A 57671-nucleotide genomic window follows, 5' to 3' on the forward strand; every position below is an offset into this window, starting at 1 on the left:
CATGTCCTTGTTCCTTCGGGTTGCCGGCCTGTCAGGATTATATTCCTACAGGGTGCCGGGTTTGTCAAATATATAATCGCCTGAAGAAAGCGGGTTCAAACCGTGAACAAAATCTGGCATGGTGCCGCCATGCCAATCATCTCGCCTGTCCCTCTCAACCCGCTCATCGATGGCCGTCAGTCGGAGCGCGCGATGCTCGTGCGGCGCGGCGTGCAGCGGCTGCTTAAGGAAATGGGCGCGCATGTGCTGCCCGAACTGTCGCTGGCGACCGGGCGCCGCGCCGACCTCGTCGCGCTGACCCGCCAGGGCGACATCTGGATCATCGAGATCAAATCCTCGATCGAGGATTTCAGGGTCGACCGCAAATGGCCGGACTACCGGCTGCACTCCGACCGCTTCTTCTTCGCCACCCATCCCGGCGTGCCCTCGGAAATCTTTCCGCAGGAATGCGGTTTTATCCTTTCCGACGGCTACGGCGCCGAAATCCTGCGCGATGCGCCCGAGCACCGCATGGCGGCGGCGACGCGCAAGGCGCTGATGCTGAGGATCGCACGGGCCGGTGCTTCACGGCTGCTCGCGGCGGAACTCGCTGGTGTCTCGGTGCCGGCGCTGGAGGGGGAGAGCGAGTAGAGAACGTTCGAACTATCTGGATACAGTGCTTTGCGCTGCCTACCCGACTGCCAGCGTTCGTAGTTGGCGAAAGCCTAAGCGGCATCCGATCTCCCCCCTTGCGGGGGAGATGTCCGGCAGGACAGAGGGGGGTGGGAAGGATTGCCAACTTTCAGCTCAACACACCCCAATCGGGAAACAGTCTTAGGGGTTTTGTTGCGATAGGTTTGGCAGGTCGGAGGGACAGCACCCCCCTCTGCCCTGCCGGGCATCTCCCCCGCAAGGGGGGAGATCAGCAGCTTCGCCCGATGGCGAAATGATGATCAATCTCGACCTAGAGCACTTCATCGTTTCACGGAAACGCCGAACCGCTCTAGATATTTGTTTTTACGCAATTCCGGACGGAAAACCGCTCCGCACTTTTCCTGGAATTGCTCTAGCCAGTTTCTATTCTTCTTCCTCGTCCGCCCCGTTCGCAGCCGGCGCGACCAGCAGCACGGCGGCGCCGAGGATCGCGGCGATGAAGGATCCGGCCAGGATGCCGACCTTGACCGCGTCCTGCAGCTCGACATTGTTGGCGAAAGCGAGCAGGCCGATGAACAGGCTCATGGTGAAGCCGATGCCGCAGAGCAGCGAAATACCGACCATGTGCAGCCAGCCGGCATTGACCGGCAGATCGGCAAAGCCGAACCGGATGGCAAGCGCTGAAGAGCCGAACACGCCGACCAGCTTGCCGGCGACGAGGCCAGCGGCGACGCCCAGCGTCAGCGGCTCAACCAGAGCGGCTGCGCTCAGGCCGGCCAACGAGACGCCGGCATTGGCAAAGCCGAAGATCGGGATGACGAAGAACGGCACGATGTTATGCAGGCCGTGTTCGAGCCGATGCAGCGGCGAATGGTCGAGATCATGGCTGATGCCCGGAGTGGCCTTCAGGGGTATGGTCAGGGCCAGCGCCACGCCGGCGAGCGTGGCATGCACGCCTGACTTCAGCACCAGCACCCACAGAACGGCACCAAGCACGAGATAGGGCAGCAGCGTCAGCACGCCCATGCGGTTGAGCGCGATGAGCAGAGCGATGACCGCGAAAGCGGCGCCGAGAAAGGCGAGCGACAGGCCGCTCGTGTAGAACACGGCGATGATGACGACCGCGCCAAGGTCGTCGATGATGGCAAGCGCGGTGAGGAATACCTTCAGCGACCCCGGCACGCGGTTGCCGAGCAGCGACAGCACGCCGAGCGCAAACGCGATGTCGGTAGCGGTCGGGATCGCCCAGCCGGACAGAGCGGCTGGGTTGTCGCGGTTGATGGCGACATAGACAAGTGCCGGCACCAGCATGCCGCCGGCGGCGGCGACGCCGGGCAGGACGCGCCGCGGCCAAGTCGAGAGCTGTCCGTCCAGCATCTCGCGCTTGATCTCCAGGCCGACCAGCAGGAAAAAGACGGCCATCAGGCCGTCATTGATCCAATGCGATACGCTGAGCGGTCCCAGATAGGCGTGAAGGGCGGCGAAATAGGTTTCGGCCAGCGGCGAATTGGCGACGATCAGCGCCAGTGCCGCGGCTGCCATCAGGATGATGCCGCCGGCCGCCTCGCTGTCGAGGAATTCGCGGAAAATGGAGACCGGCCGCTGTTTCTGGTCCTGCATGTCGCCTCTCATGGTCCCGGTCGGACGGAATCACGTCGCAGGATGATGCGCAAGCCCCGGCAATGAGGCAAGCAGCCTGTCAGTCAGCCGTTAGTCAGCGTGGGGCGCGCTTGGCGAGTATCCGCTGCAGCGTGCGGCGATGCATGTTGAGCCGGCGCGCGGTCTCGGAGACGTTGCGGTCGCACATTTCGTAGACGCGCTGGATGTGCTCCCAGCGCACACGGTCGGCCGACATCGGGTTTTCAGGCGGTGCGGCGCGTTCGCCAGCGGTGCGGGTTAGGGCGGCGAAAATGTCGTCGGCATCGGCCGGCTTCGACAGATAGTCGATGGCTCCCAGTTTCACCGCCGTCACCGCAGTGGCGATGTTGCCGTAGCCGGTGAGGATGATGGCGCGGGCGTCGTCGCGCTTCTCGCGGATGGCGGCGACGACATCGAGGCCGTTGCCGTCGGCGAGCCGCATGTCGACCACGGCATAAGCGGGCGGGTTGGCGCGCGCCTTGGCCACCGCCTCCTCGACGCTCTCGGCCGTCTCGACCACGAAACCCCTGGTTTCCATGGCGCGGGCAAGTCGCGTGAGGAATGGCTTGTCGTCGTCGACGATCAACAGCGAGGTGTCCTCGCCTTCAACCATTGCGCCAATCGTTTCGTCGCCATTCATCGTCTTCTAAATTCCTGCTGCCTGATTTTTACGCAAATATCGTTTTGGAGCGCTGTTGTCCAATTCAAGCCGTGTCAAACATGGTGGCCGAAGCCGATTCAGGATTGAGGAAGACGCTGCGTGGCCACGATATCTGCACGATGGCGCCCTCGCCCGGCTCGTTTGAATTGCGGAAATCAAGCGTGGCCCCCGAGCGTTCCAGCAAGGTCTTGGCTATGAAAAGCCCCAGGCCCAGGCCGCCGCCGGCCTCGGTGCCCTGGCGTGTCGACATATAGGGCTCGCCGATGCGGTCGATGATTTCGGGAGGGAAACCCGGCCCGTCGTCGGTGATCGAGAAGGTAACGGCGGCCTCGTTCCAGCTCCAGCGCACGGTGACGGCCTTGCGGGCAAAATCGACGGCGTTCTCGACCAGATTGCCGAGGCCGTAGATGACGCCGGGATTGCGCCGCCCTACCGGTTCGGGGCCGATGCGCTCGCCGGGACGAAGCTTGATCGAGATGCCGAAATCACGGTGCGGCGCCGTCATCTCCTCGACCAGCGAGGTCAGCGGCAGGCGGGAGAGATGCGCCTCGCCCTCAGACGAGAGGCTGGTGAGACGTTTGAGAATTTCGCGGCAACGCTCGCTCTGCGAGCGCAGCAGGGTCACGTCGTCCCGGTATTTCGGGTCATTGCCAAGTGCCTTCTCCATCTCCTTGACGACAAGGGTGATGGTGGCAAGTGGCGTGCCCAGCTCATGCGCGGCGGCGGCGGCAAGGCCGTCCAGTGCCGACAGGTGCTGCTCGCGCTGCAGCACCAGCTCGGTGGCGGCAAGCGCGTTGGCGAGCAAGCGTGCTTCCTCGGCCACGCGGAAGGCGTAGATCGCGGTGAAGGCGATCGAGGAAAACACCGCCATCCACATGCCTGCGACATAGATGAACGGCATCTCCAGCGGCGCGCCCTCATACCAGGGCAGCGGCAGATGGAAGAAGACCAGCAGGGTCGCCGCCACCATCACCAGCGCGCCGAGGATGGCCGTCAGGCGCAGCGGCAGCGACGTCGCCGAGATGACCACCGGCACGGTCACCAGCACCGAAAACGGATTGGTGAGGCCGCCGGTCATGTAGAGCAGGCCGGCAAGCTGCAGGCTGTCGATGGTCAGGATGGCAAAGGCCGGCAGCGGCGTCAGCCGATGCGCTGCCGGATAGCGGAAGGTCAGCAACAGGTTCATCCAGGCAGAGCAGGCGATCAGCGCGAAGCAGAGGCTGACAGGCAGCGGAAATTTCAGCCCATAGGCAACGACGAGCACCGTCAGGCTCTGGCCGACGATGGCGAGCCAGCGCAGCCTGATCAGCGTGTTGAGACGCAGCCGCTGGCTTTGCTGGAAGTCGGGCGCCTGCAGGATGTTTATCATGACCAAGGATTATAGCCGGGAAAGGAGAAGCGGTAGATGTTTCTGTCTTCTTGTTGACCATGATCGGATCATGGTCGGTCTGCGTCAGCTGCCACGCGGTTTGGCGCGGCTGGTGGCGGCGGCGAGAAGCGGGTTCTCCGGCCAGACGTGCCGGGGGTAGCGGCCACGCATGTCGGCCCGCACATCGGCCCAGGAACCGCGCCAGAAACCGGGCAGGTCGCGCGTCGTCTGGATCGGCCGGTGCGCGGGCGACAAAAGCTCGAGCGTCAGCGGCACGGTGCCATTGGCAATCGAAGGGTGCCGGTCGAGACCGAACAGCTCCTGGACGCGGATCGCCAGCACCGGCCATTCGCCGTCATAGCGGATCGGCACGCGACTGCCTGACGGCGCGTCGAAATGGGTCGGCGCCAGCGCCTCGATCCTGCGCTGGAGATCGTGCGGCACCAATGCCATGAGGCCGATCGAAAGCACGCCCGGGTCGATCGCGGCGAACGACGCCGCACCAGAGAGGTACGGCAGCAGCCAATCGTCGAGACTGTCGATGAGCGCGGCGTCGGAAACGTCGGGCCAGGGCGCGCCGAGGCCGCGATGCAGCCAGCCGAGCCGTTGGCGCAGCGTTTCCGCCTCCTTGCCCCACGGCAAAAGCGACAGCCCGTGTTGGCGCAAGGCGTCAAGGATCGCGTGATCCGCCTCAGTGCCGGCCGGCGCCGGCAGCATGCGTTCGGATAGCGTGATGGCGCCGAGGCGAACGGTTTCGCGCACGCGCACCGCGCGCCTGTCGCGGTCGAAGCTCGTTTCCCCGCGGGTCTCGATCTTGTCGGCAAGCGAAGCGCGAATGTCGGTCTCATCTATCGCCGCTGCTGCCGTGATGCGGGCATTCTGCGCCTTGCCCTGCAGGTCGGCGACGACGAGCCAGGTTTCGCCCGCCAGGGGATCAGCGGTGTCGAGCATGGCGCCCGAACCGTTGGCCAGCACGAAACGGCCGCGCTCGCCGCGCGCCCTGGCGACACGGTCCGGCCAGGCACGGATGAGGAGGGCGCCGGCGGAAGCCTGCTCATTGTTTCTCCCGCCACCGGCCTGCCTCGCCAGCCGCTCTGCAAGCTGCCGCGCCGATGTGGCGCGCGGCGATCTTTCGGATCGGAACCGCATCAGCCGGCGTTCGAGGTCGGCGCCGTCGCCGCCAAGGCCGCGCTCGGTGAGCAGCACGGCGAGCATGGCCGCCTCGAACGCCTGGCCGGTCTTCGCCGCCTCGGCGACCATGTGAGCGAGCCGCACCGGTAGCGCCAGCCTGCGCATCGCAGCACCCGCTTCCGTCAGGCGCCCTGCCTCGTCAATGGCATCGAGCGCACGAAGCAGCGACCTTGCCTCGTTGAGCGCCGGGGCCGGCGGCGGATCGAGGAACGAAAGGCTCGTTGGATCGGCAACACCGAAGGCGGCGCAATCGAGCAGAAGTCCGGAAAGATCGGCCTCGATGATCTCCGGCGGGGTGAACGCGGGAAGTGCCGCCGTCTGCTCGGCTCGCCACAGCCGGATGGCGACGCCCGGTTGTGTGCGTCCGGCGCGGCCGGCGCGCTGGTCGGCGGAGGCTCTGCTGACACGCACCGTCTCCAGCCGCGTCAGGCCGCTGGCCGGCTCGTAGCGCGGCAGCCGCGACAGACCGGAATCGATGACGACGCGCACACCGTCGATGGTGATCGAGGTTTCGGCGATCGACGTTGCCAGCACCACCTTGCGGCGGCCGGATGGCGCCGGCTTGATGGCCGCGTCCTGCGCCTTGCCGTCGAGCATGCCGTAGAGTGGCACGATGTCGGTGTCGGCACTGACGCGGCCCTGCAGCCGCTCGGCGGTGCGCTCGATCTCGCGCTGGCCGGGCAGGAAGGCGAGCACGCTGCCGCTCTCCTCGGCAAGGGCCGCGCGGATCGCCTTGGCCATGGCGTCCTCGATGGCGATGCCGGCCGGCCGTTCGTCGTAACGGATATCGACGGGAAAGGCGCGGCCTTCGCTCTCGATCACCGGGGCGCCGGAAAGCAAGCGAGCGACACGCGCGCCGTCGAGCGTTGCCGACGTCACCAGCAATCGCAGATCGGGCCTCAGCGCACCTTGCACATCGAGCGCCAGCGCCAGACCGAAATCGCCGTCGAGCGAGCGCTCGTGGAATTCGTCGAAGAACACCGCCGAGACACCGGGCAGTTCCGGATCGTCGAGGATCATGCGGGACAGCACGCCCTCGGTAACGACAAGAATTTTCGTCCTTGCCGAGGTCCGGTTTTCCATGCGCATGGCATAGCCGACCGTCTCGCCGGGCTCCTCGCCGAGCAGTTCGGCCATGCGGCGGGCAGCGGCGCGGGCAGCGAGCCGGCGCGGCTCGAGCAGAATGATCTTGCCCGTGCCGAGCCATGCTGCATCGAGCAGCGCCAGTGGCACCAGCGTCGTCTTGCCGGCGCCGGGCGGCGCCACCAGCACGGCGCTGTTGCCATGGCCAAGCGCCTCGCTGAGCGCCGGCAGCACGGCGGAGACCGGGAGTTCCGGCAAGGGTTTTCTGGTCATCGTCCCACGGACGTACTCATCCAATCGCGGCAGGTCCGCAGCGTCGGCATATCAGCGGTGGCGGTCGCCGCGCAACCGACGGCAGCGGGCCAGTTCAAAGCCGGGTTCGCGAAAATGGGTTCCAGCGCACCGTGCCCAACCTCGCCTCCTCGCGCACCATCGTCAAAAGGCCGGAGCCACCGACGATGGCGAGACCGACAAGCGACAGAAAATCGGGATATTCCTGGAAGAACAGCGCGCCCAGGATGACCGCCCAGACGATCTGCGAATAATGCGTCGGCGCGATCCGGTTGGCTGGCGCGTATTTCACGGCCATAAGCTGAAGCAATTGTCCGCAAGACGTGAACGCACCCGACAGCACCAACCAGGTCAGCTGCCTTGCGTCCGGAAGCGTGAATGACGTGGCCGCGGCACCGATGCCGTTGAAGAACAGGCCGTAGCCAATCAGCACGCCGAGCATCGTCGTGCGCTTTTCCCCAGCCGCGAGCGAGCGCATCAGGATGATGCTGGCGGCGGCAAGGAAAGCAACGCCGAACGCAGCGAGGTGACCGAGATGCATCTCGCGAAAGTCCGGCCGCACGACCAGCATGACGCCGGCAAAGCCGGCGACCACCGCCAGCCATCGCCAAGGGCCGACCTTCTCCTTGAGGATGAGGGTGGAAAGGATGGTGACGCAGAGCGGCGCCAGGAAAATCAGCGCATAGGCTTCCGCCAGCGGGATGGTGGTGAAGGCATAGACGCTGAGCACGCCGGACGCGATGCCGGCCCAGGCGCGGGCCTGAACCGCCCAAGGCCGCTTCGTGCGCCAGAAATCGCGCCAGCGTTCGCCGTTCAGCCGGGTGAAGAGAAGAAAGAAGCCGGCAAACAATGTCGAGAAGAACCCGATCTCGAACACCGTGAACTGCCCACCCAGGCTTTTGACAACGGCATCGTTGAATGAATAGCTTGCATAGGCGATCAGGGCGAGCAGAATTCCGTTCGTCACGTGTTTCCAGTTCCAGGGAGAGCAGGGTGAAGATACTGGCGCTCGGTGCGCATCCGGACGACATCGAGATTTTCATGTTCGGTACGATGGCAGCCTATGCCGCGCAAGGCGCAGAACTGGTTTTTGCGATAGCCACGGACGGCGCCAAGGGTGGGAAGGGCGATCCGGAACCGCTCGCCCGCGCCCGCCGCGAGGAAGCGGCTGTGGCGGCGGACCTGCTTGGCGCAACACCGCACTTCCTCGATTTTCCGGACGGCGCGCTGGTTGCCGACGCCGCGCTGATCGCGGCACTGAAGACGCTGATCGGCGACGTGAAGCCGGACCTGGCGATCACCCATGCGCCGAACGACTATCATGGCGACCACCGCGCGCTGTCGGACGGCGTGCGCATCGCGGCGTCTTTCGCAGTCCCGGTGCTGCATGCCGATACGCTCGGCGGTACCGGTTTTTCGCCGACGCATTATGTCGACATATCAGGGCATTTCGATCGCAAGGCGATGGCGATCCGGGCGCATCAGTCGCAGGATCCCGAACGTTTCGTCGATGCGGCGCGCACGCAGAACGCGTTTCGCGCCGGCCAGTGCAATGGCGCAGCCGGTTCCTTCGCCGAAGCCTTTCGCTTCGAGCCGGTCTTCCCGTTCGCCGACATACGCGCTCTGCTGCCGCCGGCCCCAGCAATCCGGCCGGTGACAGTGAGCACCAAAACGGTCAAATAAGCCGGCACCCGGCGCGCCAGACAACCCGACAGAAGCCGCCTTTCCTGAACCAGCGCCCGGAGCCGACGCGCCATGCTGCGGTGCAGCGACGAATTCGCTTGCCTTGTTTAGTAAAAATTGCATCACTAAACAAATTACTAAACATCCGGCGCTCAACCCGTCATAGTGTTTAGGCCCCTGAGGAGGGGGGTTGAGGTTTTTGAAACCGTCATCCGGGCGCGTTTCGCAAATGGGAGGAAGGCATGAAATCGACCTTGAAACTGACGTTGGGACTGACCTCGGCGATGTTTGCGTCGACAGCCGTTTCGAACGTCGCGCATGCGGAAGATCTGACGCTTTGCTGGGCAGCCTGGGACCCGGCGAACGCTCTTGTGGAACTGTCCAAGGATTTCACCAAGGAATCCGGCATCGGCATGAAATTCGAGTTCGTGCCGTGGACCAACTATGCCGATCGGTTTCTCAACGAACTGAATTCCAAGGGCAAGCTGTGCGACCTGATCATCGGCGATAGCCAGTGGATCGGCGGCTCCGCCGAGAACGGCCATTACGTCAAGCTGAACGACTTCTTCGACAAGGAGAAGATCAGCATGGACGACTTCGTGCCGGCCACGGTCGTCGGCTATTCGGAATGGCCGAAGAACACGCCGAACTACTGGGCACTGCCGGCCATGGGCGATGTCGTCGGCTGGACCTATCGCAAGGACTGGTTCTCCAAGCCGGAACTGCAGAAGGAATTCAAGGAGAAATACGGCTGGGATCTCGCCGCGCCGACGACCTTCGACCAGCTGAAGCAGATCGCCGAGTTCTTCCAGAAGCGCGAGATCGACGGCAAGACCGTGTACGGCGCGTCGATCTATACCGAGCGCGGCTCCGAAGGCATCACCATGGGCGCCATGGACGTGCTCTACAGCTTCGGCTTCAAATACGAGAACCCCGACAAGCCCTACGAGATGGACGGCTTCGTCAACTCCGAGAAATCGGTGAAGGGTCTGGAGTTCTACAAGGCGCTCTACGACTGCTGCACGCCTCCCGGGGCTTCGAACAGCTACATGGGCGAAGGCGTCGATGCCTTCAAATCCGGCCAAGTGGCGATGCACATGAACTTCGCCTTTACCTGGCCAGGCCTGCAGAAGGACGAGAATGTCGGCGGCGACAAGATTGGCTATTTCGCCAATCCCAAAGGTCCCGACGGCGACCAGTTCGCCCAGCTCGGCGGCCAGGGCATCTCGGTGGTTTCCTATTCCGACAAGCAGGAAGCCGCGCTCAAATACATCAAGTGGTTCGCCAACAAGGACGTGCAGGCCAAATGGTGGTCGCTCGGCGGCTATTCCTGCCTCAACGCGGTCGTGAAAGACCCGAGCTTTCCGGCCAGCCAGCCTTATGCGCAGACCTTCCTCGACTCGATGGCCATCGTGAAGGACTTCTGGGCTGAGCCGAGCTATGCGCCGCTGCTGCAGGCGTCGCAGAAGCGCTTCCACGACTATGTCGTGGCCGGCCAGGGTTCGGCGAAGGACGCGCTCGACGGCCTGGTCAAGGACTGGACCGAGGTCTTCCAGGACGACGGCAAGATGTAATCGGCGAGAGACCGGCTCCTCCCGAGCCACGACCCCAGGGCCGGATGATTTCGGGTCTCCGACCCGAAATCATCCGGCCCCGGACCAAGAGCGAGTGAGCATGATGTCGTCCGAAAACCGCTTAACACTTTTCGGCATCATGCTCTGGTCCCGTGCCGCCCTTGGCACGGGACACAGTTCAGATAAATTCCAATGTCGAGACGACTTGAAGTGACCGAAGCGGGACTGACCATGCTCAATCGGACTGCGGACAGCGTTGCCCGGGCCACGCCTGAGCCGTTGGCCCGCAAGGTCCGGGGCATCAGCGACAAGGGCCTCGCCTGGCTGTTCATCTCGCCGACGATCCTGTTGCTGCTCGCCATCAACATCTTTCCGCTGTTCTGGGCGATCTATCTGTCCTTCACCAACTACCGCGCCAACCGCCCCAACGAGGTGGTGAAGAATGTCGGCCTTGCCAACTACAAGCGCATACTCGGCGACCAGGACATCTGGATCGCCATGCAGACGACGGCGCATTTCGTGTTCTGGACCATCCTGCTGCAGACGCTGATCGGTTTCACGCTGGCCTGGCTGATCGACCGGAAGTTTCGCGGCCATGCCTTCTGGACGACGATCATTCTGGTGCCGATGATGCTGTCGCCGGCAGTGGTCGGCAATTTCTGGCGCTTCCTCTACGAGCCGCAGATCGGCCTGTTCGCCTATGCCATCTCGTTCGTGTCAGGCATTCCGGCAACGGAGATCGGCATGCTCTCCAATGTCTCGCTGGCGCCGTGGTCGATCATCATCGTCGACACCTGGATGTGGACGCCGTACGTGATGCTGATCTGCCTCGCGGGCTTACGCTCGATCCCCGAATACATCTATGAGGCGGCCGAGGTCGACCGTGCCTCCAACTGGCGGCAGTTCTGGTCGATCACGCTGCCGATGGCGCTGCCCTTCATCATGCTGGCGGTGCTGTTCCGCGGCATCGAGAACTTCAAGATGTTCGACATGGTCAACCTGCTCACCGGCGGCGGACCCGGCTCGACCACCGAAGTCGCCTCAATCACGCTGAAGCGGCAGGCCTTCGAAAGCTGGCGGACGGGCTATTCCTCGGCCTTCGCCATCATCCTCTTCGTCGCGGTGTTCGGGCTGGCCAATATCTACGTCAAGGCGCTCAACAAGGTGAAGCAGAGATGAGCCTGACGTCAGCCCATTCGGTCGTCGCACCCTCGGCCACGTCGAAGCGCGTCGCCGGCACGATCATCGTGCTTTACGCGCTTATCTCGATCGTGCCGCTGCTGTGGATCTTCGCCACCAGCTTCAAGACGCCGCCGGATTCGATTGCGTATCCGCCGAAGATCCTGTTCCAGCCTAGCCTCGAAGGCTACTGCAATCTGTTCACGACGCGCACAAGGCAGACGCCGGAATACATCAACTCGCTTGGACCGGCGACCGGCTTCTGCGACGAGACCACGCGCAAGCGCAACATGGTGATCGCCGGCCCGTCCAACTTCATGCCGCGCTTCGTCAATTCGCTGATCATCGCCTTCGGCTCGACTTTTTGCGCGGTGTTCCTCGGCACGTTGTCGGCCTATGGCTTCTCGCGCTTCAAGGTGCCGCTGGCCGACGACCTTCTCTTCTTCATCCTGTCGACGCGGATGATGCCGCCGATCGCGGTCGCCATTCCCATATATCTGATGTATCGCGAGCTTGGCCTGTCGGACACCGCGCTCGGCATGATCCTGCTCTATACGGCGGTCAATGTGTCGCTTGCGGTGTGGCTGCTGAAGGGCTTCATCGACGAGATCCCGCGCGAGTACGAAGAAGCGGCGATGATCGACGGTTATACGCGGCTGCAGGCCTTCTGGCGCACCGTGCTGCCGCAGGCGACCACCGGTATTGCCGCGACCGCCATCTTCTGCCTGATCTTTGCCTGGAACGAATATGCGTTCGCCGCTCTGCTGACTTCGGGCACGGCGCAGACCGCGCCGCCCTTCATCCCGACCATCATTGGCGAAGGCGGCCAGGACTGGCCGGCGGTCGCTGCAGGCACGACGATCTTCCTGGTGCCGATCCTGGTGTTCACCATCCTGCTTCGCAAGCAATTGCTGCGTGGCATCACCTTCGGCGCGGTGCGCAAATGATTGATGTGGGAATAAGAAACCGACGGTGCCACCGTTTCCCTTCTCCTCGTCCACGGCTACGGGATCGACACATTTGCGAACGCTTACCGTTTAGCGATAGCGTGTATGACAAGCAGGCACATACATCTTCTCCCGCCGCGCCAGGTCGACCCCCACTCCGTCGAGCTTCGCTCGACACCTCTCCCCCGATCGACGGCGTAGAGGAAGGGTGCGAACTTAATTCAGCCAGACTCCCTTCCTCTCCCTCCGGAGGGGGGAGAGGTGGCGGTGCGAAGCAGCGGCGGAGTGGGGGAACCACCTGGCAACCGCCTCGCCCCGTGAACGGGAAGAAGGAAGGGAGTGGAGCATGACGCGTCCTGTTGCTCCCATAAGACCATCATGGCCGCGCGCGCTCCGCCGCGGGCTGATGGAAAACATCGCCACCGCGATCATCGCCATCGGCTTCCTGATGCTGTTTCAGCCCTTCGCGCTGTCGCTCTACACGTACTCCTTCGTCACCATGCTGGCCGGCACGGCGATGTTCATCATCGTCTCGAAGTTTCCGGAGTAGACGATGGCTGAAATCCGCGTTGAGCATCTGAGGAAGGCATTCGGCGATTTCGTCGCCGTGCAGGATTCCAACTTCGTCGTCGGGAATGGCGAGTTCTTCGTCATGCTGGGGCCGTCGGGTTGCGGCAAGACGACGACGTTGCGCATGATTGCCGGGCTCGAACTGCCGACCGGCGGCAAGATCCTGCTCGGCGGCGAGGACGTCACCATGCGACGTGCCCGCGAGCGCGACATCGCCTTCGTCTTTCAGCTGTTCGCGCTCTATCCGCACATGAATGTGCGTAAGAACATCGGCTTCCCGTTGCTGGCGCAAGGCATGCCCGGCATCGAAATGCGCCAGCGCGTCGAAGAGACGGCGAAGCTGTTGCGCATCGACCATCTGCTCAACAAATCGGTCTCCGGCCTTGCCGGCGGTGATCGCCAGCGCGTCGCGCTCGGCCGCGCCATCGTGCGGCGGCCAAAATGCTTCCTGATGGACGAGCCGCTCGGCACGCTCGACACCGAATTCCGCGATCTCATGGTCCATGAGCTGCGCGAACTGCACAACCGCATCCGCGCTACCACGGTCTACGTCACGCATGACCAGATGGAAGCGATGTCGATGGCCGACAAGATCGCGGTTATGAACCACGGCGTCATCGAACAGTTCGGCACCCCGCGCGAAATCTACGACCGGCCGGCTACCATGTTCGTCGCCGATTTCATCGGCTCGCCGCCGATGAATTTTCTCGGCTTCGGCGGCGGGCTTTCAAAGGGTGCCAGGGAGATAGTGGTGCAAGGTGCCAAGGTGGCGGTGCCGGAGGTGCGCGAGGACATCGCGCCGGCCGACATGGCGCTCGGCATCCGACCGGAACACATCCGCTTCGACGACGCGTCGAAGCTGCGCGGCGCCATCTATGGCACCGAATATCTCGGCACCACGCAGATCGTTGCGGTGGAGACATCCGGCGGCATCATCAAGGCGCGGGTGCCGGCCGAAATCCGGCTCAATGCGGGCGACCATGTCGGCCTGGCGCTGAGCAGCGCACGGCTGTCGCTGTTCGAAAAGGGCTCCGGCCGCGCGGTGAGAACCGCAATCCATGACGCAACCGCGGAGGTCCGCCATGGCTGACGTGCACATCCAACGCGTGACCAAAGCCTTTGGCGAGCATATCGCGGTGGACGCTCTCGATCTGCACGTCACCGATGGCGAATTCGTCGTGCTGCTCGGGCCGACCGGGGCCGGCAAGACGACGACGCTCCGGCTTATTGCCGGATTGGAACGGCCGGATACTGGCTCAATCCATATCGGCGGACGCGACGCAACAGCACTCTCGCCGGCCGAGCGCGACACCGCCTTCGTCTTCCAGCAATATTCGCTTTATCCGCATCTGTCGGTCTACGACAATCTGGCCTTTCCGCTGCGCTCGCCTGCGCGGCGGCTGGGCGAGGACGCGGTGCGCCGCCGCGTCGAAGAGGTGGCCAAGATGGTGCGTATCCACCACAAGCTGAACAACCGCTCCACCAAGCTTTCCGGCGGCGAGATGCAGCGCGTCGCCATCGGGCGCGCCCTGGTGCGCAAGCCCTCGATCTATCTGATGGACGAGCCGCTGTCGTCGCTCGATGCCAAGCTGCGCGCCGACCTCCGGCTCGAGCTGAAGCGCATCCAAGCCGAGCTCGGCGCCACCATGCTTTATGTCACGCATGACCAGATCGAGGCGATGACGATGGCCGATCGCATCGGCATTCTCGCCGATGGCGTGCTGGTGCAGATCGGCACGCCGCGGACGATCTATTCCGAGCCGGCAAACCTTCATGTCGCCGCAAGGCTCGGCCAGCCGGCAATCAATCTGTTGCCGACCGGCCTGCTGCCGGATGGCGACATGCCGGCGGGAACCAAAACGATCGGCGCGCGTACAGAACATCTGTCGATCGGCAAAGCATCGAATGGCCCCGCCGACGGCGTTGTTAACTGGGTCGAACATTTGGGCGACCAGAACCACCTGCATGTGACGGTGGGAAGCAGAAAGCTGGTGACGCTGACCGACCCCGACATCCAACTGGAAAAGGGCGACAGGGTGATTATCCGCTACCGGGCGCCGCTGTTCTTCGACCAGGCCGGCAACAGGATTGCAAACCGATGAGCGCTGAGACGCTGGACAAGACTGGGACGATGGACAAGGTTGACCTGAAGACGCTGATATCCGTCACCGCCAACACGATTGCCGCCCACGCGGACGAACTGACCGCGCTCGACCAGGCGATCGGCGATGGCGACCATGGCCTGAACATGAAGCGCGGCTTCGAGGCGGTGCGGGCGGAGGCCGAGGGGTTTGCTGCAAAGCCATTGCCGGAGGCGCTGAAGGCGATCGGCACCAAGCTGGTGATGACGGTGGGCGGGGCATCGGGACCGCTGTTCGGCACGCTGTTCATGGCGCTCGGCAAGGAGATTTCCGCAGAGCCGGATCGCGCCAATCTGGCTACGGCTTTCGGCAAGGCAATCGAGGCGGTGGCAGCGAGGGGCAAGTCGCAAGTCGGGCAAAAGACCATGCTCGACGTGCTGCAGCCAGTGCATGACGCCCTGCTGCAGGGAAAGACCGGGGCGGAAATCACTGACGCCGCCGACAGGGCAGCCGACGCCACCGTGCCGATGAAGGCCTTGCGCGGACGCGCGTCGTTCCTCGGCGATCGCTCGATCGGCCATATGGATGCCGGCGGGCGCTCGGTCGCGCTTCTGGTGCGGGCCGTTGTCGAAACCATCGAGGGGCACGCATGAGCAATGTCGGCATCGTCATCGTATCACACTCGCCGCTGGTCGCCGAAGGCACGGCGGACATGGTGCGCCAGATGGTTGGCGACGAAGTGCCGCTTGCATGGTGCGGCGGAAACGGCCATGGCGGGCTGGGGACCAATGTCGAGGCGATCATGAGCGCCATCGACAAGGCCTGGTCGGAGGCGGGTGTCGCCATACTTGTCGATCTCGGCGGCGCCGAGACCAACAGCGAGATGGCGGTCGAGATGATCGGCGAGCCGCGCGCGCAGAAGATCATCGTCTGCAATGCGCCGATCGTCGAGGGCGCGGTGATGGCGGCGACGGAAGCTTCCGGCGGCGCTTCGCTCAGGGAAGTGGTGGCGACGGCACACGAATTATCGCCATCGTGAATGAACAGGAATTTTGACTCAATGTCCGCATCCGCAGAAGCCACCGTCCTGATCACCCACGAGGTGGGCCTGCATGCGCGCCCTTCGGTGAAGTTCACCAAGCTCGCCAAGACATTTTCGGCCGATGTCGAAGTTGCGCTCGCCGCCAACGGACCTTGGTTCGATGCCAAGAGCATCGTCAAGGTGATGGCGGCCAAGGCGCCGAAAGGGACGGTTCTGCATATCCGAGCGAGGGGTGACGGCGCCGGCGAGGCGGTCGGCGCGCTGGCCGAGCTGGTGCGGCGCGATTTCGACGAGGGCGTGGACCATGCCCGAACCGCTTAGGCTGAAGGGGATTTCGGCCTCGGCCGGCTATGCCGAGGGGCCGCTGTTCAACCTCGACCCGGTTGCCGCGCGCTATGCCGGCAAGGCAACGGCTGCTGAAGAGAAGGCTGCGCTCGATACGGCAATCGGTATTGCGACAGGCAGGCTCACCGCGCTGATCGAAGCGAGTGAAGGCGATGCAGCCGACATTCTCGAATTCCAGATCGCCATGCTGGAGGACGATGCGCTGACCGGCCCGGCCTTTGCCGCGATTGCCGCCGGCCAGCCAGCCGATGCGGCATGGCGGCAGGCACTGGATGCCGAGATCGCAGGCTACGAAACGTCGGATCAGGATTACTTCCGCGCACGCGCGGCCGACATGCGCGACATCAGAGACCAGGTGCTGCGCGCGCTGACCGAGGACAGCGAGGCAGCTGCGCCGGCGGGAGCCATTTTCTATGGCGAGGACATCGCTCCGACGCGCTTTCTCGAAACCAACTGGAGTTCCGGCGGCGGCATCGCGCTGAAAGCCGGCAGTGCCGCCAGCCATGTCGCCATGCTGGCGCGCTCGCGCGGCGTGCCAATGATCGTGGGGCTTGGTGCTTCGCCGGCTCATCTTGCCGGCATCGCACTGCTCGACGCCGAGCATGGCGGCATCGTGCTTTCGCCATCGAAGGCCGAGATCGAAGCTTTCCGCCGGTCTTCGTCGTCGTTCACGGCCCGTCGCGACAAGGCACAGACCTATCTGGAGAGGCCGGCGGTGACAAAAGCCGGCACAGCGGTGCGCGTGCAGGTCAACATCGCCGATCCATCCGATGTCGACGGCATCGATATCTCGACCTGTGAGGGCATCGGGCTGATGCGCACCGAATTCCTGTTCGGCAAGACGCTGCCCGACGAGGAGACGCAATATTGCGCCTACCGCAAGGTGCTGGAATGGGCGGGCGAAAAGCCGGTGACCATCCGCACCGTCGATGCCGGCGGCGACAAGCCGGTGCCAGGCTTCACCGTGGACGAGGGCAATCCGTTTCTCGGCCTGCGCGGCATCAGGCTGTCGCTGGCCCGACCGGAGGTCTTTCGCGTGCAGATCCGGGCCCTGTTGCGCGCCGCCGTGCATGGCAATCTCAAGGTGATGTTCCCCATGATCGCCGTGGCGGACGAGTACGAACGTGCCGTCGCGCTATTTACGGAAGAACAGGCTGGTCTCGTGGCGCGCGGCGTCGCGCAAAAAATGCCGCCGCTCGGCATCATGGTCGAGGTGCCGTCGGTTGCGATCGCGCCGGAAGCGTTTGCCAACGTCGCCTTCTTCTCGATCGGCTCGAACGACCTGACCCAGTATGTGATGGCGGCGGCGCGTGACAATGCTTCCGTCGCCCATCTGAATTCCGTCCGGCATCCGGCCGTGCTCCGGCTGATCGCCTCGGTTGCCGCCTTCGGCCGCGCGCAAAAGATTCCGGTCAGCCTGTGCGGCGACGCCGGTGGCGATCCAGCGTCGATCCCGGCGCTGCTTGAGGCCGGCCTGCGCGACCTTTCCGTGGTTCCCGCCCAGCTCGCCATGGCCAAGGCGGCCATCGCGGACGTATCGATCTAGGCGCTGGCATGGCCGACAAGACACCTGAACCCGGCTCCGAAGAGGCGATCCGCGCTTACAAGACCATCCTGTCGCAGGTGATCGACCAGCGCCCGTCCGGCATGCGCCAGCGCCTCGCCGACGCGCTCGGCAAGCACCGCAGCTTCGTCACGCAGATTTCCAGCCCGGCCTATTCGATCCCGATCCCGTCAAAACATTTGCCGGCTATTTTCTCCGTCTGCCATTTCAGCCCGGCCGAACGCGACCATTTTCTTGCTGCCTACCACCAGGCGCATCCGGGAAAAATGTCGGTGGCGTCAGGCATGCGAAAGACGCGGCATGTCTCGCTGATCGTTCCCGATTTCGGTGACGACAAGCAGAACGCAGCACTCGACCGGGCAGTCAACGATTTCATCCAGAAGATCACCAGCATAGCCGGCAAGGGCGGGACATAGTCGCGCCGCGCCTGGCCATTTCGGGAGGACGGTCATGAAGAAATTTCTGAATTCGGTCGACACGGTGCTGACCGAAAGCCTCGATGGTTTCGTCGCCGCCCATGCCGACATCCTTGTGCTTGGCGACGAGCATAAATTCGTCCGCCGTAAGGTGCTCAAGCCGGGCAAGGTGGCGCTGATCTCCGGCGGTGGCTCTGGCCACGAGCCGCTGCATGGCGGGCTGGTCGGGCATGGCATGCTGGACGCCGCCTGCCCCGGCCAGGTGTTCACCTCGCCGACGCCGAACCAGATGCTGGCCGCGGTAGAGGCCGTCAACACCGGCGCCGGCTGTCTGTTCATCGTCAAGAACTACGAGGGCGATGTGATGAATTTCGATATGGCCGCCGAAATGTCGGAGGGCGTCGTGCAGATGGTGACCAATGACGATGTCGCCGTCGAGAACTCGTCCTACACGACCGGCCGGCGCGGCGTCGCCGGCACGCTGGTGGTCGAGAAGATCGTCGGCGCCGCGGCCGAGCAAGGCATGGCGCTGAAACCATTGAAGGCGCTTGGCGAACGCGTCAATGGCGCGACGCGCTCTATGGGCGTGGCGCTGACCAGTTGCACCGTGCCGGCGGCCGGCAAGCCGACCTTCGATATCGGCGACGGCGAGATGGAGTTCGGCGTCGGCATTCATGGTGAGCCCGGCCGCCGCCGCGACACGCTGAAGAGCGCCGATGCCATCGCCGAGGAGATCTGCCTGGCGATCCTGGGCGATCTCGGCGACCGGGCGAAAGGCCCGGCGCTGCTCTTCATCAACGGCTTCGGCGGCACGCCGCTGATGGAGCTTTACCTGATGTACAACAGTGCCCGAAATATCTTCGAGAATAACGGTGTGACGGTCACCCGCTCGCTGGTCGGGTCCTATGTGACATCGCTCGACATGGCCGGCTGCTCGATCACGCTGACCATGCTCGACGACGAGACGACCGCCTTGTGGGACGCACCGGTGCATACGGCGGCACTGCGCTGGGGGATGTAGCGCGGCCAAACACGGCGCTGCCGCTTACCATCAAAAAGCAAGCCCGCTTCGATCTGCGAAGCGGGACTTTGCAAAGACGCCCCCAAAAATAATCGGTGACAACGCTGTCATGCGCCACGCCGAGCATTGTCAGACCAGTTTGGTGGATTTAGGCACAATGTTGCTTTCCTTACCTTTGGTAAGGTAAGGAATCCGGCGGGTTTTGGGAGGCGGAACATGCGTTACAATTGGGATCGGGCTCCGACGGGGTTCGAACGTCACCGAAAGGCGCTCGCCGCCGCTTTGCTGATCGCCGGCGGGGTCGGACTCGTGCTCGCGGCGCTGCCGCTCTAGAACCAATCCGAATAGGGCAGTCGAGATGGCGTCGAGGATGCCTGGGCGTAAGCGGGCTTTCAACGCGCCTGTCCGGTCACGGCGATAAAGCGGCGGTCCCGTCCTTCAAATCCCTGACTGAAGCGTTGCACGAGCACGGCTAGCACTGCCGATTTGCCATCCGGGGTGAACGCATAGGATTCCGACAGGCTGTAGGAGGTCGGGCAATTCCTCGAGCCGGGCACGGCTTTGTCCTCATGCAGCAGCTTGAACGGCTTGCCATCCTGTCCCTGCAGCGTCAGGCGGAAACCGAGCGCCTTGCCGGCCGTGGCGCCTTGCTGCGTCCCGTCGAAACTTGACGAGCAATCCGTCGTGCTCTCGGCTAGGGTCTGGTCGAGCTGGATGGTCGAGATGCCAAGCTCGTCATAGCTCGTCGAAAGCCATTTCTGCGAAACCTGCTCCAGGCGCGCAATGTCTTGGTAACCGATCATGTCGTCGGGAAAGGTGAATTTGTCCACGGCCGTCCGTTAGCCGCGCGGCGCGATGGCATATCGGGCGAGCAGAGGTGCCGCCTGCGCGGCTGCCTGTGCTCTCGCCTGCTCCAGGGTGAGCGTCGCCTCTTCCGACTCGTCGACGATGTGGATGGGCTTGCCGCCGACGAACTCAGCGGTGCGCGTGTCGATGATGTCGATCTCCGACCAGCCCGAATCCGAAACACCTACATCGAGCGTGCCATATTGCTCGAAGGCGAAATAGTTGCCGTCCGGCGAAAAGCCGATAATGCGCCTCGCCGCCGCATCGCCGGCCCGAGCGGCGGAAGCGACCGTCAACAGCACAGCCGCCAACACGGCAACCTCGCATCGCGACTTCATTGCGCCTTGCCCCCCATTATGACCCTAGACCATCATGCCGCGTTTTGCGGCCGAGGCGAGGTCGCCAAAAGACGAAATTGCACATGCTTGCAAAAACAGCATACGCTATTTCAAAGACAGCAAACATTCCTGGGGAGGAAGCTGGATGGCGTCACGCTACCACGAGGTCTATGACAGCTGGAAACGCGATCCGGAGAAATTCTGGGCGGATGCGGCCAAAGCCATCGACTGGTTCTCACCCTACGACAACGTGTTCGATCCGAATGCCGGCGTCTACGGGCGCTGGTTTGGCGGCGCCTCCTGCAACACCTGCTTCAACGCCGTTGACCGTCACGTGACGGGTGGCCGCGCCGATCAGATCGCGCTGATCCATGACAGCGCGATTTCAGGCACGATCAAGAAATTCACCTATGCCGAACTGAAGCGCGAGGTGGTCGCGCTGACTTCGGTGCTGAAGAACCGCGGCGTCCAGAAAGGCGATCGCGTCATCATCTACATGCCGATGGTTCCGGAAGCGGCCTTCGCCATGCTTGCCTGCGCCCGCATCGGCGCCGTGCATTCGGTGGTCTTCGGCGGCTTTGCCTCGCACGAACTCGCCACGCGCATCGACGACGCCAAGCCGAAGCTGATCATCTCCGCCTCTTGCGGCCTGGAGCCTGGGCGCGTCGTCGCCTACAAGCCGCTGCTCGACAAGGCGATCGAGACGTCGCGGCACAAGCCCGACGCCTGCCTCATCCTGCAGCGCGACCAGCTGCGCTGCGAGCTCAGGGAAAACCATGACATCGACTATGCCGACGCCGTCGCCCGCGAGCGGGCCGCGGGCGCCAATGTCGACTGCGTTCCGGTGCTCGCCACCGACCCGCTCTACATCATCTACACGTCCGGAACGACCGGCCAGCCCAAGGGCATCGTGCGCGACAATGGCGGCCACATGGTTGCGCTGAAATGGTCGATGGAGAACGAGTTCGGCGTCAAGCCGGGAGAGGTGTTCTGGGCGGCTTCCGACGTCGGCTGGGTGGTCGGCCATTCCTATATCGTCTACGGCCCGCTGCTGCATGGCTGCACAACCGTCATGTTCGAGGGCAAGCCGGTCGGCACGCCCGACGCCGGCACCTACTGGCGGGTGATATCAGAGCATGGCGTGGTCGCGCTGTTCACCGCGCCGACCGCCTTCCGCGCCATCAAGGGACAGGATCCCAAGGGCGAATTCGTCCCGAAATACGACCTCTCGAAATTCCGCACGCTGTTCCTCGCCGGCGAGCGCGCCGATCCGGAAACCATCAAATGGGCGGAGCAGAAGTTGCACGTGCCGGTGATCGATCATTGGTGGCAGACCGAGACCGGCTCGCCGATGACGATCAACCCGGCCGGACTGGGCCTGTTGCCGGTGAAATACGGCTCGCCCGGCGTGCCGATGCCCGGCTACGACATCCGCGTGCTCGACGATGGAGGTCATGAGGTCGAGCGCGGCACGCTGGGCAATGTCGTGGTCAAGCTGCCGCTGCCGGCCGGCTGCCTGCCGACGCTGTGGAATGCCGATGACCGGTTTCGCCAAGCCTATCTCGACGAATTCCCCGGCTTCTACAAGACGGCGGATGCCGGCATGATGGACGAGGATGGCTATTTGTTCGTCATGGCACGAACCGACGACATCATCAATGTCGCCGGCCACCGGCTGTCGACCGGCGCCATGGAGGAGGTGCTGGCCGCGCATCCGGACGTTGCCGAATGCGCCGTCATCGGCATCGCCGATCAGATGAAGGGCCAGGTTCCGCTCGGCTTCGTCGTGCTGAATGCGGGTGTCGACCGCGATACCGGCACTATCGAGACCGAGGTGGTCACCCTGGTGCGCGAGCGCATCGGCCCGGTCGCCGCCTTCAAGACGGTGGTGACGATCAAGCGCCTGCCAAAGACGCGCTCCGGCAAAATCCTGCGCGGCACCATGCAAAAGATTGCCGACAAGGAAGAATGGACTATGCCGGCGACCATCGACGATCCGGTCATTCTCGACGAAATCACCGCAGTGCTGAAGGGACGCGGGATCGGCCTGTAAAGACATCTGGCCATCGACAGCGCGCCGGTAGCCAATTGGCTATTGTGCAATGCAGCAAATCGCCATACAGTTTTGCCGGGGCGCCCACCGACGATACGGCATGGCTCAGCAAAAAACCACATTTGGCGGCGTCGACATTCTTCGATTTCTCGCCGCCGTCCTCGTGATGTTCTACCACTACGGTTACTGGGTGTGGGCCTTTCCCGCCGGCGTTTCGGCACGGGCCACCGGCGGCATCCCGCCGCATCCGGAACTGGAGATGCTCGGCTCCGGATGGGTCGGCGTACAGGTGTTTTTCGTCATCAGCGGCTTCGTCATCGCCTTCAGCGCCGAAAACTCAACCCCCTTGCGGTTTTTCGAGGCAAGGGTGAAGCGGCTGGCGCCGGCGGTCTGGATCTGCGCGCCGGTCACTGCGGCGGTGCTGCTCCTCGTCGGCCTCAGCTGGCCGACGGATGCCGTGAACCGGCTCGTTCGCACGGCATTGTTCGTTCCCTACTCCCCCTGGGTCGACAGCGTCTATTGGACGCTCGGCATCGAGATTGCCTTTTACGCCGTCGTCTGGACCTTGCTGTGGCTGGGCCGCTTCCATCTGATGGAGGTCGTGGCCATTGTGATCGGCATGGTCAGCACGCTCTTCTGGTGCCTGTATTATCCGCTCGACTGGTCGGCCTTTGCCGAGACGCGTTGGCTCGCCCTGCTGCTGGTGCATCATGGGTGCTTCTTTGCGACGGGCGTCATGATCTGGCTGATGCGCTTCAAGGCGGTGACGCCTTTCCGTCTTGTCCTCTGCGCGCTGTTTCTCGTCGGCTGCGTCCTCCAGATCGCCAGTTCGGTCGATGTTCACACCGTGAAGGTCGAAGAGCAGATGCCATACGCGCCACCGATCGTCTTCTTCCTCGTTGCCATCGCCCTGATGGCATGGTCGTTGCGGCTCGACCTCTCCTGGCGCGGCTGGCGCCGGATCGGCCTGATGACCTACCCTCTCTATCTGATCCACGATGTCGTCGGCGCTGCCATTCTCGGCGCCCTGATGCGTGCGGGAGTGCCATATCTGCTTTCGGTGGTCATCGTCGGGGCGACCATGGTCGCCGCGAGCTGGCTGATTGCGATCGAGGCCGAACCGCGAATCCGGCTTCTGCTCGACCACACCATCTTCCGCTATCGTCTCAAGGCGGCGTAACCGCCGGCGTGTCACGCCGGTTCGTGGCTGCAAACGTGCTGCTGTGGAATGTGCGGCGCGAAGCATGGTGCCCACGCTCTTTGCAAGTGATGAGCCCTCTTTCCTACGTGTCGACCGGTCGCGGCGCGGTCAAGCGAGGCGATCGACCCACGCATAGGACATCATTCCCGTCGACACTGTCGCTTCATGCCCAGCCGCGGATCATTGCCTTGCTCGAGGGCATCCGTGTTCGCTCACGCCGCATCAGCCAGCATCGGCCTCGCCGCACAGGACGACGATCCGCTCAACATCCATTCCTATACGGGCCTCAGGTATTTGCCTTCGTCCGCGCTTCCGATTTTTCCAGATAGTAGCTCGAATACCTGTCGAAAAATTTCTCCGAGCCGCCGATCGATCCATACTTCGCCAGCTTCTTCAGATCGACCTTGTTCAACACCACGCCGACGATCTTGTTGGCGATGTAGGATTCCGAACTCAGTATGGATTGCACCATCGCGCGCGGCGTGCGCCCCCACTCGGTCACGAGCACGAAGCCGTCGGCAAGCGGAGCAAAGGCCTTGGCATCGACCACGGGGCCGAGCGGCGGCAGATCGACGACGATGTACTCGAAGGTTTCCTTGGCGTTGTCGATGAAACGTCGCATCCCGGCCGACGACAGAAGCTCGCTTGTGTGGGAGAAATGACCGCGCGGGACGGCCGGGACGATCGCCAGCTTGGTCTGTCGGTCGATCTTGCCGACGGACTGCCAGGTCTGCCCGCTCACCACCGCTTCCATCAGGCCTTGCTCGGCCTCCATGCCAAGGCTGCGGCTGAGGCCGGGGTTGCGCAGGTCGCCGTCCACCAGCAGCGTTTTGGAGCCGTTGGCGGCAAGCAGTCCGGCCAGATTCGCCGCCACGGTCGATTTGCCCTCGCCGGGAAGGACCGAGATCACGCCGACGACCCGGCTGCCTTGCCCTTCCAATACGACGTCGAAGGCAATCTTGGCGCTGCGGAGCGTTTCGGAAAACATCGATGCCGGGGCGTCGATGCTGACCCGCATGCGCGCGCGTCTTTCGGCGGCCGACGGTGATTGGGCGGTTTTGACATCCGCCTGACCGTCATCGTTCTTGGCGACCTTGCTGCCAATGACTGGCAGGTAGCCGAGGAATTTGAGGCCGACGCGATCGCGAACGTCCTCACCGGTCCTGAAGAACCGTTCCCTGAATTCGTTCAGGCCACCGACCCCGGCCCCCATCATCAGGCCAAGCACAAGCGAAAGTCCCAGCACGATGGACGTGCGCGGCGTTGCCGCCGACTGCGGCAGCGTTGCGTCCGAGATGACGCGGATCTTGCCGACCGGGAAGGATTGCTGCTGGGAGGCTTCCTCGTACCGGCCAAGGAACGTCTGATAGAGTGTCGAGAGCGCCGTTGCCTTCTGTTCCAGTTCGCGCAGCTTGACCTGCGACTGGTTGTCGATGGAACTCTTGCCGGCCGCTAACGCGACATTTGCGCGGAGCGCCGTTTCGCGCGCGAGAGCGACTTCGTATTCGTTGCGGTAGCTTTCGGTCAATTGCTTCAGCTCGCCGAAAATCTGCGCCGATATGTCGGCCTTTTCCTTGGCAAGTGCGACCGCCTGGGGATGCTCGGCGCCGAAATTGGCTTCGACGTCCTGCTGCCGCTTGGCAACAGTGAGATAGCGGGTCTTGAGCGTTGAAATGACCGAGTTGCTGGGCTGGTCGGCGGATATGGCGGCATCCCTGAATGCGTTGTCCGAACCGCTTTCGACGATCGACTTGTATTGTTGGTAGCGGGCGCTGGCGCGGGCGGTATCGGCCTGCGCCTCAATGAGCTGGCCATTGAGGTCGCCCAATTGCTTGTCGCTGATCAACTGGCCGTCGTTGACGGCCAATCCATGTTCGGCCCTGAACTTCTCGACGGCGAGCGCCGCTGCCTGCGAACTTTCGCGAAGCTCCGTCAGCCGGCCTTGCAGCCAGACCGCCGCTCGCTCGGTCGCATCGAAGCTCGCATCAAGCTGATCGGCGAGATAGGCGTCGGCATAGGCTTTGGTGACCGCGGTCGCAAGCACTGGATCCGTCGCTTGATAGGCGATGGAGATCACATAGCTTCGTCCGATGCGCTCGGCTTGCACTTCGTTCTGCAGTTTGAGGATTGCGTAATCACGGCGTGACGAGGCGATCATCGCGTCACGCGTGGCCGGATCAAGCTGAGCAACGTCGGTGGTGCCCACGGCGGGGTTGGGACGGAAGTACCGGATCACACCGCGCACAAAGCCGGCGGCCTTCGACGCTGCCGACGTCGGAGGGTACAAGAAAGCGTCGTTCTGATCGAGCTTCTGCTTGTCGACGACCACCGCCGCCAGCCTCGCCGAGTGGAGAATTTCGATCTGGCTCAGAATGGCGGAATCGGTCTGCATGCTGACCGACGCCGCGGAAACCTCGTCGACAACTTTGTTCAAGCCTTCGTCGATCAGAACGCGGCTCGTTGCCATGTAGGTGGGAGGCGTGGTCTGCAAATAAAGCACGCCCAGAAAAAGACCGATGGCGGCGCATGCCGCGACAACCTTTGCCTGCCTTGCTGCCATGCTGAGCAGGCGCTCGACATCGATGAAGTCTTCGGCGCTGACAGCGTCCGAACTCGGCAATGGTTTCCTCTTGTCGAGAGGAAAATTGGCATAATTCATCTTCGGTCCAATTCTAGTTTGCATCTAGAGCGGCGGCCCCTCAAGTCGAACTGTGCCGCCGCTCTATCTCTTGTTTGAGCATAGGATTTTCCCAAAACCGGTCTCCGTTTTGGGTCCGATGCTCTAGTTGGCAGGCGTTAGAGCAAGCTCGGGGGCATCAGCATAAGTGCAACGCAAGCTTCATGCCAGACACCGCGAAAACCCGGGCGGCCAAACATATCGGCGTGTCTTGCGTCACCATTCATACGCTAATGCTCCCCAAAAATGGGCTTTATGCGGCTTCCACCCGGCGCTCATGCGACCGGACGAACTCCTGAAGCATCTCGAAGATCGGCCCCTTCATGTCGTCACGCGCCAGCGCGAAGGCGACATTGGCCTGGATGAACCCTTCTTTCGAGCCGCAGTCGAACATCCGGCCGTTGAAGGGCTGGGCGAAGAAAGCCTGGCTCTGCGCAAGGCGGACCATGGCGTCGGTCAGCTGGATTTCGTTGCCGGCGCCGCGCTGCTGATTGCCGAGCAGCGCGAATATCTCAGGCTGCAGGATATAGCGGCCGTTGATGTAGTAGTTCGACGGCGCATTGGCGGGAGCCGGCTTTTCGACCATGGCGGTCACCTCGAAACCCGAGCCGACATCCGCGCCGCAGCCGACGATACCGTATTTGCTGGTTTCGGTCGGGTCGCAGCGCTCGACCGCGATGACGTTTCCGCCAGTCTGCGCATAGAGGTCAGCGATTTCGGCGAGACATCCGCGACCGCCGAAGGACACCATGTCCGGCAACAGCAACGCGAAGGGCTCATCGCCGATGACCTCCCGGGCGCACCACACCGCATGGCCGAGACCTTGCGGCGACTGCTGCCGGATGAAACTCGTCGCACCGGCCACGGGAAGCAGGCTTTCCAGCGCCTGAAGCTGCGCCGTCTTGCCGGTCTGCTCCAAAGTCCCGATCAATTCGGGATGCAGGTCGAAATAATCCTCTATGACCGCCTTGTTGCGGCCCGTCACGAAGACAATGTGCTCGATGCCGGCTTCGAACGCCTCATCCACCGCATATTGCACGACAGGCCTGTCGACGACCGGCAGCATTTCCTTCGGCATCGATTTGGTCGCCGGCAGGAATCGCGTTCCAAGCCCCGCTACCGGTATGACTGCCTTCCTGACTTTCTTCATCGCATATTCCTTCTGAGGAGATCGACTTCAACCTGTCGCAGGCCGCGAAACTGTTTTTCACCTGCCTGCACCTTTCACCTCCCCCGCACCCACGGCAAATTGTGCCGCCACCCTTCGCAGCCGGACGGCGATCGGCATGCCCATATGCCGAACCGCCGCCGGATCGCTGAGCGCCGTCCACACCGCCTTGAGCGGGGACCGCGCCTTGATGTGCTGGACCAGCGACAGGAACGACGCCGCCTTGCGCAGGCTGCGCGTGCGCCTTGCGAAAGCGGCCTCGGCCTTTGCGTCCATCGAATGAGTCCTGGCGAAAACGAGATCGGCCTTGCGCATCGCCTCGACGTGATGAAGTTCGAGCACGCGGGAAATGGAGCCGGTCCGGATATGATAGACATAGCCGGTTGTCGGTTCGACCACGCATTTGCCGCCCTTCGCTAGAGCGCTGGCCAGCAGGATGTAATCTTCGCCGATGATCAGGCCTTCGTCATAGCGAAGCCCGTTTTCGTTCAAGAAACGTCGCTGGAAGATCGGCTTGAGATAGCCGAGATTGAATCTCGATTCGAAGACCACATTGCCGGCGATAAAGTCCGCCAGCGAGATTTCACTCAAGCCCTCCAGATAGTCGGCAGGGAACATCGTCTCTTCGGCAACGCCGTCCTCGCGAACGACCTGGAGATTGTCGACCGCGATCTCGGCGCCCGCTTTCTCCGCGCGGTCAATCATGGTGCAGATTCGCCCGGGATAGACCGCGTCGTCGGAATCGAGGACCGCGACCCATCTGCCGCGGGCAAGCTCAAGGCCGGCATTCCTGGCGCCGCCGGGGCCACGGTTTTGCTCAAGTGCGACAACACGCACGATGTCTTCTGGGTAGGATCGCGCCAGATCGAGCGTCCGGTCGCCCGACTGGTCGTCGACGACGATGATTTCGACGCTGACATCACGCTGGGCGATGGCGCTGGCGATCGCCCGCTCGATGGTCAGCTCCGCATTGTAGGCGGCAATGATAAAGGTGACGTCAGGCTGCACGCTTGCCCCCTTCCTGCGGCGAGGGCAGGCCATACTGGCGGATTTCACGCACACCGACGAGCCCGCTGACGACGCCGACATGCATGATGCCGCGAAGCACGCTGCGGTTCCTGCGCACGGGATTGATGGCGACCGGGATTGCCGATGCGAAACAAAAGACCGCCTTTGCCGAGGCAAGGCCGACTTGCCTGACCAATGCGAGGCCACTCGCGTCGCGTCCGAGGAGATGCCCATGCGTCTGCCCGACGCGGAACCGGCGGCGGCGGAGCCAGTCGAATGCGGCTCTGGCGCGCGGCACCACTTCGTCGACCCAGGCCTGCGGCGAAAACGCGATGCGGCCGCCGGCCTTGACCATAAGGTCGAAGAATTCGGTGTCCTCGCCGCCGGTCTGGCCACGCGCGAGGCTGAATCGCCGGCCGCGCAGGCTGTCGGCGCCCATCCTGAGCAGAACGTTGCAGGTGTAACCAGTGCGGATCTCGCCGCGCACCCAGACGGGCAAGGTGGAGTGGAAATCGCCGCGTCGCATCCAGTCGGGCGCGTCCGGCCGATAGCGCGCCCGCACCGGTCCGAGCACTGCGGCGGCGCCACTCACTTCCGCCGTCGCAACCAGTTCGGCGAGCCATCCGGATGATGCCGTTTCGTCGTCGTCGAGAAAGGCGACGAAATCCGACGTGCTGGCGTCAAGGCAGGCGTTGCGGGCGATCGAGATGTTGCGCGCCGGACAATGACGATAGCTGACCGGCAGCTTCAACGTCTCCGCCAGCGTCGCCACCAGCAGCTCGGCCGTCGGTCCGTCATCATTGTCGGCGACAATGACGCGGATGTCGAACCCCGAAGGCACATCCAGGGCGGCAATGGAGCGGAGCGTGTCGGCAAGCTCCGGCCGCCGAAACGTGCAGACGCAAATGTCGATGCTGCGTTTTTTGTCGGCCACACCCATCACGCCACCCTCCTACCCTGTGATCGCGGCCCAAGCAGTTGCAGCCAAAAGCCGACGGACCAGCCGAAATGCATGACCATTGCCGAAATCCCGGCAAGCGCACTGTCCGGATTGCGCTGGCTGATGGCGGTCCATACGCCATAGCCGAGACAAACCGACGCCCACACCAGAAGCGGTATGACCGCCAGCCAATGCACGAAGAAAAAGGCAGAGAGAAGGACGACGGGGAATACCAGAAGCGGCACCATCTGCCGGACCTTCGGTATCATGCGGTGCTTGAGAACGTTCTTTGCCCGGCCGCGGCCATAGCCGAGATACTGGAAATAGAGGCCGGCGAGCGACGAGCGCGGGTAATAGATCATTTGCGTCTTGCCGCTCATCCAGATCCGGCAGCCGGCCTGACGGAGCCGGTAGTCGAGTTCCGCATCCTCGTTGTGGCTGAATGTCTCGTCATACCCGCCCACCGCCTTGAAGGCCGATATCCGCATCAGCGCATGATGGCCGTGATCGACCCACTCGCCAGCCGAGAGATGCCGGTGCTTGGAGCCGCCCGTGCCGAGCTTGGAATTCTGTGCAGCCGCCACCGCTTTCTGCACCGTGCCGCTGCCGCTGGTCAGCATGGAGACGACGACCGAATCCGCGCCGGTGGCCAGCGCCTCCTCGACCAGCTGATCGCAATAGTCCAGGGGATAGCCGCCATGCGCATCGATGCGAATGAGATACTCAGCCCCTTCGCCGTAACTGGCAACGGCGAGATTGATCGCCGCGCTCTGGAGGCGCTTTTCATTGTGAAGAAGGATGATCCGCGGGTCCTTCCCGGCGATCTCCTCCACGATCGCCCTTGTGGCGTCCGTGCTGCCGCCATCGGCAACGACGATCCGGGCACCGAGCCTCTCGGCTGCTGGTCGAAGCTGGTCAACAAGCGCGCCGATGTGAGCCGCTTCGTTCAGGCACGGAATCACGATCAGGCTGGGCGCAAGCATTTCGGTTTGCGTCATTGGCCCATGTCCATCCCTAGCCATCCTAAGCCAGTGCCTCGGCGGCATATGGACCGGGCACGGCCGTCAACCCGCGAAGCTTCTCGACGAGCGCTCGGCAATCGCTGCGATCATGGCTCCAGGTTCGCGGATTGCGGGCAAGAACACACGCCCGCAATTTCCCGAAACGATGCTGCTCCATATCGCCCAAGGCGGCTTCGAGCGCCTCAGGCGTGGCTTTAGGCAAAAGAACGCCGATACCCTGTCGGTCGAGAAACCGGCCGGTTTCGGTGTTGCCCATCGAGATCGGCACCGCGCCGAAGCGGCAGCCCTCATAGAGGCGGTTGGGCAGCAGCCATTCGGAATTCAGCCCCTGCTCGAAAAAGTCGATGGCCCAGGAAAAATGAACCTCGCGGTAGATCGTCGCCATGTCCTCGGGGTTCCGATAGGGCCCGCCAAACGAGAGCCAGGGCTCGGATTCGACGAAACCGTGAAAATCCGGAAATTCGGAAAGCGCCGGACGGCCTCTGAGGATGATTTCGAAGCGCCCCTCGAGCCGTCGGGAAAATTCGGCCAGAAGCTCCAGGGAGCGGCGGCACCGGAGTGCGCCGAACCAGCCGATCCGCCAAGGCGGAGCGACGGGGGCCTCCGCCACTGTGCGATCATCCAGCAAAACCGCGGCAGGCTCGAAATATTTGTTTTCGAGCAGTTCGACCGGCGCGGCAATCTGCCCGAACGGCTTGAAATAGTTGGCGATGAAAGCCGGCGAACTGGTCACCAGGAGCTTTACATCCCTGGCCAGATAGCGTTCGGCGCCGCGCATCGCCTTGCCCAGAAAGTCGTCGCGAAGCACCAGGCGATGGATATCGAGACACTCATAGACGATCGGCACCGTTGCCTGGAACGCCGATCTGGCACGGCGGGCAAGCGCCAGCATTTCCAGATTGCGCGCGATGATGAGGTCGGGTCTTGGCATCGAACCGAGTTTCGAGACGATCGAGACCGCCGCCTTTGTGACCGCTGCCAGGCGCTGGCCGAATCGGCCGTCGCGCGTCGCGCCAAGATCGATCGGCTGCAAGCCCTCGACTTCGGCGATTGGGCTTGCTGTCCGACGGAAGCCCGCCAGTGTGACCTGGGCGCCGCCTGCCTTGAGCATTATGATCCGCCGGCGCACTGCCGGGTCGGAGACGTCGTGTACCAAGTACAAGACATGCAGCATGAAAATTCGACCGCTGTTGGCCCGCCCGCAAGAATCCTAGTACAGCTCGTGCTGCATCGCAACATTTTTGGTGCAGCGTAGCAAAAATCCACGTTTTTTGTTGCGCTGCAAAATTATTGCCGTAGTTTGATGGTGGCATCGGGCGCGGGTCGGGACGTCGGACCGGCACAAAAATCAGGGACCCTGAATTTGCAAGCCAATGCATTCGACCCGCCAGAGGGCTCTCTCCGCAGATCGGTCGGACGCGGCGCTATCATCACGGCTTTGGCGCAATCGGTGCGGGTTGCGACGCAGATCGTCTCCGTCATCGTGCTGTCGCGCCTGCTGTCGCCGCAGGACTTCGGTGTGGTGGCGATGTGCGCACCGGTGCTTGCCTTCATCGCGCTGTTCCAGGATTTCGGCCTGACCCAGGCCACGATCCAGAAAAGCGGGATAAGGCATGAGGAGATCAACTACCTCTTCTGGGTCAATGTCGCGGTCAGCACGTTGCTCGCTTGCGTGCTTGCCGGCTCGGCGCCGCTGGTCGCCGCTTTTTACGGCGAGCCGCGGGTGGCCGGTCTGGTGGCAGCGCTTGGGCTGCAGATCATAGCCTATGGGCTGGGCGCCCAGCATCTGGCGCTGCTGACACGCCGCATGCAGTTCGGCCGCCTGGCCATCATCGACGTCGCAAGTGCCGTCGCCGGCCTCGTCGTATCGATCGCCTGGACTTTCATCGACCGTTCCTACTGGGCACTTTTTGCCGGCACGCTGACAACAGCCGTGCTGCCCACACTTTGCTTCTGGGCAAACTCGCGATGGCGCCCCAGCCTGCCGCGCAAGGTCGATGGCATCAGCGACCTGATCAATTTCGGCGCCGGCATCACCGGGTTCAATTTCACCAATTTCTTTGCCCGCAATCTCGACAATGTGCTGATCGGAAAATATTGGGGCGAAGCGCAGCTTGGGCTTTATGACCGGGCCTACAAGCTGCTTCTGTTTCCGTTGAGCCAGATCACCAATCCGCTGTCGAAGGTCATGGTGCCGGCTCTTTCCAGGCTGAAGGACGAGCCGGACCGCTACCGCAGCGCCTATCTTCGCGTCATGCCGCTGATCTTGCTGGTTGCACTTCCCGGTGTCGCCTTCGCCACCGCCATGTCCGACCTGCTGATACCGTTTGTGCTCGGCGAGCAGTGGCGGCAGAGTTCCAACATCTTCCTGGCGCTCGGTTTTGCCGGGCTGCTGCAGCCGCTCAACAACCCGGCGGGTTGGCTTTTCATCAGCCAGGGTCGCTCGGGCGATTTCATGCGCTGGGGCATCATAGCGGCCGTGACGTCGGTGCTGGCCTTCCTGGTCGGCCTGCCTTATGGCGCGTTGGGGGTGGCGATCGCCTATGCGATCAGCGAGTATCTCAAAACACCTTTCCTGTGGCTGTATATCGGCAAGACCGGGCCGCTGCGGGCAAGCCACATGCTTCGCGCGGCAACGCCCTTCGTGCTTGGCGCGCATCTGGCGCTTGCCGCGATCTGGTTTGCCAAGCCGCTGCTGCCGCAACAGCACATCGTCGCCATGGCGAGCGCGGTTGTGCTGTCCTACATGATCACCATCGTGACCGCGCTGGCGTTTGCGTCCGGCCGCGAAGCATTGCGGGAGGCTCTGAAACTCCTGCCGGCACGGGCGCCCGCGGCAGCACCAAGCGAGGCGAAGTAACTTGCACGGACATCCATACGAGAAGCAGGTCTGATCCCATGCACTACCGATCGATCTCCGACATGAACGATGCGATTGTCAGGAACCTTCACCGGTTGCCGCGCGACATCGACCTGGTGGTCGGCGTTCCCCGAAGCGGGATTCTCGCCGCCACACTGCTCAGCCTGACGGCGAACATCCCGATGACCGATCTGGACAGCTTCCTGGCCGGAAAGATCTATACTTCGGGGGTCACCAAACGCCGCGCCGCGCTCGACCGGCAGGCCTCCGACATGCGCAAGGTTCTGGTGATCGACGACAGCGTCAGCGGCGGTGCCGCGATGCGCGAGGCGCGCAGCCGGGTAGAGGCCGCCGGCATCAAGGCGGACTTCATCTTTGCCGCGGTGTTCGGCCTGCTGCCTCAGCACGAGGAAACTGACGTCGTCCTGGAAGTCGTGCCGCATCCAAGGATGTTCCAATGGAACTTCATGCACCACAAATTCCTCGCGCAATGCTGCGTCGACATTGACGGCGTGCTCTGCCTGGACCCGACCGAAGCCGAAAACGACGACGGCCCGGCCTATGAGAAATTCCTGAGCGAAGCACTGCCTCTGTTTGGCCCGACCCGCAAGATCGGCTGGCTCGTCACCAGCCGGCTCGAGAAATACCGCGCGCTTACCGAAGCATGGCTCGCAAAGCATGGCATCGCATACGACAGACTGATCATGCTTGACCTGCCGAGCAAGGCGGAACGGCAACGGCTTGGCGTGCATGGCAGTTTCAAAGCCGATTTCTACCGCAAATCCGACGCCATCCTGTTCATCGAGAGCGAGCACCAGCAGGCCCTCAAGATCGCCAAGCTTTCCGGCAAACCGGTGCTGTGCGTCGAAACGCATCTGGTAACTTATCCCGATACGCTGTCGCTTCCGGCACTAGGACAGACGGCACGCAACCTTCCCAGCAGATTGCGGGGGATCAGTTCGCCTGACGGGCGCAAGACGGCAATCAAGACCGTGGCGCGCACACTGCTCGGCGAACGCGGCTACGAGACGCTCAAGAGCCGGATCAAAAGACCTGCTTGAATCCGATTCAGAACTTAGGCGGCCTGCCGCGAAGGCTGCCGTGCCGCCCTGTCGAGCATCGAGAAGAAGGTCGCGAACTGACCAGCCGGATCGAGTTCCGGTCGCTCGGAGAATGCACGTGCCGCCGTTGAAAGCCGCCCATATTCCTGGCTGTCGGTCCACAGACGCCTGACCACTGCCACCCAATCGGCGAGCGGGGCGTCGTAATCCAGCACCACGCCACCGGAGCCGATCGCTTCGGGCAGGCCGCCACGACGCGAGCCGACGACGGGAATGCCGCTGCAATGGGCTTCCGACGCCACCCGGCCCCAGGCCTCTTCCCACTTGCTGGGGGCGAGCAGGATTTTCGTGCGGCCATAAACGGTTTTCATGTCGCTGGTCCGGCTCTCCAGCGTGACGTTGCCGAGCGGCGCGATCGTCTGCTCGATCCGGGCCCGATGATCGTCGTCAAGCTTCCAGCTTTCAACGAATAGGAACGGGATTTCGGAGCAGGCGGCGGCAACGCGCACCGCAAGCTCGAAGCCTTTTTCCTCATAGGGATTTATCAGCGTGACAAATTCGCCTGTCGTCGGCGTGCTGTAGAGTGCGGGATTGATGGTCGGCGGTATAACCGTCGAATCGATATCGAATTTTGCCTTGTAGGTGCGCGCCGTGAATTCGGAATTGGCGATGTAAAGCGCCGAATGCAGCTCGCGCAGATCGCCGCCCAATTCGTGGAACTCGACGTTTCTGAGATAGACGACCAGCGGCACGCCTTCGGCCTGCAGCGCCTTGCCGATCGGAACCGACTTGTGGCACTGGACCACGGCGACATCCGGCCTCAGCTTTTCGACGGCAAAACCCGCCGCCTCCCAGGGAAACCAGGCCCGCACGACCGGATAGCCCGGATAGCTGTCGATGACCGCGCGCTGTCTCAGAAGCTTCATCTTGGCGCGCGCCTTGTAGCCGAAAACGCCTTGGCCAAACAGGGCGGCGAGCACCGACGCCTCATGCCCGTGCTCGAGCAACTGCTCGGCAAGATGATGGGTGCTGGACTGGACACCGCCGCTGAACTGGGGCGTGTAACCGTTGCCGCCTGCAAAAAGCACTTTCATGGTTTCGGCTCCTTGTCGCATTCTCAAGTTTACGAGCGATGACGCATTGCTTGTTAACGCATGGCTTGTTCACGCGTGATGGCTTGCGACCCGCTTTCAGGCATCCTGTTGCATCTCTAAATTGGCGAACGGATTGGTGCATGGCTGCCATCCGGTGAATCGGATCGGATCGGTTGGCGAACTGCGCCGGGCATAGTCGGTCAGCATATGGAACTCGGCAATAACCCAGCGGTCGAAATGGCTCAGATCTTCTTTTTTCTGGTCGGGGAGAAACCGGCGTGCGGCGCCCAATTTCAGCTCTTCAAGCAGAGTGACCGCATCGCCCAGCTTTTTGTTTGGAAATATCCAGGGGTTCCGCTTCTGGAATTCCAGGACGAACTGCTGCAGATGTTCGATGCGCATGTTCAGCCTGCCGAAATATCTTTCGAGCGTGACGCGCACCAGGTCCTCGTCCGAAAGCGAGGAAACGGCGGCATAGGCGATGCCGGTCGAAGCAACTCCGCCAGCCATGATGGCCAGTGCCGCGCGCCGCGAAACCTTGATCATCCGGCCATTTCCTTTCCCGCTATCCGGCTCGCCGCCCGCAAGGAGAGGGCTGCCGCGGTCAGGCTCGGGTTGGCACAGGAACAGCTTGGATATGTGCTCGAGCCGACGACGACCAGGTTCCTGAGCTGATGGTGGATCATGTCCCGGTCGACCACCGAATCCGCCGGGCTCAAGCCCATCCTCAACGTGCCCTGGACGTGCGACTCGGTCGGCCGGATGCCGCGATCGAAAATCTCTTCGACCGGCAGCGGGGCCAGAAGCGCCGGCAGTTTCTCCTTTGCCCACGCCATGCCCTTGACGGCATAGTCGGATGCCCCCTTGAAACTGACGAAGGCGTTTTCATCCTCGTCGAGGATGACGAGATTTTCCGGCTCGAGCAGGTTTTCGGTGACAATGATGAGGGGAAGCGTCTGACGGATACGCCCCTTTTCGGGGCGCATCCCGTGCTGCCAGCGGTTTTCGAAATAGACCAGCGCCGCCGCATGCTGCGATCTGTGGGCGCCGTCATAAAGGCCGAAATTCAAGCCGGTGGTGATGGTGCTGCCATCGAAATTGTCGACACCGTCGAGATAGGCTTCGAAATTCCATCCGTAGGATTCGTGCAGGCCACGCCCGACGAATTCGCCCGACAGGCCGGATCGCAACATGATCGCAGGGCTCTGGATGGCATTGGCGCCCAGAATAAAAAGATCGCCGCTGACCGAATATTCCTTGCCGTCCTGCACGAACACGACCGAACGGACCGATCCGCCGACGTGATCGAGGCGGCGCACTTCCGCGCCAAGGCAGACCGAAACGTCGGGATGCTCGAAGACGTGCATCAGGCCATTGTTGGCGGTGAATTTCGCGTCGACCGGGCATAAGCCGCATCGCAAATTGGCGCAGCACGAAGACCGCTGCGCGGTCGGCACGCGCGCCCTGGCTGTCGGCACGACAAAGTGCTGGTCCGGCTGCGCCGCTTTCATCATCCGGTCCGGCGTCGACATGTGATGCGGTGGTTGTGGAAACGGCCTGGAACGCGGCATCATCGCCGCCATGTCGGGGTCGCCTGAAATCGACATGACGTCCTCTGCATCGCAGTAGAACGGCTCGAGCTCGTCATAGCTGATCGGCCAGTCGTTGCCGATGCCGTAGAGGCTTTTCAGCCTGAAGTCGTTCGGATGAAAGCGCGGCGTCTGCGCGAACCAGCAATTCGTTCCGCCACCCAATCCGATCGTGTAGTTCCACGGCTTATCGGAGTTGGTCTTGTAGGTTGTCTCTTCGTCGATGTCTGTGTTGACGTTCTGGTCGAGCTGCCATTCATGCGTGTTGTGCCGGCCCCATTCCAGAACCAGAATGCGAGCCTTTCGCTGCTTCGCGAACGCATGCAGGAAGAACGCCGAACCGAAACCGGAACCGATGGCGACAAGATCGAAATGTTCGTTGGCGATCTGTTCCGGCCTGACGCCCAGCACCATCAGATAAAACCCTTTGTTGAAACGAGCGCGTTCATCAAAGCCTTCGTAACCGTCCTTGGTGTGCGAGCCAATCTTGCCATAGGCCTTTCCCGAATGGGCCTCACGCCGCCATCCTGCCGATCGAGTGGTATTCGATGCCGTGGCGGGCAATGACCTTCGGGTCGTAGAGGTTTCGGCCGTCGAAGATGATCGGCGTGGTCAACGCATCCTTCACCGCGTCGAAAGAAGGCGCGCGGAAGCTCTTCCACTCGGTGGCGATCAGGAGTGCGTCGGCGCCACGCAGCGCTGCCTCCTTGGTCCCGCACAAGAGGAGATCCTCGCGCAGCCCGTAGATGGCCTGGCATTCCTGCATCGCCTCGGGATCGTAGGCCTGCACTTTGGCACCGGCCTTCCACAGCGCTTCCATCAGGACACGCGCCGGCGCCTCGCGCATGTCGTCGGTGTCGGGTTTGAAGGCTAAGCCCCAAAGCGCAAAGGTCTTGCCCTTCAGATTGCCCTCGAAGTACCGGTTCACCTTGTCGAACAGGACCGACTTCTGCTCGTTGTTGCGCTCCTCGACCGCGCGCAGCAGCTTGGCATCGAACTTGACGCCTTCCGCCGCTTTGATCAGGGCGCGCACATCCTTGGGGAAGCACGAGCCGCCATAGCCGAGGCCTGGATAGATGAAGTGGTAGCCGATGCGCGGATCGCTGCCGATGCCCTTGCGGACCTCCTCGATGTCGGCGCCCAGTTCCTCGGCCAGATTGGCCATTTCGTTCATGAAGCTGATCTTGGTCGCCAGCATGCAATTGGCGGCGTATTTGGTGAATTCGGCGCTGCGCACATCCATCACGATCATCTTCTCGTGGTTGCGGTTGAACGGGGCATAAAGTTCACGCATCACCGCCTCGGTGCTTTCGCTGCTGGTGCCGACGATGATGCGATCGGGCTTCGTGCAGTCGGCCACCGCTGAGCCTTCCTTGAGGAATTCCGGATTGGAGGCCACGTCGAAAGCCAGATCCTCGCGACCCCGCGCCTTCAGCGTGGCGGCGATCCTGGCTTTTATCTTTTCGCAGGTGCCGACCGGCACGGTCGATTTGCCGACGACGATCTTGGGCGCGTCCATCTCCCGGCCGATGGCCTCGGCGACTGCCAGCACATATTTGAGGTCGGCCGAACCATCCTCTCCGGGAGGCGTGCCGACGGCGATCATCTGGATCTCGCCATGCTTGACCGCGGCGGCGGCGTCGGTGGTGAACTTGATGCGGCCGGCCGCGTGGTTCTCCTTGACGAGGTTTTCGAGTCCGGGCTCGAAAATCGGGATGAGGCCCTGATTGAGCCGCTCGACTTTTTTCACGTCGATGTCGACGCACACCACCTGGTGTCCGACTTCGGCAAGCACCGCCGCCTGCACCAGACCGACATAGCCAATTCCAAAGACCGTCAAATTCATTTGGTTTCATCCCTGTTCAAGGCTTCGGAGCGCTTTCGGTCCGGCCGGTTCAGATTAGCCTTCACTTTATGCTGCATGCCAGCGATTCCGGAAACTGGCATGGCTGGCCGAGCGCCGTGAAGGCGACGCGGTCCACTTGCATGGTGAGCTTGCGCCCCGGATCCGAAAACGGGCCTAGCCAGCCCTTCATCGTGTCGCTGCCCCAGAGGCTGAAGAATATCTTTTGCGCATGGCTGGGCAGCTTTGCCGGATCGGTGATCGTGTTCACCAGCTGGCCATTGACGTACCAGCGCAGCCGGTCCTTCTCCCAGACGAAGGCGTAGTCATTGAAAGCCTTGTCGGTGCCGCCCGCTACATCCACCAATTTCTCGTTGTTGCCCTTGCCGGCTATGTAGGCGTTGACCTGCACCTTGGAGGTGTCCTTGGTCAGCACCTCGAAGTCGATTTCATCCCATGGCTGCTTGTCGGAGGGGCCGATGTAGGAAAAGAAGGCGGCGTTGATGCCGGAGCCGGCATCGGTTTTCATCCGTGCCTCATAGGTGCCATAGCCGAAGCGCTGCTTGGTCTGGATCTCGCCGCAGGCAAAATCGCGATCCTTCAGCTTCCGCTTTTCGAAGCCGAGCGTCAGCATGCCGTCGGAAAGCTCGACCTGGCTTTTGGACCAGGTGCAGTTCTGATGGCTGCCGTTCGTCCAGCCGTCGGCAACGTACCAGCGCGCACGGTCGAAGCTGGTGAAATCATCGACGAACGATGGCGCAGTCGGGATATCCTGCGAACGGGAAGGGGTCGGGCCTGCAACCAGGCTGCCGAGCGCGACCAGCAGAAACGCGCCGCCAGAGCATAGCTGCCTCAGGTTCACTTGCCTGATCGAGCGCGTGAGCGGGCTGCCGCCGGTTGCTGGGGTGGACGTGCTTTTCGGATCCGCGTTCATACCAAACTCACCTTTGTGCTGTGTGCCCCCAACCCAAAGTCGACGTTCGAACCATGACGAAACGAGCTGATCTTGACCTTCTCCCGGCACCTTCCTTGTGCTGCCTCTTTGTTGACCTGTGGCACTAAACCTCTTGCCTGCGGCGCCACCCAGAACTTTGAAGTTCACCCCGTGCCGGCGGCCGGCTTGGCGAAATCAGCCTTGGTGGTCGAGCCACGCTGACCGCTTTCATCGAAGATTGCATCCAGCGAATGACGGAGATCCTTCATCAATTCGTTTTGCCGCGCGAGCGCCGCGATGCGCTGCTCGCAATTCAGGATCGACTTCGTCAGTTCGCTGACTTCGGCGGATCTGCTGGAGGAGGCCGCTCCATTTTCCATCGCCTCGACCAGAAAGGCCGCGTTGGTGGCCTTTGTCCGGTAGCGATTCTCAAGTCCGTTTTTCTCCGCCTCGACCTCGGCTGCGATCTGGTCAAGCAGCTTTGCCAGGCGGTCAAGGCGCGAGATGTCGGTCTGCCTGTCTCGAGCCGGATCCCTTGATCTGAAGCCGAATATCGAGGCCATGCGCTCAGTCTCCTGTCATAGCCGGCCTATGGCAATCCCGTGCCCATCCAGGCCGAAAAAATCTTGTCGCATCGTCCAGCTCCTCTGACAGGGGACATTTTCGGGCCGATTCAAACGGCCAAGCAAAATTGCTGCACCGCAACATACATGCCATCCCCAGAGCGAGTAGGCAACCACCTAATGCATGTTGCGCAAAAGTGCGCAGCGGTTTTGCGACAACGACATGCATAAGAACAAGAACTAAAGCGCGTCGCATGAATCTCATCAAACGCGACGCGCTTTAGTGTGGCGAATCGGAAATTCGCTTCACGTTGGAGCGGGGTAAGGACCTGTTGACATGATCGGCATGGCGCCGCTCGCGGACAAGCTCAAGTCTCGCCGAGCGGGCTGGTTGCGGCCATGAGAAAGCGCAGCGGCGGCACAGGCTGCTTCGAGGCAAAGCCGGCGCGGCGAAACAGCGCATCCAGCTTGTCGGCTGCCACGCCGCGAACGATGGGGATGAGGTTGGATTGGCTGGCCAGGGCGTAGGCCGCGGCCGACGTCAGCCCCCGCTCGTTCTTCACGTCGAGGAAGTTCCGCAACCGGTATTTGTCGCGCACCTGCCGTTCGTGCCTTCTGAGCACCGCCTTAGAGCCTTCCGGCAAACTGTCGATCGCCAGCAGCGCCAGATCCGCGTCGGCCAGACGCTTGAGATCCTGCGTCTTATGTTGGCCGCTCAGCGAATCAGCGCGAACGATGGCGCCATAGCCGCAGGACCTGATGACCTTGAAGCGTGCCCCGCAAGCAACCGCGCGCGCGTAGAGCTCATAGTCTTCGCCCAGCCGCAGGTTTTCGTCATAGCGCAGCCCATGCCGGTCGAGAAAAGCGCGGCTGATCACCGGTTTGAGGAAGCCCAGCTCACCTCTCTGCACACGGCGACTGGAGATGTTGCCTTCGATGAAACGCTCGAAATCGAGAAATTCCGGGTCGGCTGAGAATTGCGGAGCGGCGATTTTCGAGACATCGGTCGCCGCATCGTCCCTGATCATCATGATGTTGTCGGCAGCGAAATCCCAATCGGCGCTGGCGAACAACTCGCGATATCTGCCCTCGAGAAAAAAATCATCGGCGTCCAGAATACTGATGAACGGTGACTTGGAGCTGGCGATCGCGGCGTTGCGAGCGAAGGAAGGACCGCCGTTGACGTCGAGCCGGATTACAGAAAGCCTGCCGCTGCCATCGTCGGCTGCCCGAGCGACTTTCGCGGTATCGTCGGTGGAAGCGTCGTCGACGACGACGACTTCCGCCACCTCCGGCTCGCGCAACGCCGATGCGATGGCAACCGGGATTGTCCGCGCCGCGTTGCGGGCAGCGATGATCACGCAGACCTCGGGTTTTGTCATCAATTCGTCTCTCGACTGCAAAGGTGGCTCCGAATTTCTTGCCGCCCCCCGTTGAATGTCCGATGCAACTCTCGTCGTCACCGACTGTCCGGCTGTTCGAAAGAGCGTCAGCCGGCGCTTATGCTGCAAGTGCGAAGCAAAGCATCGCCAAAATCATTCGCTCCGTCCAGTCTTTCCTTTCGGTGTCGTCATGGCGCAAATCGATGGCGATGTAATGCCAGCGGCTCGACGCGCCGCTTCGCAAACCGTCCCTGCCATTCTGGATAGAGCCGTCAGCGCACTCGAATCGCTGGTCACCAAGGCGATCGACGGGCTGCGGCGCGATGACGACCCTGACCGTCGATCTTCGCTTTCGCCGACCAGGTGGTCGCGATGGAAAACGGCCGCATCGTCAAGGTCAGGCAAAATCAGATAGTGAATCAGCGGATCAGAGGCTGATGGAAAAATCCGGAGGTCAGTTGTCCAGGATGCTGTAAGGCGAGCAGTCCGACAGGAACCCAACCGACGCGACCTGACGTTGGGTCAGTGAAGGCTTCTCCTGGCACTGAACTTCTCGCCATCGGCCGTCTCGGTCGAACTCAGCTTTCGTTCGGCATCGCGAATCTTATCAGCCGATGTCGGCGTGTTTCTGGCAACCATGACGAAAACCAGCAAAAAGTAGCCCAGCTGAATGACGATGGCGCAAGCCATAGCGCGAAAAAGCGTCGTGCCGAGCGAAGCGCCGCCCAGATGAGACCAGGCGACCACGATCGCCAGAGCGAAAATCATGCCGACAATGAATTTTGGTAGCGACATACCCGACAGCCCGTCAACCTGCTCGGGCAAAAATCGATGATTGACCCACCCCGAGCCTCCCTTCGCCATTACGAGCTCGTTGAGGCGGCCCGTTTTTTGGCCGGTTGCTTTCGGCCTTTCCCACGCTGTTCCATACTCTGACAGAAACAATTTGCAACTCTATTAAGGTGTGCAATAGCGGGCAAGGCCAACCACAAATAATTTTGGATGCGTTCGCGGGATCGACTCTGCCATGTTGCGATGCACACGTCTGCATCATGGCCAATCACCGGATATGGAACCCCTCCAGTAAGACCCATAATATTAATTAGTATTTTACTCTAAAATCTCTATATGTCTCGGAAGCTAAAGCACGATTATGTTCCATGACGCGGTACAAAGAGCGATTCGCCTAAAATCAGCCTCAAAAAGGCACTAGATTTTTCAAAGTTGCCCATAATCTGTCACGAACGTGCCATAAAGATCAAAATTTGTGCAGGATCGGTTTATTATTTAGTCAATTCATGACGTGATTATTTCAAGCGATCGAGAAATTGTGTGTTGCGATGCAGCATTTTTTTGATATTGTGGGCGAAACCATCCGTTCAACGTATGGAGTTTACGCATGAGGGACGTAGCCAAGTCGGCCGATGCGGATTTTTCGCAGGCCGGCATCGATTTTCCACCAATCGGCGGCCTGCTAAAACGCAGCTTCGATATTGCCGGTTCACTGATTGGCCTGGTGGCTCTCAGTCCGCTGTTTGTTATGGTCGCGCTGCTTGTCAAGTTTTCCGACGGCGGGCCGATTTTCTACGGTCACAGCCGGATCGGTCGGGGAGGACGGATTTTCCCGTGCCTCAAGTTTCGCACCATGGTTCAGGATGGTGAACGGGTGCTGGCAGCATATCTTGCCGCCAATCCGGACGCCAATGCCGAATGGACAGCGACCCGCAAGCTCAAGAACGATCCGCGCGTCACGCGCGTCGGGGCCGTGCTGAGGAAGCTCAGCCTAGATGAACTGCCGCAGATCATCAACATCCTTCAGGGTGACATGAGCCTTGTCGGTCCTCGCCCCGTCGTGCGCGACGAGCTCGAAATCTATGGCAGTTCGGCTGTCTATTACCTGAAATCGCGCCCCGGCCTGACCGGGCTCTGGCAGGTCAGCGGCCGCAACGACGTTTCCTACGACAGCCGCGTCGCGTTCGATCGCCACTATGTTGAAAACTGGTCGCTATTCGAGGACATTCGCATCATCATCAAGACCGTGCCTGCGGTCTGGATGTCGCGGGGCTGCTACTGACCCGGCCGGGAGCCGGTGAGTGACGGTCCAGACGCCAAGCATTCTGCAGCAAGCTTCATCGGGCGGGGCCAAAGCGGATCGGAAAAAGCTCAGTTGAAAACAAACATCTTCGGAATCTCCTGCGCCGGCACTGTCAGCAATCACAAGCGACGGATGCGGCTTATGACTGCTTGCCTCGCGCTGACGCTCGCCGTTCCCCAACTCGCCACCGCCGACGAGTACCGCCTGGGATCGCAGGACAAGCTGACCATCCGCGTGGCCGAATGGCAGACCGTTGAAGGCACGTTCCGCGACTGGACGGCCGTCAACGGAGAGTACACGGTCGGTCCTGCCGGAACATTGTCCGTGCCGTTCGTCGGCGAAATGCCGGCATCCGGCAAGACCACGTCCGAGGTCGCGGCAGCGATCGGCCAGGCGCTCCAGCGCAAGCTCGCTCTGGCGGACCGGCCGGAAGCCTCCGTCGAAATGGCGCAGTACAGGCCGTTCTACATTTCCGGGGAGGTCCAGACGCCCGGTCAGTATCCTTACGTGCCGGACCTGACCGTGCTCAGGGCGATGAGCATCGCCGGCGGTGTCAGACGGAGTCCCGAAGGACAGCGGTACGACCGCGACATGATCAATGCCAAGGGCGATTTTGACGTTCTCCAAGACCAACGGGTCCGGCTGATCGTCAGGCGCGCGCGCATCGAAGCGGAGATAGCGGACAAGTCGACGTTCGACGTGCCGAAGGAGGTGGCCGACGATCCGAAACTGGCAAGCATCGTTGCCGACGAGATGGCGATCCTGACGGCCGATCAAAAGAATCTCAAACTGCGCCTTCAGGCGCTCGATGATTTGAAGACGCTGCTGCAGAGCGAGATTGATTCGCTGCAGAAAAAGATCGTCAACCAGCAGCGGCAGGTCGACCTGGCAAAGGAACAGCTGAGCGGCATCGGCTCGCTGGCGCAAAAGGGCCTTGTCGTCAATACGCGGGTTCTGACTTCGCAACAAACGATCGCCGACCTGGAAGGCCAGATCCTGGATTACGAGACGGCCATCCTCACCGCCAAGCAGTCGATCAGCAAGGCCAATCAGGACGCCATCGATCTGGAAAACACCCAGAATGCGGGCCTCGCCACCGATCGGCAACAGGCAGAAGCCGATCTCAGTCAAACAATGCTCAAGATGAACATGCAAACGGGCCTGATGGCCGAAGCCATGTCGGGGAACCCGGCGTTGCAACGCTATCGCGACGGCGAAGAGCCAACAATGTCGTTTGGCCTGGTTCGGGTGGTCGACGGAAAGAGCAGCGAAATCGCCGCCAGCGAAGACACGCCCGTGCTGCCCGGGGACGTGATCAAGGTGAAGTTGGCGCCAATGGCTAGCCAATAGGCCGTTTCGAGCAATCGAATACCCCGACGTCAGCTGACGCTCAAAGGGAGCGTCACGCCAAGGCCGTCCGCATAGATGCACGCTCCTCGGCGAGGAGCGGCTATCCGCGGGGGAAGCGTAGTGAATATCTATCGTGCTAGAAGGTATATTAAAGGCACAATCATTACATTCATTTGGGTAATGAGGGGTATCGAAATATCCGATCGAGTCTCGGTGCTTGGAGTCTCGCCTCATATAGCAGGAAAAGGCAATTTTAGATTTGGCTCTCGCGTTTCGTTTCGAGGGCTGGGGTCACGTTCCTGGTTTCATGCACGCCGGAACGCAAGCCTGTCAATTGGCTCTAAATCTTTTATAAACAGCGGAGTCATGATCGACGCATCAGTCGCAGTAAGCATCGGAAAAAGATGCCTTATTGGCGATTCGGTTGTAATCCAAGACTCAAACTATCATGAGGTCGAAGATGGTGCCGGTGTTAAAGCGAAAGCTGTCCTAATTGGTGATAATGTTTGGATAGGCCGAAATTCAATAATCCTACCTGGGGTGGAAATCGGGGATCATAGCGTAATTGGAGCCGGCTCTGTGGTCACCAAAAGTGCACCGCCACGAAGCTTGGTTGCAGGAAATCCTGCCCGAATAATTCGCGAAATAGTGGCGCCCCAAGATTATATTCGTTTTTGATCTCATTTTGATAGACGAAAAGCTAGAGCTGTTTGTTTTCGCGCAATTCCGGACGGAAAACCGCTGCACACTTTTCCTGGAATTGCTCTAGGTGACATTTAGCGCTTTGCTTAGCCCCTTGCGGTTTCTGGTTCCGCGAGGTTGGCCGCGGTCCACCGGGGACGGGCGACTAACACCCTCACCAGCTTGAAGTAGCTGTAATACAGGAGGAAGGAGCCCATGATGTAGGGGTTGAGGGTCTCGACCTCGACGAAGGACCGGATGAACAGAAGCACCATCACGCCGGCAAGAATCACAGACTCGGCTTGCCACGTCCTGAATATCAACGCCGATATGTGGCCCCACAGCGTGCGCACGATGATCAGCGAAATCAGCGTCGCCCCGACATAGCCAAGCTCGACGAGGGCTTCGATATAGGTATTGTGGAAGTGGAAGCCGCTTCGGGTTGTGATGTAGAATTCGTTCCAAAGCCGCTCGGCCTCGGCAAAACCCTGCACCCAATAGCCCGCATAGCCGACGCCGAGGATCGGCGCTTGCTGCGCCGCCTCCCAGCCCTGCTCCCAGAGATAAGTCCGTCCGGTGAGCGTGGAATCCTTCCCGAAGACGCCAAGGACGAAATCCAGAAGTCCCGCAAAGGCAACCAGGGTGACCGCGATCAGCCCGCATGTGCCGACCAGGAAAATCACCCGTCGATAGCGGAGCGAAAGCTTCTTGGCCATGGCAAGCAGAGCCACCAGAGCGAGAACTGCCGGTATCGAAGCCATAGAGGTGGCCGAATGCGCAATGACCAGCAGATAGGCCGACAGGGCGATGACGGGCGCCGTCAAGAAAAGGCTTATTCGGCCGCGCCTGAGAAAAGCCAGGAAGACAACGCAGAAGTAGACACCCAGCGATGCGACAAAGCCGATCTGGTTCTTGGAGCTGAATGCGCCGACGAAATTGTACGTCCCGTCGAGAACGTCATAGGAATAACCCCCGACCATGAGCGAATAGAGCAGGACGAGAAAAATCCCGATCAGCGAGCCTATCGTCAACGTTCGGACGCTGACGGTGCGCGCCGCGATGTAGGCGCAGGCGATATGGGAGCAATATTGGACTGCCGTCCTCAACGTGATGCCGGGAGCATCCGACCAGAACACCGACAGGCAGACGTAGATGGCAAACGCCAGCGGGAGCCATGCGCTGGATACATGTCGCAACAGCCGCCGGTAGTCCACCAGGATGAGGGGGAGCCAGACCGCATAATAGGCCAGGATCAGGATCTGGCCGAAGACGGAGGAGTAGGAGAACGCCCAAATGGAGATGGCAACAGCAAATGTACCGTAGACCGTGTTCTTCTCCGGGTCGACCAACAGAGATTTTGGAATCTTCATCTCGGTAGCGGATTCCCGTCCATGCAGTTCAATGCCGATTTGCCGCCGCGCCAAGCGCGGGCGCTTCCGTTGTGCAGTGCAATATAACCCATCCCCCGCAGCCTGTCACCCAAATGAGGCAAAAACAGCCATAAGGATGCCCAAGGCGAGCGGTGAAAGACCGATAGGCCGGGCAAGAACCGAGCGCGCAGCCAGCTGTGGCCGCAAACATTGCCTAACGGCTGAGCATCACCGTCGGCACTGTCAAGAACCATCGCCGCCGCATTTATGAGCGGTTTGGCATCACCACCGCGGAACTGTTTTTCTTCCAGCACCTGACGAAAAATAGCAGCCGGCATTCATTGCATCCGTTGCAATAAATGAGACCCTCCGCGTACCCTATTTCGGGGACAATCAGACCAATGACCGCAGGATAATTGGCAGACGCTGGTCCCCCGATCTGCTGGGTTGGAGCAAACGGATGGACAAACCTCGAATCTTCCTGGGCTCGTCGGGGAAGCAGAAAAAACTGCTGCAGGCGCTGACACGCGGTCTTGAAGACATCGCGCATGTGGAACCCTGGACGACGTCCTTCAATCCTGGGACAACCACCCTGGGGCGCCTCCTCGAGCTTACGCGTGAAGTCGACTTCGCCGCTTTCGTGTTCGCTCAAGACGATTGGACCAGTGTGAGCCAGCCGGCATCGTCTGCGACGGCATCCGCTCAAGCTTCTCCACGAGACAATGTGGTTTTCGAGGCCGGCCTTTTCGGCGGAGTCCTTGGAATGCGCCGGACGTTCATCCTCCATGCCAATGGCTCCAAGCTTCCAAGCGATCTCCTCGGTCTCACCTCCGTAAGGTATGGCGAGGCGACGACCGGCGCGGAGATGAGGGCGATCAACCAAAAGCTTCGGAATGCGATCGAGAATGAAAGTCGTGTCGCCCGGATAGAGGGCCTTTGGTGGCAATTTTCCCTGTCGGAACGGACCGTAAAGGAGCCGTCCGCCGTGAGCCTCTTGCGTATCTCGCGAGACCGCGATGGCGCGCTGGAGCTGACCGGTCGCTCATGGCAAGAGAATGGCAGTCTGTCAGCCAGATACTGGAGCGAAGCGGTAAAGGAGAGAAAGGAGCCTCCCGGCATCTTCTACTTTTGGAATGGAGAACGACCCTTGGACGCGAACGCGTCGCAGTTGTACGGGACAGGAGAGATCCGGCTGGAGTCCGCCGATCGCGCGTCCGGGTACTTCACCACACGAGCCGACACACCGCCAAAACTGAACGCGCGCACCTCCGGTGTCTATCTGCGCGCCGCTCCTGAGGACTTAAGCATCCTGGACGGCCGCGACAATCAGCGGCGTGTGGAGTTGATCGCAGAGCGGCTGAGCCATTGGAAGTCGATCAAGAACGTCTGAACTGCGCGCGTGGGAGAGTAGCAGCCAGGAGGGGCTTCTCAACCGCCTGCTCCTGGCCCACCACGAAGCTGTTCGGAGGCTCCAGACTCCGGCTTGAACTTCTCCGTCGCTGACTTCACATTTGCCGCCGATTGGGAGGATGAACACATGACGATGAGTTTTGCGGGACGGTTTTCCGGACGATCGGCCGTGATCACCGGTGGCGCCTCAGGCATCGGCCTGGCTGTCGCGCAGAGAATCGTTGAAGAGGGCGGACGCGTTTGCGTCTGGGATCGCGACCCCACCCAGATCGAGCAGGCCAAGGCTGTCATTGCCGATTTGCATGGCGTGACTGTCGACGTCGCCGATCCCGTGGCGGTCGAACAGGCCGCCCGGCGGACGATCGATGCCCTTGGCGCGGTCGATATCCTGGTCACCAGCGCCGCCATCACCGGACCGAACATGACGACCTGGGACTATCCGGTGGAGGACTGGCGCCGGGTCATCGACATCAACATCAACGGCGTCTTCTTCTGCAACAAGGCGCTGGTTCCGCATATGCTCGAGCGCAATTACGGCAGGATCGTCAACATCGCCTCGATCGCCGGCAAGGAGGGAAACCCGAATGCCTCAGCCTACAGCACGTCAAAAGCGGCAGTGATCGGCCTGACCAAATCGCTGGGCAAGGAGCTGGCCAAGACCAAGGTGACGGTGAACTGCGTCACGCCGGCGGCCGTGCGCACCGCGATTTTCCAGCAGATGAGCCAGCAGCACATCGACTTCATGCTGTCGAAGATACCGATGGCGCGGTTTGGCGAGGTCGAGGAGGTGGCGGCACTAATCTCATGGATCGCTTCCGAGGAATGCTCCTTCACGACGGCTGCCGTCTTCGACGTCTCCGGCGGCCGGGCCACCTATTGAAGCACGTCAGGCGCGATCTGCCGTCGGCCGACTGGAGTTCACGTCGTTTGCTTAGGGTCGAACCTCCACTGTCCGATGAAGATCTGCTCGACCGCTTCCAGCGCGCGGCCTTCGGTTATTTCCTGGAAACCGTGAACCCGGAGAACGGGCTGGTCGCCGACACCTCGCGGCCAAATTGGCCGGCAAGCATTGCGGTCGTCGGCTTCGCCCTGTCCTGCTATCCGGTCGGGGTCGAGCGTGGCTGGATGACGCGAGACGCAGCCGTGAGGCTGACGCTTGCAGCACTGCGCTTCTTCTGGAACAGCCGGCAAGGCAATGGCGACGGCGTCACCGGCCACAAGGGCTTTTATTACCATTTCCTCGACATGCAGACCGGCTTGCGCGCCTGGCGATGCGAATTGTCGATGGTGGACACGGCGCTTTTGATGGCCGGCGTTCTCGTGGCCAGCGCCTATTTCACGGGCGACAATGACGAAGAAACCGAAATCCGCGAGATGGCGGAAGTGCTCTACCGGCGCGTCGACTGGCGATGGGCGCAAGGCAGCAATTCGACCTTGCGGCAGGGCTGGAAGCCGAAGAGCGGCTTTCTGCGTTATGGCTGGGAAGGCTACAATGAAGCGACGGTGCTCTACGTTCTGGCAATGGCCGCCCCCGACAAGCCAGCCTCGGACGACATTTATGCCGGCTGGACGGCGACATATCAGTGGGAAAACATCTACGGCTACGACGTGCTCTATGGCGGCCCGCTGTTCATGCACCAGTTCTCGCATGCCTGGATCGACTTCGACGGCATACGGGATGCGTTCATGCGGGAAAAGAACTCGGACTATTTCGAAAACAGCCGCCGCGCGACCTACCTTCACCGGGACTATGCGCGGCACAACCCCTCCGGCTATGACGGCTACGGCGAAGGACTTTGGGGCCTTTCGGCGGGTGACGGACCCGGCAACTTCCGCGCGCGGATCGAGCGGCGGCCGCGCAAATTTTCCGGCTATGCGGCGCGCGGCGCGCCGTTCGGCCCCGACGACGGAACGATAGCGCCGTGGTCGTATCTCGCATCGCTGCCCTTCGCGCCGGAAATCTGCCTGCCGGCGCTGCGCCATCTCAGAGAACGCCATCCTGAGGTGATCGACGGCTTCAGGATGCCGAGCGGCTTCAACCCGACGCTGGCGAACCGGCGGAAGTTCGGGCCGAGCGGCTGGATATCGGATGCGCATTACGGACTGGACCAGGGTATCGCCGTGCTGATGATCGAAAACCACCGCTCGCGCCTGATCTGGGACCTGATGCGGTCGAGCCCGCATATCCGTCGCGGCCTGAGCAAGGCCGGGTTCAGCGGCGGCTGGCTGTCGCAGCCCGCCGCCGCTGCCCAGGCCGGCCACCATGTCGGGTGATTCAACAGGGATCGCTCGCAACCTGGCAGGCGCCAGGCGACCGCGCCGCATCGAACGCTTGACGAAAGTGCTATTCGGCTAAAGAAGATTGAAATGGAATGGCACGGGGGCGGAACATTTCTGGATGTTGCCTAAAATAGAAACCGACTATGCGGTCCGGCTGCTGGCGCAGGGCTACATATGCCTGCCGCTTCGTGCCGGCGGCAAGCATCTCGACCTCGAGGCCATGGGGTATGATCCGCTGCATTTGCAGACCCGGCGCAAGGATCTGAAGGAACTCGCCTTCTGTTCCATTGCGTTCCAGCTGTCGCAGAAACCACCGACCGGCGGAGACATCGAGCGCTGGTTTCGAGACTTCGCCGGAAATGTCGGCATATTGGGAGGATTTTCCAACCTGCTGATCCTGGATTTCGACAACGCCGCCGCATATCGCGGCTGGTTCGGCATCCATGGTGAAATTGCAAAGCACACACCGGTCGCAAGGTCGCCCAACGGCTTCCACGTCTATCTGAGGACACGTGAACCGACCGTGTCATCCAGCCTGCATTTCGGCATGCGTCGGGTCGGCCATGCCAAGGCGCTTGGCGGTTACGTGGTCGGCAGTCCCTCGGTGCTGAAGGACGGATCCTCCTATAGCTGGTTGGAGAACCAGTCGCCGTTCGATGTCAAACCGCAGCTGGTCGAGAACCTCGCCAGTCTTTCGTTGCGCCCGGTCTCGCTGCTCAAGCATTATTATGATCGTGTGCGAAACCGCGGTTTTTTCGAGCGGCAGTGAGTAAATCAGAGGAAACGCGATTGGACGTCACGGTCGTCATCCCGGCAAGGAATGCTGCCGCGACGATCGATGCGACGCTGCGCAGCCTGATCTCAGACAGAGATCTGATCGGCGAGATCCTTCTGGTCGATGACGGTTCCGACGATCAGACCGCGTCTGCCGCGATCGGAAGCGCGCAACGATACGGATTGCCGCTGGAGGTCGTCAGCGTCAACCTCGGCAGCGCCGGTGCTGCGCGCAATGTCGGAATTGCGCGGGCCAGGGGCAAATCCATATTCTTCCTCGATGCGGATGACGAGTTGATGGAGGGAGGCCTGTCGCTTTTATATGACGCGCTCCTGCGCAATCCCGAAGCTGGCCTGTCGATCGGGGCCAGCATCCGTCGCACGAACGGGCGGCCGGACAAGCTCAAGACCCCGCACGGATACACCAGCGACAGAGCCCAAAACACCAGGCGATATCTTCTCAACGAGCTCTGGCCGATCGCCATGGGAAGCGCGCTGGTCGCGACATCAGCGACGGCCACGATCCGCTTTCCGGAAGCGATCGGCCTCGACGAAGACACATGCTACTGGGTGGCGCTGCTCGCACGCTTCGATGTGGCGATCGTCTCGGCTCCGGTGCTGCTCTACCACCACGACGAAACGAGAATGGCGCAGCGTTTCATTCTTGCGCCGCGCAGGACGTTTCTTGCCATTGCGCTCGAACTGGACCGGCTGGCTGGATCGGGCGTCGAGCGGGAGGCCCTTCAATGGCGAAAGTCCTGGATCGCGCAGCGGATTTCACGACAGCTCATCAAGCACAAAAGATACGCCGATGCGGCGGGCATGATGCGGGCCGTTCGCGCCCACAAAGCATCCGGCCGGAGCTGGAAGGCATTGCAGTACAGCGCCCGTATCCAGTTCGGAGCAATGACTGAAAAACGTAGTCCGGATGCAAGGTTTACCACCCCCAACCACGGCAAAGAGCGGCGCACGCTGGTGCTGTCCTACGATCCGGCTTTCCCTCCTGCCTCGGGCGCGGATCTCAGGAACCATCGCAACGCCGTGGCCGCAGCAGAATTCGGGCCAGTCTGCCTTGTCTCGGTCCGGCCGCAGGCCGATCCGTCGAAACCGGCCGATCCCCGCATTCAAACGGCTGCCTTGACCATCGAGGGGGAAGCCCGCACGGCTTCGATCGGCTGGTGGAGGATCCGTGCCGAGAACCGAATTCCTCGCTCCGCGCTGGCGCGTCTCGAGGCTATCGTTCGCGAATTCTCCCCCGACAGCATCGTGGTCGAGGGCATTGGGCTGTTCAAACTGCTACGGCCCTTGCGGCCATTGGCCGGGCAGCTCATTCTCGACATGCACAATGTCGAGTCGGACCTGGCGGGACAGTTGCATCGCGCCGACGATGCAAGATCGATGCCTGCCGTCGCCGCCGCCTTTGGCGTCAGGCGCCTCGAAAGAAAGGCGCTCGCCATCGTCGACAGAGCCTGGGTCTGCTCGAGGCAGGACCACGAAAGACTAGCGGCACTTTCGCCGCGCAAGGTGCCGATCGACATCGTGCCGAACGGCATCCCTCGTTTCGAAGACAGCCCCGTCGACCTGCCGGTCGAGGCCGCGACCGACGGGGGCTTTCCGATGATCCTGTTTGTCGGGCATCTCGGATACAAGCCAAACATCGATGCCGCCGAGCGGCTGGCCGCCACCATCCTGCCGCGCATCCGGCAAAGACTGCCGACCGCAAGACTGGTTCTCGCCGGCCGATACCCCAAGCCGGCCGTGAAAGCTCTGACCGGACTGCAAGGCGTGGACCTCGTCGAAAATCCGGACGATATGGGGCCACTGCTGTCGCGCGCGCATCTCAGCATCATCCCGCTTTCGGCAGGCGGCGGCACGCGCATCAAGGCTCTCGAAGCAATGGCCTGGGGCATTCCGGTGATTGCGACGCCGCTGGCGGTCGAGGGCCTGGACCTGGTCGACAATGAAGAGGTGCTTCTATCGGATTCGGATGAAAGGCTTGCCGACATGGCCATCGAACTTTGTCTGGACCGCAGGCGCATGGCGAGCCAGCGCGCTCGCGCGCATCAAGCGGCATGGTCCAGGTTCGGCCCTGAAGCCGTCCGCAATGCCGTCGGCGGCGGCTTTGGGCTGGACGATGCCGGCACATGACACCCACGCTTTTTCCAATCACCGATCGATGAGCCCCCGATGATCCCGCCCATCCTGCACCAGACGTGGAAGACCGACAGCGTCCCTGCCCGCTTCCAGGGGTATGTCGAAAGCTGGAAACGGCACCATCCCGGCTGGACGACGATGTTCTGGAGCGACCGGAGGCTGCTCGAGTTCATCGCCGAGCACTATCCGGATTTCCTGTCGATCTTTTGCAGCTATTCACATGGTGTGCTGCGCGCCGATGCGGCACGCTATCTGCTCCTGTACCATTTTGGCGGCGTCTACGCCGACATCGACTGCGAATGCGTCGCCGCTTTCGATCCGATCATGAACGAGGATCGGATCGTGCTCTGTAAGGAACCGGATACGCACGCGCTCGTCCAGGCAAAGTTTCGCGGCCTGCCCTATTTGCTGTTCAACGGCACGATGGCGAGCCCGCCCCGGCATCCCTTCTGGCTGCAGGTCTTGTCGCTGTTGCCGGGGCTGGTCCATGCCAAGGAAGCGCTCGACGCGACAGGCCCCTGTGTGCTGACCTCCGCGCAGCTCGGCTATGGCGACCAGGCGGCCTTCGCCATACACGGCTCCTCCTTGTTCACGCCGGTGGACTCGGCCGGGCGCACGGACATGCCAGCCGGCAGCGGAGCGCTGACGCTGTCGATCCATCACTGGGCGGGCACATGGTGGACGGCGCGGCCGGCAACGCGGCGGCGCGACAAAGTCCGCAACCACGCCTACCGGCTGTGGCACCATCTGACACGCGGCGCACATCTGGACGAGGCCGCGGCGAAAGCGAGCGTCAGCCAGGCGGCGCTTTCGGCATCGCCGCCGTCAGGCCCGAATCTCGCCATTCTGGTGCCGCTGCGCGATGCCGCCGACCATATCCAGCCGTTCCTCGATGCGCTGCAGGCGCTCGACTACCCTAAGGACAGGATCAAGCTGGTCTTCTGCGAGGGCGACAGTTCGGACGGAAGCTGGGAAAGATTGCAGGCGGCAGTGGCGCCGCTTGCCGGCAGCTATCGTGGCGTCGTCCTGCTGCAAAAGCGTCTGGGCACGCGCCTCGATCGGGCGAAGCGAACGAAACCGCGACAGCAACGCGAGAGACGGGGCGCCATTGCCAAGGTGCGCAACCACCTGATCGATCATGGGCTGGATGCGGACGACGATTGGGCGCTGTGGATCGACATCGATGTGTGGCGATTTCCAAGCGATGTCGTGAATCGGCTGATCGGAAGCGGGCATCGGATCGCGGTTCCCAACTGCGTGAAGATCGCCGGCGGCGACAGCTTCGACCTCAACAGTTTCGTCACCACCCAGCCGGAAAAGAACTATCGCTACTATCGTGAAATACGCGGCGGCCTTTACCAGCCGCCTGCCTATTCCATAGGCCGCCTTCACCTTAGCGATGTTCGGCATCTCGAAAGCATCGGTCTCGATGGGGTCGGCGGAACCATGCTTCTTGTCGACGCCGCCTTGCATCGTGGCGGTCTTCGATTCCCGGAAATTCCCTACCGCGATCTCATCGAAACCGAAGGCTTTGGCGCCCTCGCCAACGATCTGGGCATCAGGCCCGTCGGTCTCCCCAAGCTTGAGATACTCCACGTTCCGTGGTGATTAAGGCCGATCGACGCTGTTCGAGCTCCTGCCGGATCGGTTCCAGATAGGCTCGCGGCCGCAGCCTTTGCCAGACGTAATCGCGATCGGTCAGATGCGCGACCTGGCTGACCCATTGTCGCATCATTTCGGGGTCCCGAACCTGCCGCCAATCGTCGACTATGATGACGGGCAGCCCTTCATAGAGAGGATCGAGCGGCGACGTCCTGGTCACCACGATGCAGCCTAGATACAGCAGTTCCCACGTCCTGTGGCAGTCGAGGCCGCTTCCAGCCGTCGAAACGACCAGCGGGTACTGTGAATAGCGCTCCCAGATCGAGTGCTGCGATAGCCGCCTGTCAAGAAAATCAACATGCGGGCACCCCTTCAGGGCATCGACCTGATCCCGTCGCTCCCTGGGACCCCTGCTCAAGTTGAGATCACAGAATATTCTGAGCGGGCGACGGTCCGGCGCGTCCTGCCGAAGGCGAATGGTTTCGAGAAGCCTCGCAAGCTGTCCGGGCGTGGTAAAGCCACGCATGGTGTGAAGATCGAGGCCGATCGGGAAAGGTTTGAGCTTGGGGTGATCGCCGACGCAGTTCTGGCTGCACCAGGACACCAGGAAAGGATTGGCGAGAAGCCGATCGACGGTATTTTTCGCGAGATTTGACGGCACCGACGCATCGCCATCCGTTGTCACCAGCGCGAACGGCGCCTTGATGGTCGGCAGGGCCACTTCCACGAAAGTGTCGAGATCGCAGACACGCAATTCCCTGGCCCGGGTGCTCAGGCGTAGCCAGACCACGCCATATGCACCGCTATAGTGCTTGCGGAAGAAGGCCTCCGTCTGTGCCGATTCGGTCGGTGCGTATCGATACCAGCGTGGACCGGCAAAATCGCAAAACTGCCCGATGCCCTTAGACCATAACAGCGGCGGAACGCGAAGAAAGGGCAGCGCGGCGGAATGAACCGCCTTTTGCAAGAGCTTTAGCCGACGAAACCTGCCCATCTGCAAGCATTAGCCCAGGCATCAGCGCCGTTGCAACGTGGGCACGGGCATGCTCGCCCGTGCACCCGCTCTGCCGGCTTTATTAGCCGGCGAACGTATAGGCGGTCTTCACCGTAGTGTAGAACTCCGCCGCATAGCGGCCTTGCTCGCGCGGACCGTAGCTCGATCCCTTGCGTCCGCCGAAAGGCACATGGAAGTCGACGCCCGCCGTCGGCAGATTGACCATCACCATGCCGGCCTCCGAATTGCGCTTGAAATGTGTGGCGTGCTTGAGGCTCGACGTGCAGATGCCCGACGTCAGCCCGAACGGCGTGTCATTGGCCACCGCCAGCGCCTCGTCATAGTCCTTGACGCGGATGACGTTGGCGACCGGTCCGAAGATCTCCTCGCGTGAAATGCGCATGGCGTTGGTGGCTTGCGTAAACAGCGCCGGTTGCAGGTAGAAGCCCCGGGTTTCGCGATCGAGCCGCTCGCCGCCGAAGGCCAGATCGGCGCCTTCCTGGCGGCCGATGGCGATATAGTCTTCATCCTGTTTCAACTGGCTCTGGTCGACCACCGGTCCGATCTGGGTTTTCGCATCGAGAGCGTCGCCGACGACCAGCTTAGCCAGGCGATCTTTCATCGCGTCGACGAAGCGGTCATGGATGCCGTCCGTCACGACCAGGCGGGACGATGCCGTGCAGCGCTGGCCGGTCGAGAAGTATGCGCCGTTGATGGCGCAGTCGACGGCGACGGCAAGATCTGCATCGTCGAGCACGACAAGCGGGTTTTTGCCGCCCATTTCGAGCTGGAACTTGCGCATGTGCTCGACGCTCGCGGCAGCCACGCGCTTGCCGGTGCCGACCGAACCGGTGAAGGTGATGGCATTGAGGTCGGGGCTGTCGAGCATGGCCTGGCCGACCACCGAACCCTTGCCCATGACGAGATTGAGCACACCCTTCGGCAGGCCGGCGCGATGCAGGATGTCGACAATGGTCCAGGCACTCTCCGGAACCAGATCGGCCGGTTTGAAGACGATGGTGTTGCCGTAGGCCAGGGCTGGTGCGATCTTCCACGCCGGGATAGCGATCGGGAAATTCCACGGCGTGATGATG

At 61.9% G+C, this 57671-nt stretch carries 52 protein-coding genes (1 of these 52 running past the window's edge); 27 read left to right on the plus strand and 25 right to left on the minus strand.

Going from position 1 to position 57671, the window contains the following annotated elements; genetic code table 11:
* Positions 1–129: 129 nt before the first annotated feature.
* A complete protein-coding gene (locus CIT25_RS09415) occupies positions 130–630 on the plus strand; it encodes an MmcB family DNA repair protein (protein WP_095484288.1) in 501 nt (166 codons plus the stop codon).
* Between the two features lie 426 nt (positions 631–1056).
* On the opposite strand, the gene nhaA is transcribed toward CIT25_RS09415, so the two are convergent.
* The 5 genes from nhaA to CIT25_RS09440 form a co-directional block, all read right to left on the minus strand.
* The gene (gene nhaA, locus CIT25_RS09420) at positions 1057–2253 is read right to left on the minus strand and encodes a Na+/H+ antiporter NhaA (protein WP_095485037.1); all 1197 of its coding nucleotides are present in this window, start codon (positions 2251–2253) and stop codon (positions 1057–1059) included.
* 94 nt (positions 2254–2347) lie between these two features.
* Positions 2348–2911 carry an ActR/PrrA/RegA family redox response regulator transcription factor gene (locus CIT25_RS09425; protein WP_082982096.1) on the minus strand — a complete coding sequence of 188 codons (564 nt, stop codon included), beginning with the start codon at positions 2909–2911 and terminating at the stop codon, positions 2348–2350.
* Between the two features lie 64 nt (positions 2912–2975).
* Positions 2976–4301: an ActS/PrrB/RegB family redox-sensitive histidine kinase gene (locus CIT25_RS09430; protein ID WP_164759047.1), complete on the minus strand. Its 1326-nt coding sequence runs from the start codon at positions 4299–4301 to the stop codon at positions 2976–2978.
* Positions 4302–4385: 84 nt separating this feature from the next.
* On the minus strand, positions 4386–6848 hold the full coding sequence (gene hrpB, locus CIT25_RS09435; protein WP_095484290.1) for an ATP-dependent helicase HrpB: 2463 nt from the start codon (positions 6846–6848) through the stop codon (positions 4386–4388).
* Between the two features lie 94 nt (positions 6849–6942).
* Entirely contained in the window at positions 6943–7833 is an 891-nt protein-coding gene (locus CIT25_RS09440) for a DMT family transporter (protein WP_095484291.1), read from the minus strand.
* Positions 7834–7859: 26 nt separating this feature from the next.
* Here CIT25_RS09440 and CIT25_RS09445 point away from each other — a divergent pair, with 26 nt between their 5' ends.
* From CIT25_RS09445 to dhaK, 13 genes are all read left to right on the plus strand, one after another.
* Entirely contained in the window at positions 7860–8549 is a 690-nt protein-coding gene (locus CIT25_RS09445) for a PIG-L deacetylase family protein (RefSeq protein ID WP_095484292.1), read from the plus strand.
* Between the two features lie 242 nt (positions 8550–8791).
* Positions 8792–10123, plus strand: coding sequence for an ABC transporter substrate-binding protein (locus tag CIT25_RS09450; protein WP_095484293.1), 1332 nt, complete (start codon positions 8792–8794; stop codon positions 10121–10123).
* A 231-nt stretch (positions 10124–10354) separates the two neighbouring features.
* Positions 10355–11302 (plus strand): carbohydrate ABC transporter permease, encoded by a 948-nt coding sequence (locus CIT25_RS09455; protein ID WP_095485038.1) that lies wholly within the window; start codon positions 10355–10357, stop codon positions 11300–11302.
* Positions 11299–12249 carry a carbohydrate ABC transporter permease gene (locus CIT25_RS09460; RefSeq protein WP_095484294.1) on the plus strand — a complete coding sequence of 317 codons (951 nt, stop codon included), beginning with the start codon at positions 11299–11301 and terminating at the stop codon, positions 12247–12249. Before CIT25_RS09455 ends, CIT25_RS09460 begins: the two co-directional genes overlap by 4 nt.
* Positions 12250–12595: 346 nt before the next feature.
* Positions 12596–12799 carry a hypothetical protein gene (locus tag CIT25_RS09465; protein WP_095484295.1) on the plus strand — a complete coding sequence of 68 codons (204 nt, stop codon included), beginning with the start codon at positions 12596–12598 and terminating at the stop codon, positions 12797–12799.
* 3 nt (positions 12800–12802) lie between these two features.
* On the plus strand, positions 12803–13909 hold the full coding sequence (locus CIT25_RS09470) for an ABC transporter ATP-binding protein (RefSeq protein ID WP_095484296.1): 1107 nt from the start codon (positions 12803–12805) through the stop codon (positions 13907–13909).
* Entirely contained in the window at positions 13902–14921 is a 1020-nt protein-coding gene (locus tag CIT25_RS09475) for an ABC transporter ATP-binding protein (RefSeq protein WP_095484297.1), read from the plus strand. Before CIT25_RS09470 ends, CIT25_RS09475 begins: the two co-directional genes overlap by 8 nt.
* A 29-nt stretch (positions 14922–14950) precedes the next feature.
* Positions 14951–15553, plus strand: coding sequence for a dihydroxyacetone kinase subunit DhaL (gene dhaL / locus CIT25_RS09480; protein WP_095485039.1), 603 nt, complete (start codon positions 14951–14953; stop codon positions 15551–15553).
* Positions 15550–15939: a dihydroxyacetone kinase phosphoryl donor subunit DhaM gene (gene dhaM, locus CIT25_RS09485; RefSeq protein WP_027032790.1), complete on the plus strand. Its 390-nt coding sequence runs from the start codon at positions 15550–15552 to the stop codon at positions 15937–15939. The genes dhaL and dhaM overlap by 4 nt, the downstream gene beginning before the upstream one ends.
* Positions 15940–15960: 21 nt before the next feature.
* On the plus strand, positions 15961–16263 hold the full coding sequence (locus CIT25_RS09490) for an HPr family phosphocarrier protein (RefSeq protein WP_095485040.1): 303 nt from the start codon (positions 15961–15963) through the stop codon (positions 16261–16263).
* Positions 16247–17833, plus strand: a complete 1587-nt coding sequence (gene ptsP / locus CIT25_RS09495) for a phosphoenolpyruvate--protein phosphotransferase (RefSeq protein ID WP_095484298.1) — start codon at positions 16247–16249, stop codon at positions 17831–17833. The genes CIT25_RS09490 and ptsP overlap by 17 nt, the downstream gene beginning before the upstream one ends.
* Before the next feature lie 8 nt (positions 17834–17841).
* Positions 17842–18267, plus strand: a complete 426-nt coding sequence (locus CIT25_RS09500; protein WP_095484299.1) for a hypothetical protein — start codon at positions 17842–17844, stop codon at positions 18265–18267.
* Positions 18268–18301: 34 nt separating this feature from the next.
* Positions 18302–19288, plus strand: coding sequence for a dihydroxyacetone kinase subunit DhaK (gene dhaK / locus CIT25_RS09505; RefSeq protein ID WP_095484300.1), 987 nt, complete (start codon positions 18302–18304; stop codon positions 19286–19288).
* A 392-nt stretch (positions 19289–19680) separates the two neighbouring features.
* On the opposite strand, the gene CIT25_RS37430 is transcribed toward dhaK, so the two are convergent.
* Together CIT25_RS37430 and CIT25_RS37435 are read right to left on the minus strand one after the other, a co-directional pair.
* Positions 19681–20118 carry a DUF2259 domain-containing protein gene (locus tag CIT25_RS37430; RefSeq protein ID WP_245329809.1) on the minus strand — a complete coding sequence of 146 codons (438 nt, stop codon included), beginning with the start codon at positions 20116–20118 and terminating at the stop codon, positions 19681–19683.
* 9 nt (positions 20119–20127) lie between these two features.
* A complete protein-coding gene (locus tag CIT25_RS37435) occupies positions 20128–20472 on the minus strand; it encodes a DUF2259 domain-containing protein (protein ID WP_245329810.1) in 345 nt (114 codons plus the stop codon).
* Positions 20473–20617: 145 nt separating this feature from the next.
* Between CIT25_RS37435 and CIT25_RS09515 the strand changes: the two genes are divergently transcribed.
* Together CIT25_RS09515 and CIT25_RS09520 are read left to right on the plus strand one after the other, a co-directional pair.
* Positions 20618–22525, plus strand: a complete 1908-nt coding sequence (locus CIT25_RS09515) for a propionyl-CoA synthetase (RefSeq protein ID WP_095485041.1) — start codon at positions 20618–20620, stop codon at positions 22523–22525.
* A gap of 100 nt (positions 22526–22625) precedes the next feature.
* Positions 22626–23705, plus strand: a complete 1080-nt coding sequence (locus CIT25_RS09520; protein WP_095484301.1) for an acyltransferase family protein — start codon at positions 22626–22628, stop codon at positions 23703–23705.
* 307 nt (positions 23706–24012) lie between these two features.
* Here the strand turns inward: CIT25_RS09520 and CIT25_RS09525 are convergent, their stop codons facing one another.
* The 6 genes from CIT25_RS09525 to CIT25_RS09550 all read right to left on the minus strand — a co-directional run bounded on the left by CIT25_RS09525 (position 24013) and on the right by CIT25_RS09550 (position 31715).
* The gene (locus CIT25_RS09525; protein WP_095484302.1) at positions 24013–26385 is read right to left on the minus strand and encodes a polysaccharide biosynthesis tyrosine autokinase; all 2373 of its coding nucleotides are present in this window, start codon (positions 26383–26385) and stop codon (positions 24013–24015) included.
* 271 nt (positions 26386–26656) lie between these two features.
* Positions 26657–27553, minus strand: coding sequence for a UTP--glucose-1-phosphate uridylyltransferase (locus CIT25_RS09530; RefSeq protein WP_095484303.1), 897 nt, complete (start codon positions 27551–27553; stop codon positions 26657–26659).
* Between the two features lie 57 nt (positions 27554–27610).
* Complete coding sequence (locus CIT25_RS09535; protein ID WP_245329811.1) at positions 27611–28579, minus strand: glycosyltransferase family 2 protein; 969 nt, start codon at positions 28577–28579, stop codon at positions 27611–27613.
* Entirely contained in the window at positions 28569–29519 is a 951-nt protein-coding gene (locus CIT25_RS09540) for a glycosyltransferase family 2 protein (RefSeq protein WP_095484305.1), read from the minus strand. The genes CIT25_RS09535 and CIT25_RS09540 overlap by 11 nt, the downstream gene beginning before the upstream one ends.
* Positions 29519–30517, minus strand: a complete 999-nt coding sequence (locus tag CIT25_RS09545) for a glycosyltransferase family 2 protein (protein ID WP_095484306.1) — start codon at positions 30515–30517, stop codon at positions 29519–29521. Before CIT25_RS09545 ends, CIT25_RS09540 begins: the two co-directional genes overlap by 1 nt.
* Before the next feature lie 25 nt (positions 30518–30542).
* The gene (locus tag CIT25_RS09550; RefSeq protein ID WP_095484307.1) at positions 30543–31715 is read right to left on the minus strand and encodes a glycosyltransferase family protein; all 1173 of its coding nucleotides are present in this window, start codon (positions 31713–31715) and stop codon (positions 30543–30545) included.
* 189 nt (positions 31716–31904) lie between these two features.
* Between CIT25_RS09550 and CIT25_RS09555 the strand changes: the two genes are divergently transcribed.
* On the plus strand, positions 31905–33401 hold the full coding sequence (locus tag CIT25_RS09555) for a lipopolysaccharide biosynthesis protein (RefSeq protein WP_095484308.1): 1497 nt from the start codon (positions 31905–31907) through the stop codon (positions 33399–33401).
* Positions 33402–33439: 38 nt separating this feature from the next.
* Complete coding sequence (locus CIT25_RS09560; protein ID WP_095484309.1) at positions 33440–34462, plus strand: phosphoribosyltransferase family protein; 1023 nt, start codon at positions 33440–33442, stop codon at positions 34460–34462.
* A gap of 14 nt (positions 34463–34476) precedes the next feature.
* Here CIT25_RS09560 and CIT25_RS09565 read toward each other — a convergent pair whose 3' ends face one another.
* The 8 genes from CIT25_RS09565 to CIT25_RS37440 all read right to left on the minus strand — a co-directional run bounded on the left by CIT25_RS09565 (position 34477) and on the right by CIT25_RS37440 (position 42812).
* Positions 34477–35556 (minus strand): glycosyltransferase, encoded by a 1080-nt coding sequence (locus CIT25_RS09565; RefSeq protein WP_095485042.1) that lies wholly within the window; start codon positions 35554–35556, stop codon positions 34477–34479.
* A 96-nt stretch (positions 35557–35652) separates the two neighbouring features.
* On the minus strand, positions 35653–36102 hold the full coding sequence (locus CIT25_RS09570) for a hypothetical protein (RefSeq protein WP_095484310.1): 450 nt from the start codon (positions 36100–36102) through the stop codon (positions 35653–35655).
* Entirely contained in the window at positions 36099–37559 is a 1461-nt protein-coding gene (locus CIT25_RS09575) for a GMC oxidoreductase (RefSeq protein WP_095485043.1), read from the minus strand. The genes CIT25_RS09570 and CIT25_RS09575 overlap by 4 nt, the downstream gene beginning before the upstream one ends.
* 100 nt (positions 37560–37659) lie before the next feature.
* Positions 37660–38991 (minus strand): UDP-glucose dehydrogenase family protein, encoded by a 1332-nt coding sequence (locus CIT25_RS09580; RefSeq protein ID WP_095484311.1) that lies wholly within the window; start codon positions 38989–38991, stop codon positions 37660–37662.
* Between the two features lie 61 nt (positions 38992–39052).
* Positions 39053–39922 (minus strand): endo-1,3-1,4-beta-glycanase ExoK, encoded by an 870-nt coding sequence (exoK, locus tag CIT25_RS09585; protein WP_095484312.1) that lies wholly within the window; start codon positions 39920–39922, stop codon positions 39053–39055.
* 164 nt (positions 39923–40086) lie between these two features.
* Entirely contained in the window at positions 40087–40485 is a 399-nt protein-coding gene (locus tag CIT25_RS09590; protein ID WP_095484313.1) for a single stranded DNA-binding domain-containing protein, read from the minus strand.
* A gap of 368 nt (positions 40486–40853) precedes the next feature.
* Complete coding sequence (locus CIT25_RS09595) at positions 40854–41867, minus strand: glycosyltransferase family 2 protein (RefSeq protein ID WP_095484314.1); 1014 nt, start codon at positions 41865–41867, stop codon at positions 40854–40856.
* Between the two features lie 522 nt (positions 41868–42389).
* On the minus strand, positions 42390–42812 hold the full coding sequence (locus tag CIT25_RS37440) for a hypothetical protein (protein ID WP_245329815.1): 423 nt from the start codon (positions 42810–42812) through the stop codon (positions 42390–42392).
* A 454-nt stretch (positions 42813–43266) separates the two neighbouring features.
* Between CIT25_RS37440 and CIT25_RS09605 the strand changes: the two genes are divergently transcribed.
* The 3 genes from CIT25_RS09605 (at position 43267) to CIT25_RS38090 (ending at position 45990) form a co-directional block, all read left to right on the plus strand.
* Positions 43267–43941 (plus strand): sugar transferase, encoded by a 675-nt coding sequence (locus CIT25_RS09605; RefSeq protein WP_095484316.1) that lies wholly within the window; start codon positions 43267–43269, stop codon positions 43939–43941.
* 162 nt (positions 43942–44103) lie between these two features.
* On the plus strand, positions 44104–45312 hold the full coding sequence (locus CIT25_RS09610) for a polysaccharide biosynthesis/export family protein (RefSeq protein WP_095484318.1): 1209 nt from the start codon (positions 44104–44106) through the stop codon (positions 45310–45312).
* 366 nt (positions 45313–45678) lie between these two features.
* Entirely contained in the window at positions 45679–45990 is a 312-nt protein-coding gene (locus CIT25_RS38090) for an acyltransferase (RefSeq protein WP_158302534.1), read from the plus strand.
* Between the two features lie 110 nt (positions 45991–46100).
* Here CIT25_RS38090 and CIT25_RS09620 read toward each other — a convergent pair whose 3' ends face one another.
* Together CIT25_RS09620 and CIT25_RS36815 are read right to left on the minus strand one after the other, a co-directional pair.
* The gene (locus CIT25_RS09620; RefSeq protein WP_095484320.1) at positions 46101–47363 is read right to left on the minus strand and encodes an O-antigen ligase family protein; all 1263 of its coding nucleotides are present in this window, start codon (positions 47361–47363) and stop codon (positions 46101–46103) included.
* Entirely contained in the window at positions 47360–47701 is a 342-nt protein-coding gene (locus tag CIT25_RS36815; protein ID WP_164897573.1) for a hypothetical protein, read from the minus strand. The genes CIT25_RS09620 and CIT25_RS36815 overlap by 4 nt, the downstream gene beginning before the upstream one ends.
* A 122-nt stretch (positions 47702–47823) precedes the next feature.
* Between CIT25_RS36815 and CIT25_RS09625 the strand changes: the two genes are divergently transcribed.
* From CIT25_RS09625 to CIT25_RS09650, 6 genes are all read left to right on the plus strand, one after another.
* Entirely contained in the window at positions 47824–48753 is a 930-nt protein-coding gene (locus CIT25_RS09625; RefSeq protein ID WP_095484321.1) for a TIR domain-containing protein, read from the plus strand.
* 147 nt (positions 48754–48900) lie between these two features.
* Positions 48901–49653 carry an SDR family NAD(P)-dependent oxidoreductase gene (locus CIT25_RS09630; protein ID WP_095484322.1) on the plus strand — a complete coding sequence of 251 codons (753 nt, stop codon included), beginning with the start codon at positions 48901–48903 and terminating at the stop codon, positions 49651–49653.
* Positions 49654–49700: 47 nt separating this feature from the next.
* The gene (locus CIT25_RS09635) at positions 49701–51047 is read left to right on the plus strand and encodes a glucoamylase family protein (RefSeq protein WP_095485044.1); all 1347 of its coding nucleotides are present in this window, start codon (positions 49701–49703) and stop codon (positions 51045–51047) included.
* A gap of 124 nt (positions 51048–51171) precedes the next feature.
* Positions 51172–51822: a bifunctional DNA primase/polymerase gene (locus tag CIT25_RS09640; RefSeq protein ID WP_095484323.1), complete on the plus strand. Its 651-nt coding sequence runs from the start codon at positions 51172–51174 to the stop codon at positions 51820–51822.
* A 20-nt stretch (positions 51823–51842) separates the two neighbouring features.
* Entirely contained in the window at positions 51843–53975 is a 2133-nt protein-coding gene (locus CIT25_RS09645; protein ID WP_245329816.1) for a glycosyltransferase, read from the plus strand.
* Between the two features lie 39 nt (positions 53976–54014).
* Complete coding sequence (locus CIT25_RS09650; protein ID WP_095484326.1) at positions 54015–55589, plus strand: glycosyltransferase; 1575 nt, start codon at positions 54015–54017, stop codon at positions 55587–55589.
* On the opposite strand, the gene CIT25_RS09655 is transcribed toward CIT25_RS09650, so the two are convergent.
* Together CIT25_RS09655 and CIT25_RS09660 are read right to left on the minus strand one after the other, a co-directional pair.
* Positions 55540–56550 carry a hypothetical protein gene (locus CIT25_RS09655; RefSeq protein WP_206072933.1) on the minus strand — a complete coding sequence of 337 codons (1011 nt, stop codon included), beginning with the start codon at positions 56548–56550 and terminating at the stop codon, positions 55540–55542. The two genes, CIT25_RS09650 and CIT25_RS09655, sit on opposite strands and share 50 nt — an antisense overlap.
* A gap of 109 nt (positions 56551–56659) precedes the next feature.
* Positions 56660–57671 carry the 3' portion of an aldehyde dehydrogenase family protein gene (locus tag CIT25_RS09660; RefSeq protein ID WP_095484327.1) on the minus strand. It continues 428 nt past the right edge of the window, so only the last 1012 of its 1440 coding nucleotides appear in the window; its start codon lies beyond the right edge, outside the window; the stop codon is at positions 56660–56662.

The sequence above is a fragment of the Mesorhizobium mediterraneum genome, from assembly GCF_002284565.1.
GTDB lineage: Bacteria > Pseudomonadota > Alphaproteobacteria > Rhizobiales > Rhizobiaceae > Mesorhizobium > Mesorhizobium mediterraneum.

Bases quoted from the DNA above. Each gene is read 5' to 3' on its own strand.
- CIT25_RS09415 (WP_095484288.1), top strand. From the start codon at position 130: ATGCCAATCATCTCGCCTGTCCCTCTCAACCCGCTCATCGATGGCCGT.
- nhaA (WP_095485037.1), bottom strand. From the start codon at position 2,253: ATGCAGGACCAGAAACAGCGGCCGGTCTCCATTTTCCGCGAATTCCTC.
- CIT25_RS09425 (WP_082982096.1), bottom strand. From the start codon at position 2,911: ATGAATGGCGACGAAACGATTGGCGCAATGGTTGAAGGCGAGGACACC.
- CIT25_RS09430 (WP_164759047.1), bottom strand. From the start codon at position 4,301: ATGATAAACATCCTGCAGGCGCCCGACTTCCAGCAAAGCCAGCGGCTG.
- hrpB (WP_095484290.1), bottom strand. From the start codon at position 6,848: ATGACCAGAAAACCCTTGCCGGAACTCCCGGTCTCCGCCGTGCTGCCG.
- CIT25_RS09450 (WP_095484293.1), top strand. From the start codon at position 8,792: ATGAAATCGACCTTGAAACTGACGTTGGGACTGACCTCGGCGATGTTT.
- CIT25_RS09455 (WP_095485038.1), top strand. From the start codon at position 10,355: ATGCTCAATCGGACTGCGGACAGCGTTGCCCGGGCCACGCCTGAGCCG.
- CIT25_RS09460 (WP_095484294.1), top strand. From the start codon at position 11,299: ATGAGCCTGACGTCAGCCCATTCGGTCGTCGCACCCTCGGCCACGTCG.
- CIT25_RS09465 (WP_095484295.1), top strand. From the start codon at position 12,596: ATGACGCGTCCTGTTGCTCCCATAAGACCATCATGGCCGCGCGCGCTC.
- CIT25_RS09470 (WP_095484296.1), top strand. From the start codon at position 12,803: ATGGCTGAAATCCGCGTTGAGCATCTGAGGAAGGCATTCGGCGATTTC.
- CIT25_RS09475 (WP_095484297.1), top strand. From the start codon at position 13,902: ATGGCTGACGTGCACATCCAACGCGTGACCAAAGCCTTTGGCGAGCAT.
- dhaL (WP_095485039.1), top strand. From the start codon at position 14,951: ATGGACAAGGTTGACCTGAAGACGCTGATATCCGTCACCGCCAACACG.
- dhaM (WP_027032790.1), top strand. From the start codon at position 15,550: ATGAGCAATGTCGGCATCGTCATCGTATCACACTCGCCGCTGGTCGCC.
- CIT25_RS09490 (WP_095485040.1), top strand. From the start codon at position 15,961: ATGTCCGCATCCGCAGAAGCCACCGTCCTGATCACCCACGAGGTGGGC.
- ptsP (WP_095484298.1), top strand. From the start codon at position 16,247: ATGCCCGAACCGCTTAGGCTGAAGGGGATTTCGGCCTCGGCCGGCTAT.
- CIT25_RS09500 (WP_095484299.1), top strand. From the start codon at position 17,842: ATGGCCGACAAGACACCTGAACCCGGCTCCGAAGAGGCGATCCGCGCT.
- dhaK (WP_095484300.1), top strand. From the start codon at position 18,302: ATGAAGAAATTTCTGAATTCGGTCGACACGGTGCTGACCGAAAGCCTC.
- CIT25_RS37435 (WP_245329810.1), bottom strand. From the start codon at position 20,472: ATGAAGTCGCGATGCGAGGTTGCCGTGTTGGCGGCTGTGCTGTTGACG.
- CIT25_RS09515 (WP_095485041.1), top strand. From the start codon at position 20,618: ATGGCGTCACGCTACCACGAGGTCTATGACAGCTGGAAACGCGATCCG.
- CIT25_RS09520 (WP_095484301.1), top strand. From the start codon at position 22,626: ATGGCTCAGCAAAAAACCACATTTGGCGGCGTCGACATTCTTCGATTT.
- CIT25_RS09525 (WP_095484302.1), bottom strand. From the start codon at position 26,385: ATGAATTATGCCAATTTTCCTCTCGACAAGAGGAAACCATTGCCGAGT.
- CIT25_RS09530 (WP_095484303.1), bottom strand. From the start codon at position 27,553: ATGAAGAAAGTCAGGAAGGCAGTCATACCGGTAGCGGGGCTTGGAACG.
- CIT25_RS09540 (WP_095484305.1), bottom strand. From the start codon at position 29,519: ATGGGTGTGGCCGACAAAAAACGCAGCATCGACATTTGCGTCTGCACG.
- CIT25_RS09545 (WP_095484306.1), bottom strand. From the start codon at position 30,517: ATGACGCAAACCGAAATGCTTGCGCCCAGCCTGATCGTGATTCCGTGC.
- CIT25_RS09550 (WP_095484307.1), bottom strand. From the start codon at position 31,715: ATGCTGCATGTCTTGTACTTGGTACACGACGTCTCCGACCCGGCAGTG.
- CIT25_RS09560 (WP_095484309.1), top strand. From the start codon at position 33,440: ATGCACTACCGATCGATCTCCGACATGAACGATGCGATTGTCAGGAAC.
- CIT25_RS09565 (WP_095485042.1), bottom strand. From the start codon at position 35,556: ATGAAAGTGCTTTTTGCAGGCGGCAACGGTTACACGCCCCAGTTCAGC.
- CIT25_RS09570 (WP_095484310.1), bottom strand. From the start codon at position 36,102: ATGATCAAGGTTTCGCGGCGCGCGGCACTGGCCATCATGGCTGGCGGA.
- CIT25_RS09575 (WP_095485043.1), bottom strand. From the start codon at position 37,559: ATGGTGCTGGGCGTCAGGCCGGAACAGATCGCCAACGAACATTTCGAT.
- CIT25_RS09580 (WP_095484311.1), bottom strand. From the start codon at position 38,991: ATGAATTTGACGGTCTTTGGAATTGGCTATGTCGGTCTGGTGCAGGCG.
- exoK (WP_095484312.1), bottom strand. From the start codon at position 39,922: ATGAACGCGGATCCGAAAAGCACGTCCACCCCAGCAACCGGCGGCAGC.
- CIT25_RS09590 (WP_095484313.1), bottom strand. From the start codon at position 40,485: ATGGCCTCGATATTCGGCTTCAGATCAAGGGATCCGGCTCGAGACAGG.
- CIT25_RS09595 (WP_095484314.1), bottom strand. From the start codon at position 41,867: ATGACAAAACCCGAGGTCTGCGTGATCATCGCTGCCCGCAACGCGGCG.
- CIT25_RS09605 (WP_095484316.1), top strand. From the start codon at position 43,267: ATGAGGGACGTAGCCAAGTCGGCCGATGCGGATTTTTCGCAGGCCGGC.
- CIT25_RS09610 (WP_095484318.1), top strand. From the start codon at position 44,104: ATGACTGCTTGCCTCGCGCTGACGCTCGCCGTTCCCCAACTCGCCACC.
- CIT25_RS38090 (WP_158302534.1), top strand. From the start codon at position 45,679: ATGATCGACGCATCAGTCGCAGTAAGCATCGGAAAAAGATGCCTTATT.
- CIT25_RS09620 (WP_095484320.1), bottom strand. From the start codon at position 47,363: ATGAAGATTCCAAAATCTCTGTTGGTCGACCCGGAGAAGAACACGGTC.
- CIT25_RS36815 (WP_164897573.1), bottom strand. From the start codon at position 47,701: ATGCCGGCTGCTATTTTTCGTCAGGTGCTGGAAGAAAAACAGTTCCGC.
- CIT25_RS09625 (WP_095484321.1), top strand. From the start codon at position 47,824: ATGGACAAACCTCGAATCTTCCTGGGCTCGTCGGGGAAGCAGAAAAAA.
- CIT25_RS09630 (WP_095484322.1), top strand. From the start codon at position 48,901: ATGACGATGAGTTTTGCGGGACGGTTTTCCGGACGATCGGCCGTGATC.
- CIT25_RS09640 (WP_095484323.1), top strand. From the start codon at position 51,172: ATGTTGCCTAAAATAGAAACCGACTATGCGGTCCGGCTGCTGGCGCAG.
- CIT25_RS09650 (WP_095484326.1), top strand. From the start codon at position 54,015: ATGATCCCGCCCATCCTGCACCAGACGTGGAAGACCGACAGCGTCCCT.